Here is a 57,671-nt window from a genome sequence, read left to right on the forward strand (position 1 = left end):
TTAAAGTTTGATGCTCAATAACTGTTTCTGACATATTCAAATGAATCTTCAGTGTCACTTATCAAGACTTAATTTTTGAGTCCGTAGACTTTATTCTTTCGTCTCGCAAGTGCCCACACAGATTGTCTGTTTCTTCTTTTTAAAGAGCTGACAGTATTTTTTTGCTTTCGCTTTTACTGTCTCAAGGGCTGCGTATACTACGCTACACCTTTTTATTCGTCAAGATCTTTTTTCAAAATTTTTGATCCTGCTCACTAACCTCTTGTCCCGCCTGCTTTCGCTGACGCCGTGTCAGTGGATGCGCATTATAGAGGCTTAAAAAAAACATGCAAGCAATTATTTCAAATTTTTGTGCGTTTGTTTCATATTTATTCAAAACCATTTGCGATAAATTTTTGACATAAAACAAACCAACCAGATAAGGTCTTGTAAAAACAATTTGCTAGAAAATTATCATTACATTTCTATTCATTCACCTTACCATAGCAACAATAATTACTTTACTTAATGCTTCTTATTTAAAAAAACTGTTGTGGCAATCATTTTTATTTTTTATACCCATAATTTTTGTATGCAAGCTTAATTAAAGTTAATGTTAGCGAATACTACCTATGACATAAACTGATTTATCTTTTAATATAAATTTTATTATACAAGCAACCAGCACACTGAACGCCAATGTGAATGTTAATAAACAAACTGCAACAATTGCAGCTAATTCACCATTTTCTGTTTTAAGAATACTGCCCAGTTGTGAAACTTGAATTAATTTTAAAAGCTCTATAATGATTATTTGATGAATAAAATAAATTGGAAAACTTATATTAGCCATAAATGAGAAAAATTTATAAACCATCCCGTCATTCGTTTTATGATTCAATCTATCTAAAAAATAGAGTGCTAACATAAATAGGATAACTTTTTGCAACGTATCAAGCCAAAGTTTTTCGACACCAAGATTATCAACATAACGCCCAACAAAAGTGACAAAAAAGCACAACCCTAAAAAAGCCATAATCAGATATAAGTTATTTTTAATTGCTTTGATGATTGTTTCATAATGTTGTCTAGTCATCATTCCGATTAAATAGACAGGACCATAATGTAATAAATTTAGTAGAGGTTTAGTAAAGTCAGGTTTTGTGAACATAACAACCCAAAACATACATATCAGACCGGCAACAATCAAATTCTTTTGTGATAACTTATAAAACAGAGGCGCCATGATATAAATAATGATAATCATTGGGATGAACCAGAGCGGTAATAACTGCGAACCGGTTAGCATCATGATAGTAATCTGACTCATAACACTCGTTTGCGTAACAGAAAAAAACGGCAATTGTGATAATTGTTGATAATGAAAAAAAAGAAAACAAAATATAGATACAGAGATATAAGGACAGACAACCGTTTTAAATTTGGATAAATAATATGTTTTTGTATTATATTTGTAAGTTAAATGTTGAAACAGAAATCCTGCAATTAACACAAAAAAAGTTGTGAAATTAAAAGCAAATAAATTTAAAAACGAGTAAAGATAACTATTTTCAATTAAGGTTTTATTATTGATAAATACACCTAAGCAATGACTGAAGACAATCATCATAATTGCAACGCCACGTAATACGTGGATGGAGTGAATTTTTTGAGCTTTTACAGTTGTCATTTTTAATAGTAAGGATAGAAAATATATAATTCTCTATACTGTATCATATAATTAAACGACAATAATAAGTATTTATAAAAACGAAGATAAACAGTTATCAAAGAAATGTTAGATTGTATTAATGTTGTCTATTTAATTTCTTTGCAGCAAACGAACAGATAGGAATGATTTCTCGATGTTCTTCAGTTAATTTTTTGACAGTAAGATCGAGTAATTTATCAGCCAAACCATGACCACGATAACTTGAATCCACAAAAGTGTGATTAATTGTCGCTTTGTCTTGACCAATACGAGAAAATGTCATTTCTGCTATTTCTTTATCATTATCAAGAATATAAAATCTTTCTGGGTCTTCTTTATAGATAAGTGACATACGCTTCTCCTTACATTTGGGATAATAAGTATAGAGTGTAAAATTATTTGTTTATGATGTTACCAACTTATTTATATTAAGGAATTTTATTTAGATTTTGCAGTTATTCTTTTCGGAGTTAACGACCCTTCGTTAACATGATTTTTATCGATTATTTATGGATAATATTAACTTTGTTGAATTTATATTGAAATTTTTTAAATCATATAAATTTAAAAAGTAGAACGGTAATTAACTTGATCCATTAACACATCATTTTATATTTCATAGGTGAACTTTTGATATAAACGTAATATTCCCATTATATTCAATTATTCACCTTCATTTGATTTACCATTTGTTGATATTTTTAAAGATTACTGTACATTCTAAAATAGACGTTTAGCAACATTATATAATTCCATATCAAACGGACGTTTCATTGTATTAATTGCTTCTATGATGTCGTGATGAACTAGTTTACCATTTTGTACACCTACACAGCGTCCAGCATGACCTTGTAGCAACAACTCGACAGCGAAAGCCCCCATACGAGAACCTAAAATACGATCGTAAGGAACCGGTGAACCACCTCGTTGAACATGACCAAGCACAGTAGCTCGAGTTTCATGATGTACAGCAGCTTCAATATCAGCTGCAAGCTGATTAACATCACACATATGCTCAGTAACAGTTACAATAGCATGTTTTTTACCCTTAGCAAAACCGAGTTTAATTTCTTCAATTAAGTCTTCTTTAGTATAAGAAACTTCAGGGATAATCATGAATTCACAACCGCCAGCCACAGCTGCATTTAACGTTAAATCACCACAATCACGTCCCATAATCTCAATCACTGAAATACGATGATGAGAAGAACAAGTATCACGCAATCTATCGATAGCTTCGACGGCGGTGCTAAGTGCAGTAAAATAGCCAATTGTATAATCCGTGCCACGAATGTCATTATCAATTGTGCCGGGTAAACCAATACAAGGGAATCCTTCTTCAGTTAATCGCATTGCTCCCATATAAGAACCGTCACCGCCAATGACTACTAATGCATCGATTTGGTGTTTTTGCAGATTCGCTATTGCTTTTTTTCTCACCTCTTTATCTTTAAATTCAGGAAATCTCGCTGAACCTAAAAATGTACCGCCTCGTGTAATAATATCTGACACACTAGCACGATCTAATTGAGTAATTCGATCTTCACAAAGCCCTAAATAACCATCATGAATACCAAAAACATCCAATCCTTCCGTTAATGCCGTTCTAACCACACCACGAATCGCAGCATTCATCCCTGGCGCATCACCACCACTGGTTAAGATACCAATTTTTTTTATCATACAACATAACTCCAAATAATAATTAACTTTTAACTATTATAGAGTTTTAACAGATATCTAACAATAGAATATAAAAGCTATTTTTGGTTATAATTTATCACTCATTTTTTCAGCAGGAACAACCGATATAGGATCTTGATGAATAATGACTGTGGCAGGCGCAAATTCATTAGCAAGATGTTTTTCAACCGCATCGGTTATGGCATGCGCTTTTACTAATGGCATGTTATCATCAAGTTCAATGTGTAATTGAATAAATTTTACAGGCCCTGCTTGTCTGGTTTTTAAATCATGAAAACCATGTACTTGTGGAAATGATGCCACAATTTCTGCTATTTTTTGGTTGTCACTATCAGGTAATGCGCGATCAAGCAAATCTTGTATAGCATTGTAGGCAATATGGTAAGCATTATAGCAAATGAATAAAGCGATAAAAAAAGCAAATACAGCATCTGCATAAGTAATGCCATACCAACTTAAACAGAGTGCGATTACTACTGCGACATTCATAAACATATCCGAAGAGTAATGTAGCATGTCTGCTTTCACTGCTTTGCTTTGCGTAATTTTTATCACATATCGTTGATATAACACTAAGACACAAGTAATGACTGTCGAAATGACAGACACGATGATACCAAATAATGGAACCTCAAGTGCTGTAGGATGAACGATTGATTTAATGCTGGAAAGAAGCAAAATTGTCGCTGATCCAATAATAAACGTACTTTGTGCTAAAGCAGCAAGTGATTCTGCTTTACCATGACCAAAAGTATGATCATCATCAGCAGGTTTTAGTGCATATCTCACAAGAAAGAAATTTAGACCGGATGCGATTAAATCTATACTTGAATCAAGCAGTGAAGCAAATAAACTAATTGAACCTGTGAACCAACACGTAATTAATTTGATAGTAATTAAGAAAATAGAAATTAAGACGGCACTTAATGTCGCTTTTTTAACTAATTTTTCGTACAAATGTGAATTTGACATTTGATACCTATTTATTGATAGGATTCAATTCCTGATGGTAGTACTAACTGTTCAGCAACTTCAGCCGCTTTATTTTTACCTAATAAAGCATCAATAATTTTTAAAGCAAAATCAATTGAAGTCGCAGGACCTTGGCTAGTAATGATTTTATATTGTTCGTCAAAGTATACTCTTTCGGCTTTCCAATGTTTAAATGCATCTTTAGTTGTTGGATAACCAGTCATATAAGCATGAGGGAATAAATGATGATATTGTAAAACCATTGCAGGTGATGCACAAATGGCCGCAACAATATTACCTGATTGATGTGTTTGTTTTAATTTTTCGATTAACTCAGGACAATCACGAAAATTTTCCGCACCTTTTAAACCACCCGGCAAGATAACCACATCAAAATCAGTGTGTTTAATTTCGGAAAATACTTTTTGTGCAAGGATAGTTACCCCACGAGAACACGCAACTTCACGTGAATGAGAAATACTTGCAGTGATAACTTTTATACCTGCACGGGCCAATAAGTCAATAGTGGTAACGGCCTCAGTTTCTTCACAACCTTCAGATAAGAATACTAATGCTTGTTTAGTCATTATTGTTCTCCTTTTAACATATCAACCGTTATCACAAAGACTAGATAGGATTAATTGACTTTAATCCTTTCAATTTTAGCGCCTAATTTTCTCAATTTATCTTCTATATTATCATAACCACGGTCGATATGGTAAATACGATCAACAATAGTTGAACCTTCAGCGATACAGCCCGCAAGAACTAAACTTGCTGAAGCGCGTAAATCAGTTGCCATGACTTGCGTTCCACTTAGTTTTTCAACACCGTGCGTAATTAATGTATTACCTTCAATTTCAGCTCTGGCACCCATACGCACAAGCTCAGGTACATGCATAAATCGATTTTCGAAAATCGTTTCTTTAATAATTCCCGTTCCTTGTGCAACCATATTTAATAGAGAAAATTGAGCTTGCATATCTGTTGGAAAGCCAGGATGTGGTGCGGTATGTATATTGACCGCCTTAGCACGTTTACCTTCCATATCCAAACATATCCAATCTTCGCCGGTTTCAATTTTTGCACCAGCTTCTTTCAATTTAGCAATGACGGCATCAAGTAGCGTTGGATCGGTTTTACGACATGTAATTTTACCTTTGGATATTGCCGCTGCAACAAGGAAAGTGCCAGTTTCAATACGATCTGAAACAATCTCGTGTACGCCACCACCTAAACGCTCAACACCTTCAATCTCGATACGAACAGTTCCTGCACCAGTAATTTTTGCCCCTAACATATTTAAAAATTTGGCTGTATCAACTATTTCTGGTTCACAAGCTGCATTTTCAATAATCGTTTTACCCTCTGCTAAGGTGGCAGCAGACATAATAGTGACGGTAGCGCCAACACTTACTTTATCCATTACGATATGAGCACCTTTTAATCGTCCTTCAACCGAAGCCTTAACGTAGCCCTCATCTAAGGTAATTGTTGCGCCTAATTGTTGTAGGCCAGTGATATGTAAATCAACAGGTCTGGCGCCAATAGCACAACCACCCGGTAACGAAACTTGCCCTTGTCCAAAGCGCGCAACCAACGGCCCTAAAGCCCAAATTGATGCACGCATTGTTTTAACCAATTCATAAGGAGCACAATAGTTATCGAGATGACGCGCATCAAGATGAATCGAACCATTACGTTGACATTTGACACCTAACTGACTTAATAAGTCTAAAGTCGTATCAATATCTTTCAATTTAGGCACATTTTGAAGTTCAACTGGTTTTTCAGCTAAAATCGCTGCAAATAAAATTGGAAGCGCTGCATTTTTAGCGCCAGAAATAACGACTTCGCCATTAAGTGAGGTTGGACCTGTAACGTGAAACTTTTCCATTGTTAACTCTTATGTTTGATAAATTGGCAAATATTATAAAAGTTATTTGCTAATAGATAAATGAATTTTATAAGATATCCAAAAAAACCAACCTTATCATTATTTTCAAAAGGGATTTGTTAAAAACTTTCCCATATTGTTTATGAATTGATAAAATCCCTGCTAAACAATGATTGACTCAAATAAACAAGCACCTTATAGTTAAGTACTGTTATTTAGAGTAATCACCATTAAATTTGTCATGTTTAGCGTGATATTATTACTTAACAAAAAACAATTTTATTTAAGAGAAAACACATGTTTGATTCACTCGCAAAAGCTGGTAAGTACCTTGGACAAGCCGCTAAGTTAATGGTTGGTATTCCCGATTATGATACTTATGTTCAACATATGAAGTTGACCCATCCAGAACAAACGCCAATGACTTATGAAGAGTTTTTTAAAGAACGCCAAGAAGCACGCTATTCAGGCAAAGGTGGGTTTAAATGTTGTTAACAATTAAGAATATGTCATGACTGAGCAAATTAATTCTTCTTTACTTCCTGTCACGATATTAACAGGTTTTCTTGGTGCAGGAAAAACAACACTAATTAATTATTTATTAGAAAATAACCGCAACGAAAAAACAATTATTATCGAAAATGAATACGGGCCGGTAAATATTGACAGTAATTTGCTTAATGTCAGCACGGATATTCAAATTGTCGAAATTACTAATGGTTGTATTTGTTGTACCATTCAAGGCGAACTAACTGAGGCACTACATCAACTGCACGCTAAACGCATCGCAGGTGAATTACAGTTCGATCGTCTTATTATTGAAACGACAGGCCTTGCTGATCCTGCGCCAATCATACAAACATTTTTTATTGATGAATTGATTCGGGAAACGATTCAATTAGATGCAATAGTCACTTTAGTCGATGCTAAACACATACTAACACATCTTGATGATCATCGAGTCGCCCTTTCACAGATCGGTTTTGCAGATCGCATTATTTTAACAAAAACAGATTGTGTTGATGAAGAACAAAAAAATCACGTTATAAACCGACTTCACCATATTAATCATAAGGCAATGATAATTGAAGCGGTTAATGGTCAACTTCCAAAATCCGCATGGCTAGATATTCACGCATTCGATTTGAGTGATGAACTCACCATTAATCGAGGCTTGTTTGTCATTGACACAAGCCCAAAACACCAATCAGGCTTTAAACTCATTCCGTTAAAAAAATCTCATTCACTTAAAAATGATGAAATCTGTTCCTATCTTTTCGAAGCAAAACAACTTAATTTAAAAAAGATAGGTTCATTTATGGAACAACTTGTTGAGCAATATGGTAATGACATGTTGCGTTATAAAGGTGTACTGGCTATCAAAGGGAATGCTCAACGTTTAATAGTGCAAGGCGTTCATAAAGTAGTCGGATTTGAATATGGTTCGCCTTGGCAAAATGAACAAGAGAAAGTGTCGAAGTTAATCGTTATCAGTCGCCCCTTACCTTTTGACAAGTTGAATCAGGCATTTTTAAAAACCATGGAAATATAATCGTTAACTTGCATTCAATAGGTTATTACATCAATTTATTCCGTTATTAAAAAATTATATGGTATTCACTCTTCTTTATTGCCATTTAATAACGGTTAAATTTTATTGACTTTTATGTAATAAAAATCCATTTTTTCAATTAATCGGGGACTTTTTTTAATTCATTTGTTCCCTCTAATCAAAGCAAAAAAATATAACTTGCTTTCAACATAAATTTTTAGATTAGCTGAACTGAACTAGCTTTTTTACAAAAAGGTCTATTTACCGATCATTTGAAGAGAAATCACATATCCTAAACCGCATACATAATAGTAATATTAAATCCAAATATGATAACATAGACCCAATTTATTATTTATAGGATAACTGACTTAATAGTATGGATTATGATATCGCAATTGTAGGTCTTGGACCTGCAGGCAGTACCTTAGCACGTTTACTTAGCCCATCATTTAAAATTATTGCATTTGATAAAAAACATCAATCCGGTGATGCAGGTTTTCATAAACCTTGTGGTGGATTACTCGCTAATGATGCACAAAAATCATTTATTCGACAAAAACTGAATTTACCTACTGATATTTTGTCTGATCCGCAAATTTTCAGCGTAAAAACTTATGATCTACAGACTAATCTTATTCGTAATTATCAACGTACTTATGTTAGTTTCGATCGGCATAAATTCGATTTATGGTTGAAATCACTGATTCCACCCTCTGTTGAAGTGCATCACAATACATTATGCAAAGAAATAATGCGTATTATAGAAGGTTATCAAATTACTTATCTTGATGAAAATAACATAGAGCAAAAAATCACAACTCGTTATGTTGTTGGCGCAGATGGCGCAAATTCACTAGTCAGACGAATGCGCTATCCTTCCCATTCAATAAGACAGTATGTTGCTATACAACAATGGTTTGCAGAAAAGCATCCCCATCCTTTTTATTCTTGTATTTTTGATAATCAATCAACCAATTGTTATGCTTGGAGCATTTCAAAAGACGGGTCATTTATTTTTGGTGGCGCATTTCCTAAAAAAACAGCCAATCAACATTTTGAAAATCTGAAAAAAAAATTAACTCAGCAAGGATTTATTTTCGGAGAACCCCATAAGACAGAAAAATGCTTAGTGATTTATCCAAACCGCTTTCGTGATTTTTATACAGGAAACGAGAACATTTTTTTAATCGGTGAAGCAGCAGGATTTATTAGTGCCAGTTCTTTAGAGGGCATTAGTTATGCGCTTGATAGCGCCGAGATTTTAAGTAAGATCTTAAATAGCACTGATCCCGATCCAAATAAACGATATTATTTTAAAACTTTGCCGTTACGATTAAAGCTATACAGTAAAATAGTCAAAGCCAAAATATTAACTACCCCTTTTTGGCGTAAATTAATCATGAAAAGTAAAATTCAGCATATAAATATGGAATAAATTATATTAGACTGCATACTGTTAATTAAATAATAAATTAGTTTAATCATATCGATGAAATAAATTAGGAAATAATTATTATGTTTGACGTAAACGATTTAATTCGTTTTAATCACGAATGGTCAGAAAAGATTGAGCAGGAAGACCCTGAATTTTTTAAACAACTTGCAGTTAAACAAAACCCTAAATTTTTATGGATCGGCTGTTCGGATAGCCGTGTTCCAGCAGAAAAACTGATCAAACTCAAACCAGGAGAGATGTTTGTCCATAGAAATGTCGGTAATCAAGTAATTCATACAGATCTTAACTGTTTATCGGTCGTACAATATGCTGTTGATGTGCTAAAAATTGAAGATATTATCGTTTGTGGTCATTTAGACTGTGGGGGTATTCGAGCTGCAGTCGAAAATCCAGATCTCGGTTTAATCAATAATTGGTTGTTACATATTCGTGACCTATGGTTTCGAAATAGTTCACTACTTGGTAAATTTGCGCCAGAACTTCGCATGGATATATTATGCGAATTAAATGTTATTGAACAGGTTTATAATTTAGGTCATTCAACCATTATTCAGTCAGCATGGCAACGCGGTCAAAAAGTCAATTTGCATGGTTGGGTGTATGGCATTGATAATGGTAAGATTACCGATTTGCATATTACTTCATCAAGTAGCGAAAATCTTGAGATTAATTATCGGGAAGCGATTTCTTATCTTTTAAATTTACACAAAGATCAATAATTATTGGCTAAAATTTATTTGAAGCGGTAAATAATTTGATTACTGCTTCCTCGCCATAATAACTTTGGGTCGGCTTGTTCTTGAACAAATTTGCCATCAATTAAGACATCAATATAAGGAATAACAGCCTGTTGTTCGGGTGTTAATTCATTAAGTTTATACCCTGTCCAAAGCCAAATATCTTTGTTATCACATTCTGTTTTTACACGTTTGACCAATTTTAAAATTGTAGGCACATTTTGAGGATGCAAAGGATCACCGCCAGAAAGCGATAATCCTTGACGTTTTATTTCTGTATCTTGTAAATCTTTGATGATTTGATCTTCTATTGACTGTGTAAATGGTAAACCCGAATCTAATGACCATGTACTTTTATTGTAGCAGCCACGACATTGATGAACGCAGCCAGCAACAAAAAGCGTACATCGAGTACCTTCACCATTTACAACATCAACAGGATAGTAACGATGATAGTTCATAAATAGGTAATAATTTTTTAACCAATTTGCCCATTATCCAAATGTTTAACACGACGTTTAACTTCTTCTTGTTTACCTGCATTAAATGGACGTGCATCGGGACTACCTAAATACCCACAAACACGGCGAGTTACTGAGACTTTAGCCGAATCATGATTACCACAACTTGGGCAAACAAACCCTTTGCTGGTACATGAAAATTCACCGGTATAACCACATTCATAGCATTCATCAATTGGCGTATTAGTACCATAGTAAGGTACTCGAGAATAGCTATAATCCCAAACATCTTCTAACGCTTTAACATTGTTAATCATATTTGGATATTCACCGTAACAGATAAACCCACCATTTGCCACCGCAGGATATGCTTTTTCAAACTCAATTTTTTCGTACGGATTGACCTTTTTTTCAACGTCTAAATGGAAACTATTGGTATAGTAACCTTTATCTGTCACTCCTTGTATAACACCAAATTCAGCTGTATCAAGACGGCAAAAACGGTCACATAAGTTTTCACTTGGTGTACTGTACAAACTAAATCCGTAACCAGTTTCCTCTTTCCATTGCTCAACCGCTTTACGTAAATGTTCAACAATAGCTACGCCTTTTTCTCGTAAAATTTCGCTATCAAAAGGATGTGTTTGATTGCCATATAACGCATTTAAAGTTTCATGAAGTCCAATATAACCAAGCGAAATTGAAGCTCGACCATTTTTGAAAATTTCAGACACACTATCGTCTTCTTTTAGCCTTACACCACATGCCCCTTCCATATATAAAATTGGCGCAACACGTGCTTTAACACCATCCAGACGAGCAATACGTGTCATCAGTGCTTTTTTACAAAGCGTTAAACGCTTATCTAAAAGTTCCCAAAAGCTTGCTTCATTACCTTTTGCTTCAATGGCAATACGTGGCAAGTTTAAACTAATCACACCTAAATTATTACGTCCGTCATGAAGTTGTTCACCGTCTTCTTCATAAACACCTAAAAAGCTTCGACATCCCATAGGTGTTTTGAATGAACCAGTCACTTCAACAACTTTATCGTAGTTTAAAATATCAGGGTACATGCGTTTACTTGCACACTCTAATGCAAGTTGTTTAATATCGTAATTTTTGTCATCAGGCTGACGATTAATGCCATCTTTAATAGCAAAAACAAGTTTAGGGAAAACAGCGGTTTTGTGATTTTTACCTAAACCTTTAATTCGTACTTTTAAAATGGATTCTTGAATTAAACGTGATTCCCAACTGGTACCTAAACCAAAGCCAAACGTTACAAAAGGGGTTTGACCATTAGCGGTGTGTAAGGTGTTGACTTCATATTCAAGCGATTGAAACGCATCATAACACTCTTTTTGTGTTCGACTTTCTGCATAAGCTTCAGGATTAGGAATATGCCATTCTTCAGCAATCTGTTTATGTTTTTGATAACTGATGGTTACAAATTTCGCTAATATTTCATCAATGCGATTGATTGTTGTTCCACCATAGATATGACTTGCAACTTGAGCAATTATTTGTGCGGTGACCGCAGTTGCAGTTGCAATAGATTTTGGTGGTTCAATTTCAGCGTTACCCATTTTAAAACCATTGGTTAACATTCCATCTAAATCAATTAACATGCAGTTAAACATTGGAAAGAAAGGTGCATAATCTAAATCATGATAATGGATTTCACCAATATCATGAGCACGAGAAACATCTTTTGGTAACAAATACTGTTTGGCATAATGCTTTGCCACAATACCTGCCAGTAAATCACGCTGAGTTGGAATCACTTTACTATCTTTATTGGCATTTTCGTTCAAAATAGCCACATTACTTTGTTCAATTAGCCCACGAATATCTTGATTTAAACGACTACGTTCTTCCCGAGCACGATCACGGTCGTGACGATATTCGATATAAGTTCTCGCTAATTTTTTATAAGGGCCTGACATTAATTGATTTTCAACAGCATTTTGAATTTCGTTGATATCAACGCTTTCGCGTTCGCTCATCTGGTTGGTCACCATACGAGCAACGTCAGCACAATAATCCGGGTCATTAACATTCGCTGCAACCGCAGCTTTAACTATAGCATCTTTAATTCGAGTCTCATTGAATGCAGTTTGACAACCATCGCGTTTGATAACTACAGGCATATATACTCCTCAATATTCATTAATAATTAGCGCTGGGGCAAGGTTTAGTTCACATATTAATATTCATTGTAATTATTAAGAATTATTCGTTTCTCGTAAGAATATTAAGTGTTTTTTGAGATAGACAGAGATTTTCACATAGCTTAAATAATACTATATATAGTAGATATATTGAGATTATACACCATATATTGTGTTTTTCTAGATAATTTACTAAATTAAATTACTTGACACGCTTCAAGCCAAGTACGATAAGTCTTTTGATATGTAAAGCCTAAAGATAAGAAAGGTTGTTTTGCAAAGAAATTTCAAGCGCAAAGAAAAAGTGCAAGACTCACTTGCACTTTATTTTGTCAAACAGGAGTGATTTTTTATATTTTATAACTCATTATTCAACCAATCAGTGTGGAAAACACCTTCTTTGTCGGTACGTTTATAAGTATGAGCACCAAAATAATCTCGTTGTGCTTGAATGAGATTAGCTGGTAATACTGCTGAACGATAGCTATCATAATATGCAATAGCGGCTGATAATGTCGGCACAGCAATCCCTTGTTGTACAGCTAAAGACACAACATCACGCAGTGATTGTTGATAAGCTTCAACGGTTTGCGTAAAGTATGGAGCGAGTAATAAATTATCAATCTCGTTATTCGCCGCATAGGCATCAGTGATTTTTTGTAAGAACTGAGCACGAATAATACAACCTGCTCTAAAGATTTTCGCAATTTCACCATAATTCAAGTTCCATTGATATTGATGAGAAGCGGCTTTTAATTGAGCGAAACCTTGAGCATAAGAGATAATTTTACCCATATAAAGTGCTTTACGGATTTTTTCAATTAACGCTTGTTTATCTCCCGAATAAGCAACCTGCTTCGGTCCGCTTAAAACTTTAGATGCCACAACACGTTGCTCTTTAATTGCTGAAAGGTAGCGTGCAAATACTGACTCAGTAATTAATGATAAGGGTTCACCTAAATCTAAAGCACTTTGACTAGTCCATTTACCCGTTCCTTTATTACCCGCAGCATCAAGAATCACATCCACTAAATAATTACCGTCTTTATCTTTATGTTTAAAGATATCAGCCGTAATTTCGATGAGATAACTATCTAATTCACCTTTGTTCCATTCAGTAAAAACTTGAGCAAGCTCATCATTATTTAAACCTACTGCGTGTTTTAATAAAGAATAACTTTCAGCAATTAATTGCATGTCGCCATATTCAATACCGTTATGAGCCATTTTGACGTAATGACCTGCCCCATCTGGTCCGATATAGGTGACACAAGGCTCGCCATTTACTTTAGCGGCAATTTTTTCCAAGATTGGGGCAACTAATTCGTATGCTTCTTTTTGACCGCCTGGCATAATCGAAGGGCCTTTTAATGCTCCTTCTTCACCACCAGAAACACCAGCACCAATAAAGTTAAATCCTTCTTCAGAGAGTGTTTTATTACGGCGAATCGTATCTTCAAAATAAGCATTACCACCATCAATGATTATATCGCCTTTATCGAGTAAAGGACGTAACTCATCAATCACCGCATCAGTCCCTTTACCAGCTTGAACCATAATTAATATACGACGTGGTTTTTCCAAAGAATTAACAAAATCTTCAATCGTAAAGTAAGGAACCAATTGTTTATCGGAATGCTCAGCGACAACTTGCTCTGTTTTATCTTTAGAACGGTTGTAAATAGCAACAGAAAACCCACGACTTTCAATATTGAGCGCAAGGTTACGCCCCATGACTGCCATTCCAATAACACCGATTTGTTGTTTAGACATGATTTGGCTCCTTTATTTAATCTTATATAACCTTTCTAATAAGGTTTTTTAACAACATCCAAAACTTTAAATAAGTTTTATAAAATAAAATTATGCTATATTTGCCACAAAAAAAGCCGTATCAGCATAGAATACGGCATTTTTATAACTTTACAGGTTTAACATTTCTACCATAAAAATCATGAGCGTTTCATCATTTCAAAAAACTCGTCATTCGTTTTAGTCATGGCAAGTTTATCAATTAAAAACTCCATTGCATCGATTTCACCCATAGGGTTAAGAATCTTGCGTAAGATCCACATTTTTTGTAGTTCATCTGGTGAAGTCATTAAATCTTCTTTACGCGTACCTGAACGGTTAAAATCAATAGCTGGGAAGACACGACGCTCAGCAATTTTACGAGATAAATGCACTTCCATATTACCCGTACCTTTAAACTCTTCGTAAATGACTTCGTCCATTTTTGAACCTGTGTCAATCAACGCAGTAGCAATAATCGTTAAACTCCCACCCTCTTCGACATTACGAGCAGCACCAAAAAAGCGTTTTGGACGATGTAACGCATTGGCATCTACACCACCGGTTAATACTTTACCCGATGACGGAACCACTGTGTTATAAGCTCGAGCTAAACGCGTAATAGAGTCTAACAAAATAATGACATCTTTTTTATGTTCAACTAAGCGTTTTGCTCGCTCAATAACCATTTCAGCAACTTGAACATGTCTTGCTGCTGGTTCGTCAAAGGTTGATGCTACCACTTCACCCTTAACTAAACGTTGCATTTCGGTAACTTCTTCTGGACGTTCATCAATCATCAATACGACCAGTTCACACTCAGGGTGATTAACTGCTAAGCTTTGAGCAATATTTTGCAACAACATTGTTTTACCCGCTTTCGGCGGAGCAACGATTAAACCACGTTGACCTTTACCAATTGGCGAAGCTAAATCAAGTACTCTGGCGGTGATATCTTCAGTTGATCCATTCCCACGTTCCATACGTAAACGAGAATTAGGATGAAGTGGAGTTAAGTTTTCGAAAAGAATTTTATTGCGGGCATCTTCAGGCTTGTCGTGATTGACTTCATTCACTTTTAACAAAGCAAAATAACGCTCGCCTTCCTTAGGCGGTCTGATTTTACCTGCTATGGTATCACCAGTCCTTAAATTGAATCGTCTAATTTGACTTGGTGAGACATAAATATCATCCGGCCCCGCTAAATAAGAGCTATCAGCTGAGCGTAAAAATCCGAATCCATCTTGCAAAATTTCAAGCACACCATCACCAAAAATATCTTCACCGCTTTTGGCATGTTGTTTAAGGATTGCAAAGATAATGTCTTGTTTTCTAAGACGGGCAAGATTTTCTAGCCCCATTGTTTTTTCACCAAGCGCTACTAGCTCGGAAACAGATGTGTTTTTTAATTCAGTTAAATTCATAATTTTAAAAATTCTTGAGGATAAAATTGATATGTTTGCAATTAATGTTATTTTTGTATATTCGTTTCATTTACTTATAAAAAAAATTCTCTCTCTGACAATACACAAATTCAATCTGTTATGAAGCTTTTAATGATAATTTAATATCTGAATATAGAATTTTCACCACTTTATCAAGAAAAACAATGAATTGTAGAAAGGGGTCTTCGTAAGAGCTAGCAATTTACACTAAAAACAGTAATATGTCTATAATAAATTCAGTTTGTTTTAATAAATTTGTAAATATTATTATTACAATAAGTAAATGAGTAAAAGAGTAATACGCAATTTAATTACTCTTTTTATGCTTTAGGTACTAAAATTAATTTATTCGAAAAATCTAAAACAACATTAAAGTTGTTCATCAATGAAACTTTTAAGTTGAGCTTTAGACAATACACCAACTTGAGTTGCAACCACTTGACCATTTTTAAAAATCAATAGTGTTGGGATGCCTCTAATACCAAATTTCGGTGCAATATTTGGGTTTTCTTGCACATCTAATTTTGCAATCACAATTTTATCACTATATTCTTGGGCAACTTCTTCTAAAATTGGGGCTAACATTTTACACGGCCCACACCATTCAGCCCAAAAATCAACCAATACAGGTTTTGTTGCTTCTTTGATTGTATTATCAAAAGTAGTTTCAGAAAGAGAAACAATATTATTGCTCATTTATTTTCTCCAAATATAGAATTACATGGTTTTATATTAGGATATTTTCGTTTTCTTCGCTAGTAATTATTATAATAGGGTATAATTATTAGTGATGACCGTAAGTTTAATATGTTATAATCCCACCATTCCGATAATTAAACTTAAAACCACAATGATTCAATCTTATCTAACAAAAACAACATTTAATCAATTTCCGCTTCATCCATTAGTGATTAAAGCACTTGAGAAAAAAGGGTTTGTTTATTGTACTCCAATTCAAGAACAAGCTTTACCCTTTACAACAAAAGGAATTGATATCGCCGGTCAAGGACAAACTGGAACAGGCAAAACAATGGCGTTTTTGGCATCAACATTTAACTACTTGTTGAATCATCAACCCTTGCCAGATCATAAAGCGAATCAACCTAGGGCTATCATTATTGCCCCAACGCGTGAATTAGTTGTGCAAATTTATCATGATGCAGAGTTATTATCTAAAGAAACCGGACTAAAATTAGGATTAGCCTATGGCGGTGATGGCTATGATAAACAATTAAAAATGTTATCCGCAGGTGTAGATATTTTAATTGCAACAACAGGTCGCTTAATTGATTATGCTAAACAAAAATATATCAATTTAGAATCAATTCAAGTTGTGGTTCTAGACGAAGCAGATCGTATGTTTGATCTCGGTTTTATTCGAGATGTACGTTGGATTTTTAAACATATGACACCACCCGAAAAACGCTTAACGATGTTATTTTCTGCAACGTTGACACATAATGTGCGTGAACTTGCTTTTGAGCATATGAATAATCCTCAATATGTTGAAGTGGAACCAGAACAGAAAATCGGGCATCGTATTAAAGAAGAACTATTTTTCCCTTCCAATGAAGATAAATTAGCTTTATTGCAAACACTTATTGAAGAAGAATGGCCTGAGCGTTGTATCATATTTGCGAATACTAAAATTGCATGTGAAAAAATCTGGCGTCATTTGGTTGCTGATGGTCATCGAGTTGGGTTATTAACGGGTGATATTGCTCAGAAAAAACGTTTATCTATTTTGGAACAATTCACGCGAGGTGATATTGATATTCTCGTTGCAACAGATGTTGCAGCACGGGGATTACATATTCCGAATGTAACACATGTTTTTAACTATGATCTCCCTGATGATTGCGATGATTACCGTCACCGTATTGGTCGTACTGGACGAGCAGGTGCTGAAGGTAATTCAATTTCTTTAGCTTGTGAACGATACTCACAAAATTTGCCAGCCATTGAAAAAGCCATTGCGCATGCAATCCCTGTTAGTCAATATGATCCTTCGGCCTTGTTGACTGACTTACCAGCGCCAAAAGCGTTTAGACGTCCACCTAGAAGAAGATCATCTTCATAACTGATCTTTTGATCATCATAAATATAGTTATCTAAAATTATCATTAAACAGGAATGCTTTTTAGATAACTATAGTGATTATTTTATTTGTGCAATTAACACCCAAAAATGACGATTGAAATGTTAGTCTTTTTTTCGTTGCTTTAAAAAAGCTTGATATGCAGTCTCTATTGCATTTTTAGTCGTTTTTGATAATGATGCAACATGGCATCGATGCAATGAACCATATAAGACAAAAAGAATATTTTTAGAGATTTCAGCTTTTTTAGACTTAATTTTATGATAGGTTTCTAAATAACCTATTTTACGATAAGTCTCGACATCTTTAATTCCAACACTACACAATAATCGTTCTAATGACAATGTCATATTGGGTAGCTCTTTTATTCGATTCGTTTTTATTTCGTTTTTTTCATGTTTTTCTTGTTTAGCATATTCAATTGCCATTTTAGCCAATGAATGTAGTTTTGGCAGATCATTGAGCCACTCATCCTTAACTTTATAATAATCAAGTAATTTGGTTAAAACACCTGATGATAACGTTAGCGGTTGCATACCTTGTTCAATAAAGAATGAACGGTATGATGTATGTCCTCTTAAATAAAAATCCGTTTGACTTATCCATCCAAACATTGTTGTATCGCTACTAATGCTGAACCCACCAAAAAAGGTTTTAATTGAAATGCCACTAAAGCCAGAGAATTTTGTTAATATTTGATTTGCAAAGGTTGAACTCATATTTTATTTCCATTTTTTTACTTAATTCTGTACTAAATCACTTAACCAACTTAATAATCAAATCAAAACTATCGTATTTTACTCAATACTCCAACTAATTTTCGTATCCATTAATCATTATTGCGATCTGTCTTCCATAATTAGACAAAAGTTATTAATTATCGAAAGATTTATTGTTATTACTGACAAATATCAAAAAAAGTGTTGCAATTGTAAATTTTAGGTGTATTTCGCCCCAGAATTCCAAAAGAAAAGTAGCTTAAAGATTGTTATTCTGACTTAATAATTATACAATCTGTTCCAGTAGATTTTATTAAATTCATTTTGTCTTTATCCATTATCATGATTAAAAAAATTTTTGGTTTATTTTCTCTATTTTTTTCGTTTGTGGCATCTGCTGATCGACAACCACTAATAGATTCGTTCGTCCTGTGTAATCCAAATTTTTTCAATACTGTTTATAGCAATAAAGATGAGTTAAAACGTTTTACCAATGTCCAAATTTTTGACGGTAATCTGGCTTATATTCCTGTCACTAATCGATTTGATACGGGTAAAAATTTTATGTATTTTTCGCTGCCTATCAAATACAAAAATTTAACCATAAAAGGTTACTATGACAGTGCAATGGATTTAGGTAAAATTGGCAAATATTATTTTTGGGGATTCATCATTGATAATGATATTAATCAGATCAAAAATACATTAAATTATCTAAACTGGAAAAACATGGAAGATAACCAGCTTTATATTGCCAATCCTAAAATTCGGAGCCTCAATGATGATAATCAAGTTTGGCATACTAATACAGGTACTGTTGTTGGTGTGAAAACGATTCCTGCACCAAATACGATTGAAAAATTGCTATTACTTGAGAAAAACGGCAGTATGACTTTACTTATGTGTTCGATTCAAGGCGCCGTCACATCTGAACTGCTTAGGCGAGAACGCCCTGATATCCAGTAACATTTGATGAATTAAATTGCTAACTCGTCCATTTCACCCGTTCGAATACGTATTACTTGTTCTACGTTATACACAAAAATCTTACCGTCCCCAATTTTTCCTGTCTGTGCTGTTTTCATAATTGTTTCAATACACATTTCCAAAATATCATCAGGAACTATCAGTTCAATTTTTACTTTGGGTAAAAAATCCACCATATATTCAGCACCACGATAAAGCTCGGTATGTCCTTTTTGTCGACCAAAACCTTTAACTTCGGTCACCGTCATACCAGTAATACCTTGATCAGCAAGCGCCTCTCGAATGTCATCTAATTTAAAGGGTTTGATAATCGCTTCAATTTTTTTCATCTCTATTTGCCTTTTATTCGATATTACCAATTCTTAAATCCAAAAGCAGAAGTAATCGGATAGCGTCTGCCTTTACCAAAGTTACGTGCCGTAATTTTAGGCCCTACTGCTGATTGGCGTCGTTTATATTCATTAATATCAACTAATTTTATGACTCGTCTTACTGTTGATTCATCATAGCCTTGCTCAACCAGTTCTGCAATGGAAAGATCCTGCTCAACATAGCCTTTTAAAATACCATCTAAAATATCATAAGGAGGTAAATTATCTTCATCTTTCTGATCAGGTGCAAGTTCGGCAGAAGGCGGACGCGTAATGACGCGTTCTGGAATAACATAAGATCGTATATTTCGATATTTGGATAATGCAAAAACCAAGGTTTTAGGAACATCTTTAAGTACATCAAATCCGCCAGCCATGTCCCCATAAAGCGTGGCATAACCGACCGACATTTCACTTTTATTACCCGTTGTTAACACCAGTCTGCGACGTTTATTAGAAAGTGCCATTAAAATGACACCCCGACAACGGGCTTGTAAATTCTCTTCAGTGGTATCTTTTTGTGTACCGGCAAACATTGGACTTAAAGACGACATAAATGCATCAAACATTGGTTCTATTGATACAATATCAAATTCTACACCTAAAATTTCGGCTTCTTCTTTAGCATCAGCGATACTGATATCAGCGGTATATCGAAACGGCATCATTACCGCTTGTACTTTATCTTTACCTAGCGCATCAACCGCAATGGCGAGTGTTAAAGCAGAATCAATCCCTCCTGAAAGCCCTAATACTGCGCCTTGAAAACCATTTTTCGTAATATAATCACGTGTCGCAAGCACTAACGCATCATAAACAGAAGCTAAATCATGATTCTGACGAATTTCCAATGCTGGATGATCGAGACCAAATTCAAAATGAGTAATTTGTTCTTCAAAATGATTAAGTTGACAAACAATCTCACCTTTTTCATTGCAAACAAACGAACCGCCGTCAAAGATTAACTCATCTTGCCCTCCAATTTGATTAACATAAACAATCGGTAGTTGTGTTCGTGTAGCATGATCTTGGATCAATGTTTGACGATTTTTCTGTTTTTGATAATCATAGGGAGAAGCGTTTATTGTGATCACCAAATCAACTTTTTGTTCACTAAGCTGATCGATAGGGGCATTTTGCCAAAGATCTTCGCAAATCAATAAACCTAATTTTTTTCCTTTAAAATTTACAATACCGCTCTGATTTCCGGCTGTAAAATAACGCTTTTCATCAAAGACATCATAGTTTGGCAACAGCTGCTTATGATAACAAGCCAACTGTTTTCCTTCCGAAAAAAATGAAAGTGAATTATAAATTTCTCCATTTTGCCAGGATGGATGACCGACTATAACAGCACACTGCTTGCTTACATCTTGAATAGACAATAACGCTTTTTGGCAACGCGCTTTAAAATCGGAGCGGAAAATAAGATCCTCTGGTGGATAACCACATAAAGCCAGTTCAGAGAATATAATCAGGTCGTGGCATGAATGGCGCTTGATCAGTTCAATAATCTGCTCAGTATTGCCTTCTATATCACCCACACGCCAATTTTTTTGTGCTAAAACAATAGATATAGCCATATAAAATTTAATTTCATAAAACAAAATTGCCGATAAGTTTAAATGATTCTATGTTGCACTGCCACATTTTTATCGCTAACATGCAACATTAACTCGACTTGAACTTGTTTGGAAATAATTATGCAAAAAATTCTAAATGTGGCACTAGCAAAACGTAGCTATCCCATCACTATTGGTGAAAACCTTCTTAATGAATTTGAACATTTTAAACTTCAAGCAGGTCAACGGGTAATGATTGCAACAAATGAAACCATTGCACCACTTTATTTGCAAAATCTAACCGACATGCTTGAGACGCATGGCATTGAAACGGATTGTGTTATTGTTCCTGACGGTGAACAATACAAAACGATGGAAACATGGAACAAGATGTTAACGGCGTTACTTGCCAATAACCATACCCGTAATTCAATCCTGATTGCATTAGGTGGTGGCGTAATTGGTGATGTAGCAGGATTTGCAGCTTCAGCTTATCAACGTGGTATTAAATTCATCCAAGTACCCACGACGTTACTTTCCCAAGTTGATTCATCGGTAGGGGGTAAAACCGCGATTAATCACCCATTGGGCAAAAATATGATTGGCGCATTTTATCAGCCGCAAGCAGTTGTCATTGATCTTCATTGTCTAAAAACGCTACCACAGCGTGAACTTTCGGCAGGTTTAGCAGAAGTGATTAAGTATGGCATTATTTTAGATAGTGATTTTTTTAAATGGTTAGAGCTGCATATTAATGATTTACTCAATTTAGATGTAAATGCACTAAGTTACTGTATTTATCGATGCTGTGAGCTTAAAGCCCAAGTGGTAGCCGCAGATGAAACCGAGCAAGATATGCGAGCAATACTAAACCTTGGTCATACTTATGGACATGCGATCGAAGCCGAACTTGGCTATGGCAATTGGCTACATGGTGAAGCAGTCAGTGTGGGAATGGTCATGGCTGCGCATACTGCATCCATACTGGGTAAACTTTCAGTGACAGAAGTCGATCGCATTAAAAATTTACTCATAAAAGCCAATCTACCCGTTGTTAGACCAACACAAATGTCGATTGAATCTTATATACCACACATGCTCCGTGACAAAAAAGTCCTATCAGGCAAACTGAGATTAGTGATTCCAACCCAGATTGGTCATGCTGAAGTGATTGATGGAATTGATAAAAATGTAGTCATACAATCGATAGAGCGAACTTAAATTGAACTAATTAACTAATAGTGACGTTTTTATCGTGATCAATTCATGCACGGATAATATTGAGCGATTAAGTCACTATCAGGTTTTATTAGCGTCTATTTATAAAAATGAGATTTATTACCGAATATATTCCCTCTTAAAATTTATTAATATAAATGAAATATCACTCCCCTCCTGCAATTATTCAAACCATTAACAGCAGGTTTTAAAGCCTGTGTCATTACACGTATATCGATTAATCTATATAGATTGTAAAAAATTAATTACAGTTAAAATAATATTATCAATCTATTCATTGTAATCTATAAAAAACAGATAATTTATAGATACAACACATAAAACAATCTTTATTATTTAAGATTTAAAAAATTTAGTTTACTACATTGTATTTTTGTGTTTACATATTGTCCGTTTATGTAATAAATATTTTACATATAAAATATTTAAATGACTCTCATAAGGAATGCAAAATGTTAAAAGATACACTCAATAATGTCCGAATTCGAGATGAGCACATGTTAATTACCCCTGAAGAAATAAAAGCGCTTTACCCTTTATCACCTGAGTTAGAAACGCAAATTGCATCATCACGTCAAACCATAGTTGATATTTTAGAACGCCGAGATCACCGCTTATTAATTGTATGCGGCCCTTGCTCTATTCATGATACTGATGCTGCCATTGAATATGCACATAAGTTAAAAAAACTAGCTGACGAAGTTAAAGATAATCTATTTATTGTTATGCGTGTCTATTTTGAAAAACCGCGAACCACTGTTGGTTGGAAAGGTATGATCAATGATCCGCATATGGATAGTTCGTTTGATATTGAATTTGGTCTAAAAAAAGCACGTAAATTATTACTTGATATTGTCAAAATTGGGTTACCAATCGCGACCGAAGCTCTCGATCCCAACACACCGCAATATATTGGTGATTTAATTAGTTGGGCTGCAATTGGGGCAAGAACAACAGAATCACAAACTCATCGTGAAATGGCATCGGGTCTTTCAATGCCTGTTGGTTTTAAAAATGGGACTGATGGTAGCTTAGATGTCGCTATAAATGCGATGAAATCGGCTTCAATGGCACACCGTTTTGTCGGGATTAATCAGCAAGGACAAGTTACCGTACTTCAAACACTGGGCAATCCAAATGGACATGTCATTTTACGAGGTGGTAAAGCACCTAATTTTGATGCTGAAAATGTTGCACTCTGTGAGATCCAAATGCAAAAAGCAGGCTTACTACCTAATCTTATGATTGATTGCAGCCATGCTAATTCTAATAAAGATTATCGAAATCAACCCATTGTTGCGAACTCAATCATTGACCAAATTGAACAAGGTAATAATGCTATTATTGGTGTGATGATTGAAAGTAATTTAAACGAAGGCAATCAATCTTCCGAGCAACCAAAAGAAAACTTTAAATATGGTGTATCGGTGACGGATGCTTGTATTAATTGGGAAACAACCGATAAGCTGTTACGAAAAATGAATACCCTGTTAGGAAAACCATTACTTAATCGACAAAAACAGTCACCACAATCATAATCATGTTAGTTTAGATAAAATGCTATCGCCGACAATTTGCCGGCGATTTTTTTAGCCTAGTTGCTTACGTGCATTACGGAAAATACGCATCCAAGGACTATCTTCTCCCCAATTTTCGGGATGCCATGAATTGGTTACCGTTCGAAACACTCGTTCAGGGTGCGGCATCATAATCGTTGCTCGACCATCTTGTGATGTGACAGCAGTTATTCCATTTGGTGAACCGTTAGGATTAGCCGGATATTGCTCGGTCACTTGTCCAAAATGATCGATATAACGAACAGCAATTAAACCTGATGCTTCTAACGCATTTAGATGCGCTTGATCACGCGTTTCAACTTGTCCTTCACCATGTGAAACTGCGATTGGCATATGCGAACCTGCCATATCACTTAATAGTAAAGAAGGGCTTTGTTGAATTTGTACCAAGCTAAAGCGAGCTTCAAAACGTTCCGATACATTACGAACAAAACGAGGCCATAATTCTGCACCAGGAATCAAATCCTTTAAATTTGACATCATTTGACAACCATTACAGACGCCTAATGATAAAGTGTTATCACGTTGAAAGAATGTTTCAAACTCTTGTCGAACTTTTTCGTTAAACAATATTGATTTCGCCCAACCTTCACCTGCACCTAAAACATCACCATAAGAGAAGCCACCACAAGCAACCAATGTACTAAATTGACTCAATGATACACGACCTATTAATAAATCCGTCATATGTACATCAATGGCATCAAACCCCGCTCTGTCAAATGCAGCAGCCATCTCAACATGGGAATTAACGCCCTGTTCACGTAAAATGGCGACTTTGGGTTTAACGCCTTTAACTATATAAGGAGCAGCAATATCATTCTGAGGATCAAAGGTAAGTTTTACACTTAAACCAGGATCACTTTCGTTTTGTTTCGCTTGATGTTCTTGATCTGCACATTGTGGATTATCACGTAGACGTTGCATCTGCCAGGTGGTTTCAGCCCACCATGTTCGTAACGTGGTACGTGATTCACTGTAAACTACAGCTGAGTTGTTGCGAATAATAAATTGTTGCCCCGTCTTTGCTTCACCAAGCACATGAACGGTATGTGACAATCCATATTGATTAAAACATGCCATAACACTGTCCAGATGCTCGTTTGCCACCTGAATGACAGCACCCAGTTCTTCATTAAACAGGGTGGCAATCATATCGTGACCTAATGCTGCAATATCAACATCAATCCCACAATGACTGGCAAAAGCCATTTCAGCTAATGTGATAATTAATCCGCCATCTGAGCGATCATGGTAAGCAAGTAACGCATCTTGATTGATAAGCGTTTGGATAGCCCGATAAAAAGCTAAAAGCTCTTTAGCATCATGTACATCAGCTGTTTTTTGCCCTAAGTGACGATAAACCTGTGCCAATGCAGTCGCACCCAGTGCTTGATGACCTTTGGAAATATCAACAAGTAATAAAGTATTATCAACATCAACTCGTAATTGGGGAGTTACTGTTTTACGAACATCTTCAACACGAGCAAAAGCTGAAATGACTAACGATAATGGTGAGGTTACCGATTGTTGTTCACCATTTTGTTGCCATGTGGTTTTCATCGACATGGAGTCTTTACCAACTGGAATGGCCAACCCTAATATTGGGCATAATTCTTCACCAATTGCTTTTACGGCATGATAAAGTCCAGCATCTTCACCTGGGTGGCCTGCTGCAGCCATCCAGTTAGCTGAAAGCTTAATTCTCTTGATATCGCCAATGTTAGTTGCCGCTATATTGGTAATGGCTTCACCCACGGCAAGTCTTGCCGAGGCAGCAAAGTTAAGTAAAGCAACCGGTGCCCGTTCCCCCATTGACATGGCTTCACCATAATAACTATCTAAACTCGCCGTTGTCACAGCACAATCAGCGACCGGTACTTGCCATGGCCCAATCATTTGGTCTCGTGCAACCATACCGGTAACAGTGCGATCACCGATAGTAATTAAAAACGTTTTTTCAGCAACGGTCGGTAAATGTAAAACCCGTTTAACCGCATCATATAAATTGATATCAGCCGTTGAAAAATTATCGCCATGTGCTTGTTGTGTTTTGACTTCTCTTAACATTTTAGGTGTTTTACCCAATAAAACATCTAAAGGTAAATCAATCGGATTATTATTAAAATACTCATCATGTAGTGTCACCGTTTTATTAAACGTAGCTTCACCAATTACCGCATACGGTGCGCGTTCACGTTGACAAAGTTCATCAAATACATCAAGACTATCTGGGTGAATGGCGAGAACATAACGTTCTTGTGATTCATTACACCAAATCTCTAGCGGTGACATTCCGGGTTCATCACTTAAAATTTTCCGTAATTCAAATTGACCACCACAGCCACCATCACTGACCAGCTCTGGCATCGCATTTGATAGACCACCAGCCCCTACATCGTGAATAAATAAAATAGGATTATTTTTGCCAAGTTGCCAACACCGATCGATGACTTCCTGACAACGACGTTCCATTTCGGGATTATCACGCTGCACTGACGCAAAATCTAAATCTGCATCAGATTGTCCCGATGTCATTGATGATGCCGCACCTCCTCCTAAACCAATATTCATTGCCGGCCCACCTAACACAATTAACTTAGAACCAGCAGGAAACTCACCTTTTTGAATATGTTCTCGACGGATATTGCCCATGCCTCCAGCAAGCATTATTGGTTTATGATAACCACGAAGCTCATAACCATTGTGGCTATTAACGTATTCTTCATAGGTACGAAAATACCCCAATAGCGCAGGGCGACCAAACTCATTATTAAATGCAGCACCACCTAATGGGCCATCGAGCATAATATCTAACGCACTGACAATTCGGTCAGGTTTACCAAAATCGTGTTCCCACGGTTGCTCAAAATGGGGAATACGCAAATTGGAAACCGAAAATCCGACTAAACCCGCTTTCGGTTTTGCGCCTCGTCCGGTTGCGCCTTCATCACGAATTTCCCCCCCACTACCCGTTGCTGCGCCTGGCCAAGGTGATATCGCTGTGGGATGATTATGTGTTTCAACCTTCATCAAAATATCGGCATATTCCTGATGATAACTGTAGGTTTGATTACTACTATCAGCAAAAAAACGTCCAACTTGAGAGCCATCCATTACCGCCGCATTATCTTTATATGCAGAAGAAACATAATCGGGTGTCTTTTCATAAGTATTTTTAATCATTTTAAACAGCGATTTAGGCTGTTTTTCACCATCTATAATCCAATCGGCATTAAAAATTTTGTGTCGACAATGTTCTGAATTTGCTTGAGCAAACATATAAAGCTCGACATCCGTTGGATTACGATTGAGTTTTTGGAAGTTTTCAACTAAATAATCCATTTCATCTGACGCTAAAGCTAAGCCTAATTTAATATTGGCCGCTTCTAATGCCTTACGCCCCTGACCTAACAAATCAATAGTAGTCACAGGAACAGGTTGTTCGACTTTAAATAACTGTTCTGCTTGTTCCAGACAAGTCAAAACTGTTTCCATCATTCGATCATGAATGAATGCCAAAAAATCGTTTTTTTGTATATCAGTCAATGGTGAACTCGTTTGAATATAATAAGCAATGCCTCGCTCAATGCGTTGAATTTGTCGTAAACCACAATTATGCGCTATATCGGTGGCTTTTGATGACCATGGTGAAATTGTCCCTATTCTTGGTATAACTAAAAAAAGCGTTTTGTTTGATTTGTTCGAAACAGTGATTTGAGCCGATTTCGGCCCGTATTGTAATAATTTCTCAAGGGTTAGCTGCTGGGCAAAAGTTAATTCACCTTTCAAATCAATAAAATGCAAATATTGTGCTTCAACACTCATAATAGGGATAGATTGTTCAGAACAAGCAGAGAGAAGTTTATGAATACGAAATGCAGATACAGCAGAAGAACCAGCTAAAATTTTCATGCTAATTACTCTTTTTAAGCCAAAAACAGGTAAAAAATAGAGCAATAGTATAAAAGAAAGTAAACAATGTGGCTATCTTTAAAACATTTATTGTGTTGTAATTCACCTTGTTATTTGTTATCGATTACATATAATATACCGTAACTAATAAAAAAATATCTCAGAAATATAAGAAATATGATAAGCACATTTACAATACTATTGATTTTCGTTCTACTGATTTCAATAGTGATAATAATCAGTTTATGTTTGAATTCAAGTTTAGACAATTTACAATCTCAAATTAATGAGCTAACAAAAAAAATTCAACGTTATGAATTAACAGAAAACAATACTAAGTCGGTAGAATCTGATCTTGTTCATTCCAACCTCAAAGCCACTATTGAACAGGATGTAAAAATCGCAGAAAAAAAATCTGAATATGTTGAGCAATCAGAAAACACCAATGATTTACAACAACTAACCAATATTCAACCGGTAACGTCAACACAAACATCACAACATCAACCATGGGAAAGCTCGCCATTAAGAAATCAATCAACCAAACAAGGCAAAAACTCCAGTGTTTTCAATTCGTTTTTTACCTGGCTTTTTCAAGGCAATTTGATAGCTAAAGTTGGCATTATTATCCTATTTTTTGGTCTTTCATATTTATTTAAGCATAGTATTGAAAATCAATTAATCTTACCTAATGTTCGTATTTTTGGTGCACTGATCTTAGGTTTAGTATTATTTGTGTTTGGTTGGTATTTACGCACAAAAAAACGGATATATGCCTTAATATTACAAGGCGGTTCTGTAGGTATTTTATATTTAACTATATTTGCAGCCTGTAAACTTTATGCACTTATTCCATTCTTAGTTGCTATTATTTTATTAATCACCCTCTGTTCAGTGAGCGTTTTATTCGCTGTTTTACAACGCGCAATGAGTTTGGCAATTATTGCCAGTATTGGTGGCTATTTAGCCCCGATATTGTTATCAACAAATTCAGATAATCACATTACATTATTCAGTTATTATTCCGTCATTTCGAGTGCAATTTTAGTAATTAGTATTTGGCAATCATGGCGAATACTTAACTTAATAGGATTTGTATTTACTTTTGTAATTACCGCATCATGGGGAATAATTAATTTTCGCCCAGAATTTTATACTGAATGCCAGTTTTTTATCATCGTTAACATGATAACCTATGGCATTTTAGCTACCTCATTAGCTGGTCATAAAACTAATAAGAAAAACCATCCACATATTATTGATATTATTTTATTTTTTGGCACCCCTATAACTGCCTTTATGTTGCAATATGCTATCACGCGACAATGGCCGCTTGGACCGACATTTTCTTCGTTGGGATTTGGAATATTTTATTTAACAATATTTTATATCACGTTACATTATAATCGATTTACATCAAGAACAAGTTCATTGTTTGGTATTGCAATAGGACTCTCTTTTATTACATTAGCGATTGCTCTTTGGTTTAATCTTGAATGGACAGTATTAATTTGGTTTTTTGAAGGCACTGCATTAAGTTGGGTAATGCTCAATAACAGACAGTTCAAATTTGCCATGCTAGGGGCATTCATTAATACATTTAGTTTGCTATACTTATGTTATAATTTGCCTAATTTAGTCTTTACCGTCACAGAAAATATACTCTTTTTAGGATTGATTAGCCTGATTTTACTGATTAATGCTCTTATTTGGCACTATTACTGTAATCAAAATAATTGGGGTAACATTTTCAAAATCGTATTTTTTGTATTGGCTAGCCACGCTTGGGTAATATGGATTCTATATAGCATTATAAGAATTGACCAAATAGCACATAAACTACCAATTTTACTTTTAGCTTTCCTAATTGCTACATGGGTCTGGTATTACATCGGTCAAAAACTAAAATGGACTATGCTCAAATTTGCTGTTTTACTGCTCTGGCCGATCATGTTATTTTTACGATTAATCAATGAAAAATTCTTATTTGATACTAATTTATTGAAGACTAACTGGAACATGGTTTGGGCAATCGCCTTTTTGAGTTGCTATTTTTATTTGTATATTATCAAAGACAGATTAATTAAGGCTCAAAATTATTTTTATTTAATCCTGCATATTAGTTTGTTTTTGATGACTTTAGATTGGTTATTCTTAGAAATTAAGAATAGTTTAAGTTTATTACCACTAAGCTTAGAGACTATTCAATACTGTACATTATTCTTCCTGGATAGCGGTATTGTATTATTATTTTATCTTCTTGTTAAAAAAAGATTATTAACTCATTTTGCGATTAGTAAAACTTATTGGTTAATAGGTTTAGCCCCTATCATAATTTATTTATTTGTGAAATTATTCATATTTATCTTTTATAGTGGTCAAATAATCAATTGGCCTTATATACCAATATTTAATCCGCTTGAATTGAGTGCAATTTTTGCCTTACTCATGATTCGAATTTGGATAAAATTCAGCGCTTATTTCATACAATTTGATGATCAGAAAATTAGTCTGTCTAACATTAATCAAAAATTGCCTAATTTTGCTACCATACTATTAATTGTCATGGCTTGTTTATGGACCAACAGTATGATTTTGAGATGCTTAAGTCAATGGCTTGATATACCTTGGTCGTTTTATCAATTATGGAATTCCAAAATCATTCAAGCAACAATTTCACTTATATGGACGCTTGGTGCCGTTGTCTTAGTCACTATTGGTCATCGTTATCAACAACGTATTACATGGTTTACAGGAGTAACACTCCAAACTATTGTCGTAATCAAGTTAATTTTGATTGATAGCATTGAACTTGAGGGATTATTGAAAGCATTTGCATTTATTGCTATAGCAATACTGATGCTAATCATCGGTTATTTAGCACCATTACCGCCAAAAATAAAGGTTGAAAATAATGAGGCTAATAAATAGTAAATTACATATTTCACATAGGGTTAACTAACCCTATGTGTTAGATTATTATTTTTATTTATGGCTATTTCTTATTATGAATATAAAATAAAGTATAAAAATTAAGTTATTTATAATGTTAAAAAAAACAAAATTTAATCAAATTAATCACTCCAATTATTAAAAATACTGACTTGTTTTACTAAATTAATCTCAGTATATTGATTTAATGATCAATAAGTTTTATCGAAACGGAATTTAATATGATACTTGCAATTGATGTTTATTATATCGATACTCGAGCAAAAACAGTGGGGGTGTTATTTAATCATTGGTGCGATTCAAAATCTGACATTCAAAGTATAATTACTGACTATCAAGATAATGTTGCTCCTTATCAATCTGGTCAATTTTATCAACGTGAATTACCTTGCATTTTATCCCTGCTCAATAAAGTCGATCTTAATAAAATTTCAACAATTATCATTGATGGTTATGTGCATTTAAATGAAGGTAAAATAGGTTTGGGTGGGCATTTATATAATGCTTTAAATAAAAAAGTACCTATTATCGGCGTGGCTAAAAAACCTTTTGCAGGCAATAGTGACTATTTAATGGAAGTTGTCCGAGGTCATAGTAAACACCCGCTTTATGTAACCTCAGTTGGTGTAGCACTAACGAGTGCAGCTAAAAACATACAATCAATGGCAGGTAAATACCGAATGCCAGATATTCTCAGCTATTTAGATCAACAAACAAAATTGTTTAAAATCGGTGAGTAATCACATTTAAAAAGTGATTTGCCGACATCATGTCGGCAAATCTGGTTAATTTAAGCTTCGTTCCAACTATCTCTTAATCCAACCGTTCGGTTGAATACTAAATTGTCATCAATTGCATATTTACTATCTAAACAGAAGTATCCTTCACGTTCAAATTGATAAGCATGTCCAACTTCAGCATTTTGTAAACTTGGCTCAACAAAACCCTGTTTAACGATTAAAGAGCTTGGGTTAATGGTTGATAAAAAGTCGTCTGCTGCCCCAGGATTAGGCGTATTAAATAAACGATCATAAAGGCGAATTTCTGCTGGTTTACCAAATTTGGCTGAAACCCAATGAATAACGCCTTTAATTTTACGTCCATCTTCCGGATTTTTATTTAAAGTGGCAGGGTCATAACTACAATAAATCGTTTGAATATTGCCTTGTGAATCCTTTTCAACCCGATCAGCACGAATGACATAAGCATTTCGTAAGCGTACTTCTTTACCCAATACTAAGCGTTTGTAATTTTTGTTAGCTTCTTCTCTAAAATCAGCACGATCGATATAGAGCTCACGAGTGAATGGCACTTCACGATGACCAAGTTCAGGACGATTTGGGTGATTAGGTACGTTGAGAACTTCATCAATTGTTTCAGAATAGTTTTCAATTACCACTTTAACAGGATCAAGAACAGCCATCGCTCGCGGCGCGTTTTCGTTAAGATCTTCACGGATACAAAATTCAAGCGTACTCATCTCTACCGTGTTTTCTTGTTTCGTCACACCAATTCGACGGCAAAACTCTCGAATTGAAGCAGGCGTATAACCTCGACGACGGAGACCCGAAATAGTTGGCATCCGAGGATCATTCCAACCATCAACGATTTTTTCTGATACGAGTAAATTTAATTTCCGTTTAGAGGTAATAGCATACTCTAAATTTAATCGAGAAAACTCATATTGATGTGGGCGAGCTTCAATCGTTATGTTATCTAATACCCAGTCATATAAACGACGATTGTCTTGAAATTCAAGCGTACAGAGTGAGTGAGTAATATTTTCAATCGCATCAGATATACAGTGGGTAAAATCGTACATTGGATAAATACACCATTTATTGCCTGTTTGGTGATGTTCTGCAAATTTAATACGATATAACACCGGATCACGCATAACAATGAAAGGTGAAGCCATATCAATTTTTGCTCTTAGACATGCTTTACCTTCAGCAAATTTACCTTCTTTCATTTGAATAAATAATGCTAAATTTTCATCAATGCTACGATCACGATAAGGACTATTTTTACCCGGTTCTTTCAACGTACCACGATATTCACGAATTTCATCAGGCGAAAGCTCATCAACATAGGCTAATCCTTTATTGATTAACTCAATCGCATATTCATATAATCGGTCAAAATAATCAGATGAGTAACAAATTTCACCATCCCACTCAAACCCTAACCAACGAACATCTTCTTTTATCGATTCAACATATTCGACATCTTCTTTAACAGGATTAGTATCATCAAAACGTAAATTACATTTACCTTGATAATCCTGAGCAATCCCAAAATTTAAGCAAATTGATTTGGCATGACCAATATGCAAATAACCATTTGGTTCTGGAGGAAAACGTGTATGCGTCGTTTTATATTTTCCTGCTGCAAGATCAGCATCGATAATTTGACGTATAAAGTTAGTTGGACGTGTCTCTGTCTCGGTCGGTAGTGAACCGCTCATAAAAACCTCTGATTGTTGTTAGCTAATACAAAATTTTAACTATTAGTTTGGTTACTTATCTCATTTGACTTGAGAATATAACAAATTTTTTGTTTTTCTGAAATGAAAAAACAGCATGATTTGAATTGATATGCTTTTCTGTTTTCTAAAAACGAATTCCCAATAAAATTATTCTTCACCAGACTTTATTGAAACAACAAATCTTGCACCGCCTAAAGGGCTAGTGACAACAAATGCTTTCCCATTATGAAACTCTGCCATTAATTTTACATAAGCTAATCCAAGACCATATCCACCTGTTGAACGAGTTCGACTGGTATCAAGCCTTGCAAAGGGCATAAAAATTTTTTCACGTGCATCAAACGGGATACCGGGACCATCGTCATCAATCTCTATAATAACTCGATTGTTCTGTTTTGTAATATTTAAAACCGCTTTATGCGTTGCATATTTGAACGCATTAAGTAATAAATTCTTAACTATGGTTTCAACCAGATTAGTATCAATAAGCGCTTTTACGTCTTGACTGTGACAAACTAACTCAAATTCTTTAGGTTTGAATAATTCGAGAGATTGACAAACTTTTTCCGCCCACTGCTTGAGTGATACCGACGTTAAATTTAACTCAATATTACTTTGCTGCATTTTAAAGTAACTTAAACTGGCATTAATGAGTGTTTCAAGTTCATTAATATCATCGCTCATTCCTTTTTGCAGCAATAACTTTTCTTGTACATCATCACATTCTTCAAGCATACTGAGCTCAAATCGCATACGAGCCAGTGGCGTACGAAGTTCATGCGCCATTGCATGCGAAATGGTTTGATTAGTGCTAACTAAATGCTCAATGTGTGTTCCCATATTATTTAACACATTTGCTAACGGTTTAAATAACCAGCCTTTAACATTTTCAGTACGCGCTTTAAGGTTTCCTTGACCAAGCTGTTCGGCTGTCTGTCTGATACTAACCAAATCCTTCCAAACAGCACTAAACGCAAAATAGATTAAAATAAAAAAGACAATTGCACTAAAAAGCGCCCAAATAACGAGAAAAACACTTAAAGACATCGTGTTTGATTCTAGAATATCCCGCATCATAATAGGGCCTAGCTGAAGAAGATGCCCCTCTTTTAAATCAATATAGACCACTTCTTTGTCACCATCATAGGCAAATCCAAGTTCTGCTAGCTCTTTATTGATGGAATGGGGTAACGAAGTATGACTCGGTAAAACTTCAATCGGATACCCAAAATAGGGTTGCAGTTCATCTACCACTTCTTGCAGAGGACGATCTTTATTCTCATTAATTTGCATTCGAATCAGATTGACCGTACCTCGTTGTGATTCACGAAAGACAATGTGGTCATCAGGAATATCCGTTAATGAAGAAGGCAAAGAATCAAAAACGAGTAGTGCACCATAGGCAATAATACATTGTAGCGAAAGTAAGATAACCAGATAAAACACAATCCGACGATTAAAAAACAGCGGTTTTGCTAATAATTGTCTCAATGATTATCCCCTTCTCTCATAAATAGATAACCTTTCCCTCGAACCGTTTTAATACGTGAAGGGTTATCAGGATCATCAAGTAACTTGCGTCGTAATCGAGAAATACGAGCATCGATAGAACGATCCGTTCCATCAAAATCTATACCTCGAACTTGAGAAAAAATATCATCACGAGATAAAATTTTACCTGCATTATTCGCCAACAACCAAAGTAGATCGAACTCTGCTGTGGTGAGATCGATTTCTTGACCTTCAAGTAATACTTTTCGATTTTCATCATCGATAATCAGATTATCAAAAATCAACGTTTTATTATTCGTTGCCGTGACGGGATCTTTATTTACTTCTTTCTCGGATTCAATTTGCTTTCGTCTTAATAAAGCTCGAATGCGTGCCAATAATAACCTTGGCTCGACTGGTTTTGCCAGATAGTCATCTGCTCCTAATTCCAAACCGACAATTTCGTCAATATTATCTTCGCTAGCCGTCATGATAAGAATATAATTTGTAAACCATGTCCGTATATCTCGACAGATATCAAAACCAGATTTTTCGGGAAGCATCACATCTAAAATAACCAAATCGGGATTTATTTCTTGAATTTTTTCTTCTGCACCTTCACCACTATTATGCCAATCAACAAGATATCCTTGGCGAACCAGATAAACTTTTATTAAATTAGCTAACCTTTGATCATCTTCAATGATTAAAATACGTTCACTCATCTTAGGTTCTCATTACCGTAAATTGTGCTAAAAGAATCCTTATTATACAGACAATTTTAACTTCGTTACAAAATATATACAAAGAGCCTACAATGTTCAAAGCGACTCTGTGAGAAAATTTGCGCCAATATATATAAATAGACTATTTTTATTTCAAATATGAATACTTTTTCATCAATTACCAGTCATCTATATACACCATCTTATACACAACATCAAACTCCTATTGTTTTGTGTGACTTCGATGGCACCATAAGTGTCAAAGATGTGACAGATACATTGCTGAGTCATTTTGGTCAAGATGGTTGTGATGAGCTTGAAGAGTTATGGGTTAACGGTAAAATTGGCTCCCAAGAGTGCATGAGTAAACAAATTGCCTTAATGGATGCCAGTTTGGATGAACTCAATCACGTTTTATCACAAATCGAAATTGATTCAACGTTTAAATCATTCATTGATTATACTGAACAGAATAATATCCCAGTTCATATTGTGAGTGATGGGTTAGATTACGCAATTCAATTTGTTTTAAAACGACACGGTATAACACATATCCCGATATATGCCAATAAATTAATGCATGATAATGGACGTAGTTGGCGTCTTGAGTTTCCTTATGCGAATAAAAACTGTATTAAACAAAGTGGAAATTGCAAATGTAATCATGTTAAAAAACAACAATTCTTTCCACAAATACTGTATGTAGGTGATGGCACATCTGATTATTGTGTATCTCATAATGTGGATTTTGTATTTGCAAAAGACAAATTGATTCAATATTGTGAAACCAACAAGATTGAACACTGTGCTATTCAACGTTTTGCCGATGTCACGACAGCACTGAAAAAGACTCAAGATGCTCTTATCCCTGTCATGATGGTAAAATAATTAGGAATAATAATGAGTACAATTGAAGATTTATCTTATTTTTTACCGGGTAACAAAAATGGTGTACTTTTGATACATGGCTTAACAGGTACACCCAACGAAATGCGTATTTTAGCTAATGGTTTACATAAAGCCGGATTTACCGTTTATGCTATACAATTAGCGGGTCACTGTGGTACTGAAGAGGATCTTTGTAAAACCACTTGGCAAGATTGGTATCAAAGTGTAAAAGATGGTGCTGATTTTTTAGCAAAACATGTTGATAATGTTTTTGTTGCCGGTTTATCCATGGGCGCACTCCTTGCGCTTAAACTTGCATCAGATAGACCAGAGCAAATTAAAGGTGTGGGTGTTTTAGCACCTACTTTTTATTATGATGGTTGGAGCATGCCATTTTGGGCTAAAAAATTCTTTTTCTTGCTGGTGTATTTGAAAAAACTGGGGCTTTTCCAAAAGGTTTCTTTCATCGAAAAACCACCTTATGGGCTTAAAGATGAGCGGATCCGAGCCGTTGTATCGGAAAGTATGCTGAGTGGTGATGCGGCATCTGCCGGACTTGCTGGAAATCCTTTTCCTGCACTGGCCGAAATGCAATTGTTAGCTAAAAACGTTCGCCAAGCACTACCTAAGGTGACTTCACCGTGTTTGATTATGCATTCCGGTCATGATGACATAGCTGATATTGAAACCAACGCTAAATTAGTTGAGAAACACGTTTCAGGATCAAAAAAATTAGTGGTACTTAACGATAGTTATCATTTAATTACAATTGATAGCCAACGTCGTGAAGTCATTAAAGAGTGCGCATCATTCTTCAATGAAATAGCAGAAGGAACCAATTCATAATGTCGCTATTAGTGATTATACTTTGGGTTAGTAATATCTGTTTTGATACATTAGGGCAAGTTGCTTTTAAATACGCAGCAACCGCCCCTAATAATCGAGATGGCTGGTATTACTGGGTTGATTTGGCTAAAAATCATTGGATCTGGATTGGTATAATTTCTTACGTTGCAGAATTTTTATTATGGTTAGCATTTTTAACATTGGTTCCACTTTCTCAAGGGGTGTTGCTGGCATCATTTAATATCATCACCATTATGTTAGTTGGTCGAGTGCTTTTCAAAGAACTATTAACTGTTTACCGACTCATTGGTATGTTACTCATTACTGCTGGCGTAATCTTTGTAGGGATGTCTTAATATGGCTAGATTCTATTTAATCGGTTTTACGATATTGCTTTTTTTCGATACTATTGCACAATGTAGCTTTAAATTAACCGCCATCCATGCCGAACCACTAGCAATGAGTGTTGATTGGTTAGTCAGGGTATTTACTAATCCATGGATATACATCTCTATCGCTGGTTATGTTTTAACTTTTTTTACTTGGATGACTTTATTAAAAAAAGCCCCTGTTGGGCCAGCTTTTGCTGCCTCTCACTTTGAAGTTGTCACGGTCATGATAGCTTCGATATGGCTGTTTCATGAACCAATCACATTATATAAGTTAATTGGCACCATTCTTATTGTATCAGGTATCTTGTTTTTAGCTTTAGCGGAAAGCCAATTGGCTAAGCAACACGCTGATAATCATCAATAAAAGTTAATTCAAACTGTAGTTGATTTCTTAAATAATCAGCTACAGCTTCTAAACTTGTCGTTATACTGATAAAGCTTTTAATAATGTTAAATTAAGCTGATGTTGTGCTTGTTGCCAATTGTGTAAGTTATCTGCCTCAATAGTGGGTTGTTTATCTAATGAACTCAGCAACCGTTTGAACCAATGAGAGGGTTGCCATATTGACAATTCACCAGTGATATCACTTGCCACAATACGTTGCTTTAACGAAGTAATGGTATCAAGCAGATGATAAGTTTGTAATTGACCTTGATCCCAATTAGTGTGAATGACCTTTTCACTTAATACATCTTTATCTATCGATAAATACACTGGTTCGGCGCTATGGTATTGTTCGGATAAGAAACTAGCAATCAGATCATCTGGAGTAGAAAAATGGCGAAAAGCTTGCCCCAAACCTATTTTTTTTGCCCACGACACATTGACATCCAAACTCCAATACGTCAGTTTTTTCTGAAAAAGGGGTTTCCATCTATTTTCCCAAAAATGGGAAAGTCCAATATCATGAGATGTGATACCTAACACATGAACATGACTGACAAAGGGTAAACTTGCCACATAGCTAACCCATGAACCACAATGAATACCAAATAAATAGCGCATATTATCAGGATGATTATCAAACACAATTACTTGGATTGGATTATCGGCGGAATAGTGTTTAGCCAACCGTTCAATAAGCAGCAATGAAATATGGTGATAATCACCACTTCCCATAAAGACTGTACCAAAATGTTCAGGTAAGGATTGCTGTAATTCAGCTTTAAATTGGCAGAATTTTTTTTCAGAGCAACCAAAGCGAATGGTATCTTGCCACTGAGTTACATCAATTATTTTAGCATTATTAATCTCGCCTACACTCTGATCGAAATTGAGTATAATAGGATATGTCATGCTACTTTCTCCTTGTCACTTTCAAAATGACCAATCAATTTGCTTAAAATAAATCTTAATAATGGATTACGGATGTAAACCAAATGTTTGGTTAAAGTAAATTGCGCACCTAACGATCGTTTAACCTCAGGATCTGTCCAACCCGCAATATAGTGACTAAATCCTTGCTCAATGGCATATTCCAGATTAAAAAACCAACTAACAAAATAAAGATTAAAGTCACGAGCTTGAGGATAAACCAGGCCAATATATTTATCGACCAACATATTATTTACGACAAAACAGATATTGTAGCCAATAAGTTCATTATCGTGATAATAGGTAAAAATGCGTGCTTGGATAGATTTACTTTGCAGCAATTGAATAAAAAACGGTTTGGTCAGTAGATCAAAATGAACCTCGCTCTGTTGATACACATTGAGGTAAAGTTGGTAATAATGATCTAACACCTCATCATCAAAAAAGCACTCATCACCACTATGCAAAACCTTAATCTCTAATTTTTCGCGAGCTTTTAATTTACGTCTAAAATTCTTGCGACGGCTGGACGAAAATCGTGAAAACACATCATTTAAATCACTAAAATCAATCGGTAACCAAGCTAATGCTTGTCCTTCAACTTCAATAAATCCTCTTGTTTTTAATGCCGAAATAAGCTGGTTTGAATAATGATTGTCTTGTTCGCTAAGTAAAGGCGAGGATAAAGGCAAATCTTTGACAATAACAAAAGGAGACTTTTTTGTATATGCGGTTTTAATGTTATCCGCTAACTGTTCTGCTTCTACCTGATCGGTCAATAGAGCATATTCAGAAACGGTTGTTCCTATAAAACAAGTTTTCGGCTGTAACCAATGTCGCCATTTTTTAAAAAAAGGGAGTTTTTGGATCTTATGCTTAAAATCATCATCAGCAGTAGTTAATAAATCAAACTTTGCAGCAAAAGCAGGCACACCATTTTCACTCAGCCACGCCGTAAAATCTTGCGGTGGATAAGTCAAAAAATTGTCGACTAATTCATTAGGTTCTAGCTGATTGATGTATTTCATAAATATATTTAAACGATTGGCTATCATGTGCAGTCCCGCCAACATGAGTTGACGGGAAGGTTAGAAATTAACAATTAAAGTTCTTTTTTCGCTCGGGTAATTAACTGATCAAGTAGTTCGATACCTTGATCAATCTCTTGACGAGTAATATGTAGCGATGGAGCAAAAGTGATCACGTTTTTATAATAACCACCGATATCAAGCACCAAGCCCATTTTATTACCTTTCCAATCAAGATCACCTGACATACCGATATCCACCATTTTATCTACTAACGCTTTGTTAGCGGTAAAACCATCTTCGGTACAGATTTCGGCACGAAGCGCAAGACCTAAACCATCAACTTCACCAATCTCTTTATGTTTCTTCTCAAGTGTTTTTAAACCTTCAAGGAAGTAAGCACCACTTTCCATAACCATGGTTTCGTAATCAGTTTCTGACGTCATTTTTAACACTTCAAGACCAACTGCTGTACCTAATGGATTAGAAGCAAACGTTGAATGCGTTGAGCCGACAGGGAACACCTCAGGGTTAATCAACTCTTCACGTGCCCATAAACCACCTAGTGGATTAAGACCATTGGTTAACGCTTTGGCAAAAACAACCACATCAGGTTTAACATCAAAATGCTCAATTGACCAAAGTTTACCAGTACGATAAAAGCCCATTTGGATTTCATCAACAACCAATAAAATTCCATATTGATCTAATACTTTTTTCAAACCTTTAAAGTAGTTACGAGGTGGAACAATATAACCACCTGTAGCTTGTAATGGTTCTGCATAAAATGCAGCATATTCAGCTTGTCCTACTTTTGGATCCCATACACCGTGGTATTCTGTTTCAAATAGACGTGCAAACTCAGCAACTAAGTGTTCACCATACTCTTCTGCGGTCATGCCTTTTGGACGACGGAACGGATATGGGAAAGGAACAAACATAGCACGATCACCGAAATGACCATAACGACGACGGTAACGATAACTAGAAGTAATTGAAGATGCGCCAAGTGTACGACCATGATAACCACCTTGGAACGCAAACATTAATGATTTACCACCAGTAGCATTACGTACTACTTTTAAAGAATCTTCAATACATTGTGATCCACCAACGTTAAAATGAACTCGTCCTTGGTAACCAAAACGCTGTTCCATACCTTGTGCAATGGTTTTAGCTAATTCAATTTTGGTTGGATGCAAATATTGGCTAGCACATTGTGGTAAAGTATCAATTTGCTTTTTAAGTACGTTGTTTAATCGCTCATTAGCATAGCCAAAATTACATGCTGAATACCACATTTGTAAATCAAGGAAAGCTTTACCTTCTTTATCATACATGTAGCTACCTTCGCAACCATCAAAAATCTTTGGTGGTTCAACATAATGAACAGTATCACCAAAAGAGCAATATTTAGCTTCATCAGCTAATAATGTTGCATCGTCAGGACGACTATTAATCATTTCTAAAGTTGGTTTACTCATAATTATCTCACTAATCCATATTCAAACACGATAAAATGTGGCATTATTATTCAAGAAAATTGTTTGTTACAATGTACAATTACTGTATAGATTGTGTGACGATAGTATCAAACTCAGCGAAATAATTTTCTGCTAGAGGATAGCATTGTTACCCAAATGGATATAAACCCTATGAAAAAATCACACTGCATAATTCCTATATTAGCGTTATCTGCATTAGGATTTGGTGAAACCGCATTAGCAGATCCTACTTTTATCGGTGTTGGTGGCGGTTGGTCAAATTCACCTTACAAAGGTTATAGTTCCAGTTACTATCCAGTTCCCCATATCGATTACGATAATGATACATTTTTTATCGATGATCTATCGGCTGGTGTGTATGTTTTTAATAACGATAATCAAAGTTTATCTATCGGTGCTCGTTATCTTGATAATGAATTCAAACCACACGACTCAAATAATCGCCAATTAAAACGGCTTGATAGCCGTCATGCAACATTATTAGCAGAAATTGAGTACTCTATTGATACCAATTGGGGCAGTTTTTCAAGCAGCATTGGAGCAGACATGCTAAATAAAAGTAATAGCATCTTAGTCAATGCCGATTACAGCGTACCATTTATGCTAGGTAATTTAATTATTGTTCCAACAATAGGTATCAACTGGGCAAATAACAAACACAATAATTATTACTATGGGATATCACATAAAGAATCTTCTCGTTCTGGTTTACGCTATTATCATGCTAACGGATCTTTCACACCCTATATCGAAATAGGTGCACAATATGCATTAACCGAACATCTTAATCTGTTCGGTGGCATGCATGTCGACAAATTAACCGGTGATGCAGCTAATAGCCCAATGGTTAACAAAAGCACTGTAACCTCATTTTATATGGGAGTCTCTTATAAATTTTAATTTCAATACTTTTTATTTACCCCATACAATATAGATAAACGATTTAATCAAATTAATCCTGATACAGTTTGGATATCATTAAAATAAATTTAGGAAATCAAAATTATGCTTTGGTTTAAAAATGCCATTATTTACCAACTTAATAATGACACTTTACTTGACAAAAACGCTATTGAAAAAGCTATCAAATCGGTACCTTTTACCCCATGTGGAAATATAGATACCATGAAAATGGGTTGGGTTTCACCTTATAATGATAATTATCACGATGATTTTATTATTGATATGCAAGGTCACCTTTTATTACGTATAAAAAAAGAAACAAAACTTTTACCGGCTCCTGTTATCAAACAAGCTCTACTTGAAAAAATTGATAAACAAGAACAAGCACTGAGTAGAAAGTTAACTAAAAATGAAAAGACAACGTTAAAAGATGAAGTCATGATCGACCTTATGCCTAGAGCATTTAGTAAATACAATCATTATTGGTTATGGATAGACACCATAAATAAACGTATTATTCTTGATACCAGCAGTTTTAAGCAAGCAGAAGATATTTTGGCTATTCTACGTAAGGAATTGGGAGTTCTTGCATTAACACCGCTCTCCATTGAAAAACCAGTTGAGCAAATCATGACAACTTGGGTCAAAGAAAAACTGAACTTTGCACCTTTTATATTAGGTGATCAAGCCGAATTAAAAGATCCACTTGAAGGAAACGGGATTATTAGCTGCAAAAATCAAGATATCACCAGTGATGAAATGATGATACATTTTGATTCGGGAAAATGGATAACAAAAGTGAAAATTATCGACGAAAGAGGTGTGAATTTTATCGTCAATAATGATTTAACATTGAAGCGAATAAAATTTGATTCGAGTGTTTTAGATGAAAATGAGGATATTGGCACTGATGAATTTGATAAAAAATTAGAAGCCGATTTTTTCATCATGGCGAACTTATTATCAACAACAATCAATGACTTTTATATCGTCATCAATAAAATTACTTAAAAGATTGTGTAAACTTTTTTTACATAAAGTGTCATTAATTATAGATCTGCGTATAATATATGCTATAATTGAAATCAAATTATGTGCATCATAATTAAAAACAATAAGTAATCGATCCTTTATTTAAAGTAAAATTTAATTAAAAGGAAAGCAAACAACGTCTATAACAACATTCAAGTTGAGGCAACAAAATGAAAAAAACAACATTAGCTCTAGCAATCGCAGTTGCGAGCTTAACAGCTACTGCGGCAAATGCAGCATATGAAGACAACACTTTTTACGTTGGTGGTAAATTAGGCTGGTCAGAACTTTATAGTTTAGATCAAAGTAAAGTACGTGCATTTAGTCGTGATGTTAAAATCAGCACAACTGACAAAAGTAATGTTGCTGGTGGTGCATTCCTTGGCTTCCAAGCTAACCCATATTTAGCATTCGAATTAGGTTATGATTGGTTAGGTTCTGCTAAATATAAAAGATCTTACCACAATGCAGGTAAAACTTATGACGTAGGTCATAGTAAAGTTTCTGCTCAAGGTGTTTCTTTAACTGGTAAATTAAGCTATCCATTATCTTTCATCTCTGATGATTTAGATGTTTATGGTCGTGCTGGTGCAATGATCACTATCGCTAAATGGAAAAACGGTGGATACGTTAAAGAAAGTTATGGCAAAGGCGGAACAAAAACTGACGTTTCTCCAGTTTATGCATTAGGTTTAGACTACCGTTTTGCAGAAGACTTCTCTACTCGTTTAGAGTATCAATATGTTAACCACATCCATACTAAAACTGACGCATCTCCAGATGCAGGAACTTTAAGCTTAGGTATCACTTACCGTTTAGGTTCTCCAGCTGTTGAAGCTCCAGTTGTTGTTAAAACTTCTGAACGAGTTTACGATTTAAACGCTGACGTTCTATTTGCCTATGCAAAAGCTGACTTAAAAGAAAAAGGTCGTGAAGAGTTAGATAGATTATTACAAGATCTTATCAAACTTAGCCCTACTCAAACTGCGATCGTAGTAATTGGTCATACTGACCGTATCGGTTCAGAAAACTATAACCAAAAACTTTCAGAACAACGCGCTCAATCTGTGATGAAATACTTAGTATCTAAAGGTGTTCCATCTGAGATCATCAGTGCTCGTGGTGTAGGTAAATCTCAACCTGTAACTGGCAGCGAATGTAATGGCAAACGTGGCGCTACATTAAAAGCATGTTTAGCACCAGATCGTCGTGTACAAATCGAAGTGAAAGCAACTAACCTTCAACAAGTTAGAGAAACAACTCACTAATTTTCGATTTCCAAAACAATAAAAAACCCGGTTAATCCGGGTTTTTTATTGCTAATAAGTTAGTGAATAAACATTAAAACTCTATAAATTATCCACAAAAAAGTTTATAATTAACGATGTGCTGTTAATAATAAAAATTAAAGGAGTGATTTGTGCCTACCGCTATCTGGCAAGAATGTCTTTCTCAACTACAAGAAGAACTTCCTACAACGGAATTCAATTTATGGATTCGCCCATTGCAAGCGGAAATGATTGATAACAAACTCTATATTTATGCACCAAACAGATTTGTATTAGATTGGGTAAAAAATAAATACCTTAACAACATATCTCAATTGATCAATACACTTTTCAATGATGATTCCCTAAAGCTATACCTTGAGGTGGGATCAACATTGTCAATGGAAAAAAAAACTAAAAATAATCAGCCTAAAACGGACGTAATGCCGGCTTGGAAAACAACCAAAGAAAGTAATAATAATCATACCTATCACTCGGGAATAAACCATAAACATACATTCAATAGCTTTGTTGAAGGTAAATCCAACCAACTCGCAGTAGCTGCTGCCAAACAGGTTGCTCAAAATCCAGGAAAAGCTTATAACCCACTATTTTTATACGGTTCAACAGGTTTAGGTAAGACCCATTTATTACATGCTGTAGGCAATCAAATCATGGAAGTCAAAAGTAATGCCAAAGTGGTCTATATGCATTCGGAACGATTTGTTCAAGATATGGTAAAGGCACTACAAAATAATGCGATAGAAGAGTTCAAAATTTACTATCGTTCTGTTGATGCATTACTGATTGATGATATCCAATTCTTTGCCAATAAAGAGCGATCACAAGAAGAATTCTTCCATACCTTTAATTCATTATTAGAAGGTAACCAACAAATTATTTTAACTTCAGACCGTTATCCCAAAGAAATTGATGGCGTTGAAGATCGCTTAAAATCACGTTTTGGCTGGGGCTTAACGATTGCGATTGAACCACCAGAACTTGAAACACGAGTCGCAATTTTGATGAAAAAAGCCGAAGAAAATAATATAAAATTACCTGAAGAGGTCGCTTTTTTTATTGCTAAACGATTACGTTCTAATGTGCGAGAACTAGAAGGCGCATTAAATCGGGTAATTGCCAATGCAAATTTTACGGGCAAATCCATTACGATTGATTTTGTTAAAGATGCGCTAAAAGATTTACTTGCCTTACAAGAAAAATTAATTACTATTGATAATATCCAAAAAACGGTTGCAGAGTATTATAAAATTAAAGTATCAGATCTACTTTCCAAACGTCGTTCCCGTTCTGTTGCAAGACCGCGGCAAGTTGCCATGGCATTAGCAAAAGAATTAACAAATAAAAGTCTTCCTGAAATTGGTGATGGCTTTGGCGGAAGAGATCATACGACTGTATTACATGCATGCAGAAAGATCGCTGAATTAAAAGAAGAAAGCAATGATATTAAAGAGGATTATTCCAATTTAATTCGAACATTATCAACTTAATAAAAGAATCAACATTATGAAATTTATTATTGATCGAGAAAAACTTATCAAACCATTGCAACTTGTTAGTGCGCCTTTAAGCAGTCGCCCGACGCTACCAATTTTAGGCAATTTATTGTTACAAGTAAGTGATAGTACACTATCCATGACGGGAACCGATCTTGAAATAGAGATGATTGCTCATATCCCGCTTACGGAAGCAAACGAACCCGGTGCAACCACAGTCCCAGCGAGAAAGTTTCTTGATATTTGTCGAAATTTACCCAACAATGCTCAGATTTCAATAACTGTTGATGACAATCGATTGATGATTCAATCTGGTCGAAGTAAATTTTCCTTATCTACACTACCTGCCAGTGATTTTCCTAACTTAGAAAACTGGCAAAGCGATGTCGAACTTTCTGTACCACAAAAAACAATCAAACGTCTTATCGATGCCGTCCAGTTTTCGATGGCTAACCAAGATGTAAGATACTACCTTAATGGTATGTTATTTGAAATCGAAGATGGACTTTTAAAATCTGTTGCAACCGATGGACATCGACTTGCTCTTTGTTCGCAACCGATTGGTCAAAATATTGCAACGTCTTGTTCTGTAATTTTACCAAGAAAAGGCGTTATTGAACTGGCAAAATTGGTGAGTGATAATGACGATATTATCAATATACAAATTGGTAATAATAATTTACGAGTTAATCTCGGTGATTTTACCTTCACCTCAAAACTGATTGACGGCAGATTCCCTGACTACAAACGAGTATTGCCACGTAATCCCGATAAACCGTTAGAAGTTTCGTGCGAAGAGTTTAGAAATTCGTTATCACGTGTCGCCATTTTATCCAATGAAAAATTTCGCGGTATCCGACTTCATGTTCACAACAACCAATTAAAAATTACAGCAAATAACCCAGAACAAGAAGAGGCAGAAGAAGTGGTTGATGTAAAATACTCTTCAGCAGAACTTGAAATTGGCTTTAATGTGACCTATTTATTAGATATATTAAATACGTTGAAGTGCGATAGCGTACAACTACTTTTAACTGATGCCACATCAAGTGTACAAATTGAAGACATTAATGATCAGTCAGCCATTTATGTTGTGATGCCAATGCGCTTATAATCAAATTTAACCTTTCCGGCTTAGGCCGGAATAACTTAGCTTATATGATTCTTTCACAGATCAAAATCCATCATTTTCGTAATATATCTTATACCGAGCTGTGTTTATCCCCCCATTTCAACTTTATTGTTGGCGATAATGGTAGTGGTAAAACTAGCTTACTTGAAGCTATCTATATGCTTGGTCATGGACGAGCATTTAGACATATACAATCCAATCGTATTATTCAGCATGAACAATCTGAATTAACGTTATTTAGCCAAATTGAATCATCTAATCAACAAACCCGAACCATTGGGTTAGTCAAAGCACGTAATAATGATAATAGAATTAAAATTGATGGTGATGAGGGATTTCGATTAACCGATCTTGCTAAACTCTTACCCATTCAATTAATTACACCAGAAGGATTTGATTTACTTATTGGTGGACCAAAATATCGACGAGCTTTTATTGATTGGGGGTGTTTTCATCATTATCCTGAATTTATCCATTTATGGAACAATTTAAAGCGGTTATTTAAGCAACGTAATGCCTTATTAAAACAATCCACGAGTTATAATCAACTGTTACCTTGGGATAAAGAGCTGGCTCCCATTGCTGAAAAAATAAGTCAAATTCGCTCGGAGTATTCACAGCATATTTTCCCCGAAATCATACAAACCTGCCATGACTTTTTGCCTGAATATCTGCTTAATTGTCAATATTATCAAGGGTGGGAACAAAACATTAATTATAGCGACATATTACACAAACAGTATGAACGAGATAGATTACTCAACTATACTTCATTAGGCCCACATAAAGCCGATATCCGTTTGCGTATCGACAATATACCTGTTGAAGATTTCTTATCACGGGGACAATTAAAATTATTGATGTGTGCACTACGTCTTGCGCAAGGTGAATATTATTCAAAACAAAGCGCACAACCTTGTGTCTATTTAATTGATGATTTTGCGTCAGAATTAGATCATCATAAACGAGCATTATTAGCTAAACGGTTAAAAATGGCGAATTCACAAGTGTTTATCACAGCGGTTAGCCAAGACCAAGTAACCCATATGATTGACGAAAATGATAAGATTTTTCACATAAAATCTGGTATAATTTCCTAAATATACAGAATGATATAAATAAATCAAACAAGTCGAGAGATCCATGTCAAATTCTTATGATTCTTCTAGCATTAAAGTACTTAAAGGACTTGATGCTGTCCGAAAACGTCCAGGTATGTATATTGGTGACACTGATGATGGAACAGGACTTCACCATATGGTTTTTGAAGTTGTTGATAATGCCATTGACGAAGCATTAGCTGGCTATTGTCATCACATTGAAGTGACCATTCACCCTGATAATTCAGTCTCAGTACGAGATGATGGTCGTGGTATTCCAACCGGTATCCATGAAGAAGAAGGAGTTTCAGCAGCTGAAGTCATTATGACGGTATTACATGCTGGCGGAAAATTTGATGATAATTCATATAAAGTATCTGGTGGTTTACATGGTGTGGGTGTTTCCGTCGTTAATGCCCTATCTGATAAATTAGAATTGGTCATTTATCGTGAAGGAAAAATTCACCAACAAGTTTACCATTTAGGTGTCCCTCAAGAGCCGTTAAAAATCATTGGCGAGACTAGTGAATCGGGTACTTATGTGCGTTTTTGGCCAAGCCCAGAAACTTTTACTAATATTGAATTTGTTTATGAAGTTTTAGCTAAACGCTTACGTGAGCTATCATTCTTAAATTCAGGTGTTTCAATCAGATTGCTTGATGAACGTACCGGTAAAAGCGAACATTACCACTACGAAGGTGGGATACAAGCTTTTGTTGAATACTTGAATAAAAATAAAAACCCGATTCATCCAAAAATCTTTTACTTCAGTACGGAAAAAGACGGTATAGGTGTTGAAATCGCTTTACAGTGGAACGACGGTTACCAAGAAAATATTTATTGTTTCACCAATAATATTCCTCAACGAGACGGTGGTACCCATTTAGCCGGTTTTCGTGGAGCAATGACCCGCACCCTAAACAATTATATGGAAGCGGAAGGATACAGCAAAAAAGCGAAAATTAGTGCGACCGGTGATGATGCTCGTGAAGGACTCATCGCGGTTGTATCGGTCAAAGTACCTGATCCAAAATTCTCATCTCAAACTAAAGATAAGCTAGTTTCGTCAGAAGTAAAATCGGCTGTTGAATCGGTAATGGGTGAAAAATTAGCGGAATATCTGCTTGAAAACCCATCTGATGCAAAAATCGTGGTAGGTAAAATTATTGATGCAGCAAGAGCACGTGAAGCCGCTCGTAAAGCGCGTGAAATGACACGGCGTAAAGGTGCATTAGATTTAGGTGGCTTGCCGGGTAAACTGGCTGATTGCCAAGAAAAAGACCCTGCCCTATCTGAACTTTACTTAGTGGAAGGGGACTCTGCGGGCGGTTCTGCAAAACAGGGACGAAACCGCAAAAACCAAGCCATTTTACCGCTCAAAGGTAAAATCTTGAATGTAGAAAAAGCTCGCTTTGATAAAATGCTTTCTTCACAAGAAGTTGCTACACTGATTACGGCATTGGGTTGTGGAATTGGTCGTGATGAATATAATCCAGATAAAATGCGATATCACAGCATTATTATCATGACCGATGCTGACGTCGACGGTTCACATATTCGAACATTGCTATTAACCTTTTTCTATCGTCAAATGCCCGAAATTATCGAACGTGGTTATGTTTATATTGCGCAACCACCACTCTATAAAGTGAAAAAAGGGAAACAAGAACAATATATCAAAGATGATGAAGCGATGACGCAATTCCAAATAGCATTAGCGCTTGAAGATGCTTCATTGCATGTTAACGATCATGCGCCTGCACTGGCTGGCGAAGCCTTAGAAAGATTGATTGCTGAGTATCAAAAAGTTGAAAAGCTCATTGCGAAAATGGAACGCCGTTATCCTAAAGCATTACTGTCTGAGCTGGTTTACCATGATGTATTAGATGAAAATATACTTAAAGATAAGCAATTAGTCGAAAATTGGGCAAAAACCATTGTCGACAATTTATCGAATAAAGAACAACATGGTAGTAGTTACCGTTATTCAGCTGAATATAATGAAAAAACACAACTTTATGTACCTGTCATCAAAGTGAGAACGCATGGAGTAGATAATAACTATGCATTAGATCAGGTATTTATTCACAGTAATGAGTATCGTAACATTTGTCATTTGGGTAAACAGTTAAGAGAACTCTTAGAAGAGAGTGCTTATATCCAAAGAGGAGAACGAAAACAACCGGTTAGTTCTTTTGAAGAAGCCGTTGATTGGTTAATTAAAGAATCACGCCGTGGTCTGACTATCCAACGTTATAAAGGGTTGGGTGAAATGAATCCAGAACAATTATGGGAAACCACAATGGATCCAACCAGTCGTCGAATGTTACAAGTGACCATTAAAGATGCTATTGAAGCGGATCAACTATTTACCACACTAATGGGGGATGAAGTTGAACCTCGTCGATTATTTATCGAAGAAAATGCTCTTAAAGCAGCTAACTTAGATTTTTAATTAGCTCAAATTGGAATAAAAAACCAGACTCAAAATAGTCTGGTTTTTTTATTAATACACATCGCTAAAATAGTCTACGATGAATATTCATCTGTCTTATTCTTTATTGGCATACAGGGCGATTAATTTTCATATCTGAAACGGCTTTATTCATCTGTTTAATCATATCTTTTGGTGTCTGAGCTATATATACCTTGCCCCCTGTCGCATTTGCAACACAATCAATCTTATGTTCACCAGCAATATCTACAATATTGATTTTTAAACGAGGTTTTGAGACTGAAATATGATGAGCTAATGTACAGATATTTTTATGAGTACAGGTATCTTCACCGTCACTGATAATTAAAATATAATCATCTCGTTTTACCCCATCAAGCATATTACTGGCTTTTTCTAATCCATTATAAAGTGGTGTTCCCCCACCACCAGCAGCGGTTGGCGTCAGTTTATTAATTTTATTTTTCAATGTTCCACGATTTTTATAACTATAAAAAGGTGAAACCTCGGCCGATGGACAGCCCGTTAGGGTCACTAGTGAAATATTGATATTTTGTTGTATTTTATCAATGCTAGTTAAAGCAACCTTTTTGCTACTTGATAAACGGCTTGGTAATCGAGTCATACGTTTTTCGTAGTTTAGCTTGTCTTGTTCCGACATATAGCGTGGAAAACCATAACCCAAATACTGAAAATACTGTTCAACCTCAGCGGGTGACTCTGCTAATGTCACTATCATCGACAACGAATTATCAAATACCATCACCATTTTAGAAGGATTGGGATTACTGACCAATTCTTCTTTGGTAATACAATTAGCAGGATTTTTAACTTTTGGTTTAGGCTTTTCTTCAGGTTCCGGTTTTTTCTCTTCAACCACTGTTTCTGTGTGCTCAACAGGTTGGGGATCCGGCTTAACTTCTGGATCAGGTTGGATAGGAACATCAACTGGCTCTAATTGAGGTTTTTTCTCTTCATCAGCAGGTATTATTACTGGTGCTGAAACATGACTCGTTTCAGCCACACTATCTTTATTAAATGGATAAAAGACATACCAAAGCCCACCAATTAATGCCAATATTAGCAATGCTAAAAGGAATATAGACCACCAACGCCAAGCCGATTTGGTTGGAAGCTTGGGTTCGGATACTTTAGGCGGTAAAACAGGATCTTCAAACGTATGAACAATAACAGGTTCATCATTAATGACAAAAATCGAATTACCTAAACTTTTAATTCTTGGTATCCAAGATGAAATCAGTGTTTGTTGTTCAGGGGTTAACGACATCAATTTAACGGTATTTTCAATATCTATAATACGTGTTTGTAACGTTGTCGTTACCGTTTGTCGATATAGTTCATTATTAATATCGCTTAATAATATGGGTTGTCCTTCCAGATTGGTAGACCATGCAATGTAATGATCATCTTCTATCAATTTTGGAATGGCGAAGACAGAAAAAGTCCGCTCAGTCAGATGTGATTTTAATAACGATAGTAATGAATTATATTGTTCTAATAAATTGATTTTTTGTGAATCACTGCTATCAAAACAATGCCGTGTTATTCGCTGCATGATAAATTAACTTCCTTACAGATCATTCTAATTTTACCTCAGCTTCAACATGAACATCCAAATATTAAAGATCATCACTGAATAATATCCTATTCGAATGCTACTTATTCACACAAAGGTTTACTGATATTCATATCAGAAACCGCTTTATTCATCTGTTCAACAAGCTCGGTGACATTGTTAGCAATATAGACCCTTCCACCCGTTTTATCCGCTAAACAATCAATCTTATGCTGTCCCACAATGTCCACTATATTTATTTTTAAACGTGGTTGTTGGTTGGCAATTTCATTGGCTAAAGTACAAATATTATCTTCCGAACAATTATCGTCACCATCACTGATAATTAAAATATAATCATCATGATTTACGCCATCAAGCATTGAACTGGCTTGCTTTACACCACTATATAACGGAGTAGCACTATCGTATTCTAATGGTGTTAAACGATTAATTTCATTCTTCAATTTTTCTCTATTATCAAAATGATAAAATGCAGATACCTTTGCGACAGGACAACTATTTAACGTGACAAGAGCAATATTGATATTAGGTTGTATTTTATCAATACTGGATAACGCAACTTGCTTACTACTCGATAGTCGATTCGGTAATCGGGTCATTCTTTCTTCATATTGCTTGGCTTCTTCGAAAGTAAGACGATCAATCCCATTTGACAAATATTTTTCAATTTCTGCTTGAGGTTCAGTAAGCGTTAAATACATCGAAGCGGAGTTATCAAATATCATCACCATTTTAGAGGTTTGCTCGTTTTTTTGGATTTCTTCCTGTGAAATACAGCTAATTACTTCAGAAGTGGAATTGTTTGAGGTCGTTGGTGGTAATAGTTCAGCAATAGGTACGGGGGCTTTATCTATTGTATATAAATAATATAGATATCCAAGTAACCCGACAAAAGCAAGTGCTAAGGTCAAAAACCACCACCTACGCCAAAATGATTTTGTTGTCTTGACAGGAAGGGCTGGAGCCACTTCATTAGTCAGGATTGGCTCATCAAAATGATGAACAATCACAGGTTCATTATTAATGACATAAATCACATTACCTAAACTTCTCATTCTCGGTAACCAAGCCGAAATCAGAGTTTGTTGATCTTCCGTTAATGATTTGATTTTGATAGTATTTTCAATATCATTTAAACGTGTTTGAAGTGTTTTTTCAATCTGCTTTTTATCTGCTTCATTAATAATATCTTCAATGGCAACGGGTTGACCTTCAAGATGCGTATACCAACCAAGATAATGATCGCCTTCAATTAATCTCGGTATTGCTAAAATCGAAAAACTACGTTCGCTAACATTAGGCTTTAACAATTGTAAAACTGAATTATATTGATCAAATAACGAGATTTTATCTAAATCATTAGGATCAAATAACATTCTGGTTATACGTTGCATTGCTAATTTGTTTCCTTATGTTAAACATCGCTTTTGCTAACTATTGATATAATGAATACGCAAATTTAGATATTCAAAGCTTTCTGTAATTGTTGAAGTTTTTTATTTAATTTATCTAACTCAACTTTCTTTTCAATTTCTGATGAATTTGAATTATTCACTTGCTTAAGTTGTTTTTCAATATCATCGACTTGTGCTTGCAAGTCTGCGCGATCTTTCGCTTTTTCTTTAATTTCGTTGGTTAAACTCGTTAAATCATCTTTCAATTTTTGTTGTTGTGCTTGCTTTTGCTTAATACTTAAGGCAGTGTCATTTTTCTGTCTTTCTATATTGGCATAGATCGCTTTAAATTGTTGATTTGCCTTTTTTTCATCTTCTAAAATTTGCTGTTTTTGATCAATTCGGGCTTGATAGTTGCCAGAATAATGACAACTTATCTTATCAAAAAAACCGATATTCGTATTCGTTGGATCACACTGTTCGGTTGTGGTTGAACAGCCCATTAACAACAAAATAGGGCTGAATAATATAAGGTATCTTTTTTTCATCATTAGCTCACCTGTACTGCTGAACGTTGTTGACTTACCACATTAATTTGTTTTTCAAGTAATGCTATCTGTTTATGAAGCTGATTAATTTGTTTATCTAATTTTGACATATTAATCCCTGATTGTTTTTCCCTTGCTGAAAGCATAACCCAATCACTTTCAATGCCTTTCATACGATCTAATTTGTCAGTTAAGTAAGCAATATTTGCATCGATTTGCTTCAACTCATTTTTAATCTGTCTTTTACTCAACGTTTTATTTTCAATCTGACTATTTAACACTTTTAAAGTTGCTAAATTTTTATCCAATACGGCTTGCGCATTTTGAGTGACAGCTTGTACTTCCATATTATTTTGCTGAATATCATAAATATAAGCATCAATGCGCATTTCTTCATCTGCATACTCAGCACGCTTAGAATCAAGATAATAATTAGCGCCCATTAATACACCACACCCTACCGCTGCTGTAGCCAGACAAACACCCGGTTTTCCGCCAACTAAAATACAGCTAAGACCAGAAAATCCTGCACCAACGACACACGATTGCCAGGCTGATTTACTAAAAAATTGAGATGTATTACTATTGGTTAATGCAGGATCAACGTCTTTAGTTCTCCACCCTGATGATTGACATCCAGTTAAGACAACAGATAAACATAATGTTATTATGACAACTATTTTTTTCATTATTTCCTTCCTTTAATTTCATTGCAGGTTTGTAACCAAACTGATTGTTCTATTTTACCCGATACAATGTATTGATTGATATGTTTTAAATAGAGCTTTAAATAATCGCTCATATTTGCCTTTCCACTACTTTGTAAAATAAATTGTGTTGCTTTAGCTTGTTCATTAATTGTGTTTTTTTCGTAATTTGATGCAGTGCTAACAATAGTATCAGCATAATATTTTAATATAAAATTGCGTGCATTTCTTGAATCAATGACAACTTGATTTAAATTATTTAACTTTGTTTTAGAACACATATCTGTACTCTCTAGCTCACTTGAGTCACTTGCATCACAAATTTCATTAATCATTGTATTATATAAATTATTATTATATTCATATTTATCATTAAGATCAGAGACATTCGCACATAAAAAAGCCCCCAATTGTAAGGCAGATTGAATGGAACGATCTCGCTGCTCATCCCGTGACTGGTTCGCACTTCGTAAAAGTAGATTAAGTTGATTTAACTCTTTTTTAGTTTTTTCATCTTCAACTTGTTTAGTAATTTTTTCCAGTTCATTCACCACATTGTTATCATTTGACGATTCGACTTCATTACCAAGTTCGTTCCACTGTTTTTCTAATTCTTTAATCGAAACTTTAGAGTGCATAACTTCAGTGGTATACACTAAACGAAATCCAACATCTTTGCTTTGATAAGCACCTTTATTATCATAGTAAGGCTTTTCACTACGAAAGGCAGTTGTTATTGAAGATTCAGGAGTCAAATAACTACCGCCCCGAATAATCATGCCTCCTGGTTGTCCATGATAACGATCTAATTTATTCATTCTAAATGAATCAAACATCATTTCACTGGCATTACCTAAAATATCATAAAGATCCAGTGGATTAGGAGCTAAGCGACCAATAAGTTGTAATTTTCCATTGGCTGACTTTGCCCCTGAAAACCAGGCATAGTTTTCCAAACCACTCGTAATAGGAAAAACTGTCTCGCGAAATTCAGATTCAGTGACTTTCATGCCACCCCGTGCAGCGTACTCCCATTCGGTATTCGTTGGCAAACGTACATAGCCTTTTGGCAACACTTTTAATTGAGATTGGTTTTCCAGTAACCATTGGTTATATTTATTACTAAATGCAATAGCATCAAACCAACTAATATTAGTCACAGGGAAAATCAAACTCACTTTAGCCGTTGGACAAGTATCATTCATCACCGCTTGATATTGTAGTGCTGTAATTTCATATTTACCGATTAAATAATACCTTTCTTCGTTTTCATTAGAAAAGCTACCAGAAATATAATTAGGTGTTGCGTATTCAGCAAAACCTAACTCTTTTTGATTACTGCCTAAAATTACTTTTACATCCTCAAGTGGTTTATTGGTAGGCGTAAATACCCTTTTCATCACCAAACGCCCATCACAAGGCATCGGCAAAATCACATCATCACTGGCAGGTTTAGGATTATAAAACTTACTATCCCAAGGCTCAGCATAACTGCATAAAGGGATAAAACTTAAGATTAGTCCCCAATAATGCCATTTTTTATGATTATACTTCGCGCAAGCTTTCTGCTGGCTGAATCTTAACAGCACGTCGACCTCCTACCGTTACTACAATAGCTGATATCAATAAAGTAAGTAAAAATGCGATAATAAAATGATAAAATTGTAATTGGCTAACTACTGGATGTGAAACTAAATTTTTACCTAACACAAAATTAAAGGCATAGTTGCCAAATAAAAAAAGTAGGCAAGAAATGATAAATGCCAAACAACTTAGCATCATGGCTTGAGTCATTAAATAAAGCATAATCCCTTTTGATTTAAATCCAAGTAATCGCATCAAAGCGATATCTTTGCGTTTACGTTCAATATTAGATAGAAATGATCCTGTAAAAGATAAAATACACCCTAATACAGCTGTTATTGCAATGACACTAAATATAAAATTGAGAACCCGATCTATCGCTTGCATATTTTCTATCGCATTAGCTTGAGTACGTGTTTCAATATTTTGTTGACGTAGTTTATAAGACAAA

General features: G+C 35.2%; 48 protein-coding genes (1 of these 48 running past the window's edge). 21 read left to right on the top strand and 27 right to left on the bottom strand.

Going from position 1 to position 57,671, the window contains the following annotated elements:
* Nucleotides 1-595: 595 nt before the first annotated feature.
* From ACGH46_RS03255 to murA, 6 genes are all read right to left on the bottom strand, one after another.
* On the bottom strand, nucleotides 596-1,669 hold the full coding sequence (locus tag ACGH46_RS03255; protein ID WP_411604156.1) for an acyltransferase family protein: 1,074 nt from the start codon (nucleotides 1,667-1,669) through the stop codon (nucleotides 596-598).
* Nucleotides 1,670-1,787: 118 nt separating this feature from the next.
* Entirely contained in the window at nucleotides 1,788-2,042 is a 255-nt protein-coding gene (locus ACGH46_RS03260; protein WP_411604158.1) for a GNAT family N-acetyltransferase, read from the bottom strand.
* 368 nt (nucleotides 2,043-2,410) lie between these two features.
* Entirely contained in the window at nucleotides 2,411-3,373 is a 963-nt protein-coding gene (pfkA, locus tag ACGH46_RS03265) for a 6-phosphofructokinase (RefSeq protein WP_220216427.1), read from the bottom strand.
* A gap of 87 nt (nucleotides 3,374-3,460) precedes the next feature.
* Nucleotides 3,461-4,366: a cation diffusion facilitator family transporter gene (locus ACGH46_RS03270; RefSeq protein WP_411599378.1), complete on the bottom strand. Its 906-nt coding sequence runs from the start codon at nucleotides 4,364-4,366 to the stop codon at nucleotides 3,461-3,463.
* An 11-nt stretch (nucleotides 4,367-4,377) separates the two neighbouring features.
* Nucleotides 4,378-4,953, bottom strand: a complete 576-nt coding sequence (locus tag ACGH46_RS03275; RefSeq protein WP_411604160.1) for a DJ-1 family glyoxalase III — start codon at nucleotides 4,951-4,953, stop codon at nucleotides 4,378-4,380.
* Between the two features lie 50 nt (nucleotides 4,954-5,003).
* A complete protein-coding gene (gene murA / locus ACGH46_RS03280) occupies nucleotides 5,004-6,263 on the bottom strand; it encodes a UDP-N-acetylglucosamine 1-carboxyvinyltransferase (RefSeq protein WP_411596701.1) in 1,260 nt (419 codons plus the stop codon).
* Nucleotides 6,264-6,560: 297 nt separating this feature from the next.
* Here murA and ACGH46_RS03285 point away from each other — a divergent pair, with 297 nt between their 5' ends.
* From ACGH46_RS03285 to can, 4 genes are all read left to right on the top strand, one after another.
* Nucleotides 6,561-6,758 carry a YbdD/YjiX family protein gene (locus ACGH46_RS03285; protein WP_065558673.1) on the top strand — a complete coding sequence of 66 codons (198 nt, stop codon included), beginning with the start codon at nucleotides 6,561-6,563 and terminating at the stop codon, nucleotides 6,756-6,758.
* Nucleotides 6,759-6,774: 16 nt separating this feature from the next.
* Complete coding sequence (locus ACGH46_RS03290; protein WP_411604163.1) at nucleotides 6,775-7,815, top strand: CobW family GTP-binding protein; 1,041 nt, start codon at nucleotides 6,775-6,777, stop codon at nucleotides 7,813-7,815.
* A 379-nt stretch (nucleotides 7,816-8,194) separates the two neighbouring features.
* Entirely contained in the window at nucleotides 8,195-9,253 is a 1,059-nt protein-coding gene (locus tag ACGH46_RS03295; RefSeq protein WP_411604166.1) for an FAD-binding protein, read from the top strand.
* Nucleotides 9,254-9,333: 80 nt separating this feature from the next.
* Nucleotides 9,334-9,993 carry a carbonate dehydratase gene (can, locus tag ACGH46_RS03300; protein ID WP_065558670.1) on the top strand — a complete coding sequence of 220 codons (660 nt, stop codon included), beginning with the start codon at nucleotides 9,334-9,336 and terminating at the stop codon, nucleotides 9,991-9,993.
* A 14-nt stretch (nucleotides 9,994-10,007) separates the two neighbouring features.
* On the opposite strand, the gene nrdG is transcribed toward can, so the two are convergent.
* The 5 genes from nrdG to trxA all read right to left on the bottom strand — a co-directional run bounded on the left by nrdG (nucleotide 10,008) and on the right by trxA (nucleotide 16,578).
* Entirely contained in the window at nucleotides 10,008-10,472 is a 465-nt protein-coding gene (gene nrdG, locus ACGH46_RS03305; RefSeq protein WP_411589689.1) for an anaerobic ribonucleoside-triphosphate reductase-activating protein, read from the bottom strand.
* 17 nt (nucleotides 10,473-10,489) lie between these two features.
* Nucleotides 10,490-12,625, bottom strand: a complete 2,136-nt coding sequence (gene nrdD / locus ACGH46_RS03310; protein ID WP_411596706.1) for an anaerobic ribonucleoside-triphosphate reductase — start codon at nucleotides 12,623-12,625, stop codon at nucleotides 10,490-10,492.
* 378 nt (nucleotides 12,626-13,003) lie between these two features.
* Nucleotides 13,004-14,419, bottom strand: a complete 1,416-nt coding sequence (gndA, locus tag ACGH46_RS03315) for an NADP-dependent phosphogluconate dehydrogenase (RefSeq protein WP_411604169.1) — start codon at nucleotides 14,417-14,419, stop codon at nucleotides 13,004-13,006.
* Between the two features lie 179 nt (nucleotides 14,420-14,598).
* Nucleotides 14,599-15,861, bottom strand: coding sequence for a transcription termination factor Rho (rho, locus tag ACGH46_RS03320; RefSeq protein WP_025314498.1), 1,263 nt, complete (start codon nucleotides 15,859-15,861; stop codon nucleotides 14,599-14,601).
* Between the two features lie 390 nt (nucleotides 15,862-16,251).
* Nucleotides 16,252-16,578: a thioredoxin TrxA gene (gene trxA, locus ACGH46_RS03325; RefSeq protein WP_267350445.1), complete on the bottom strand. Its 327-nt coding sequence runs from the start codon at nucleotides 16,576-16,578 to the stop codon at nucleotides 16,252-16,254.
* A gap of 154 nt (nucleotides 16,579-16,732) precedes the next feature.
* Here trxA and rhlB point away from each other — a divergent pair, with 154 nt between their 5' ends.
* A complete protein-coding gene (gene rhlB, locus ACGH46_RS03330; protein ID WP_267350474.1) occupies nucleotides 16,733-17,962 on the top strand; it encodes an ATP-dependent RNA helicase RhlB in 1,230 nt (409 codons plus the stop codon).
* A gap of 122 nt (nucleotides 17,963-18,084) precedes the next feature.
* On the opposite strand, the gene ACGH46_RS03335 is transcribed toward rhlB, so the two are convergent.
* Nucleotides 18,085-18,699 (bottom strand): TfoX/Sxy family protein, encoded by a 615-nt coding sequence (locus ACGH46_RS03335; RefSeq protein WP_267350444.1) that lies wholly within the window; start codon nucleotides 18,697-18,699, stop codon nucleotides 18,085-18,087.
* A 342-nt stretch (nucleotides 18,700-19,041) separates the two neighbouring features.
* Here ACGH46_RS03335 and ACGH46_RS03340 point away from each other — a divergent pair, with 342 nt between their 5' ends.
* On the top strand, nucleotides 19,042-19,665 hold the full coding sequence (locus ACGH46_RS03340; RefSeq protein WP_267350443.1) for a hypothetical protein: 624 nt from the start codon (nucleotides 19,042-19,044) through the stop codon (nucleotides 19,663-19,665).
* Nucleotides 19,666-19,676: 11 nt separating this feature from the next.
* On the opposite strand, the gene glnB is transcribed toward ACGH46_RS03340, so the two are convergent.
* Entirely contained in the window at nucleotides 19,677-20,015 is a 339-nt protein-coding gene (gene glnB / locus ACGH46_RS03345) for a nitrogen regulatory protein P-II (protein ID WP_065558663.1), read from the bottom strand.
* A 23-nt stretch (nucleotides 20,016-20,038) separates the two neighbouring features.
* Nucleotides 20,039-21,640: an NAD+ synthase gene (locus ACGH46_RS03350; protein ID WP_411604171.1), complete on the bottom strand. Its 1,602-nt coding sequence runs from the start codon at nucleotides 21,638-21,640 to the stop codon at nucleotides 20,039-20,041.
* Between the two features lie 120 nt (nucleotides 21,641-21,760).
* Between ACGH46_RS03350 and aroB the strand changes: the two genes are divergently transcribed.
* Nucleotides 21,761-22,840, top strand: a complete 1,080-nt coding sequence (gene aroB, locus ACGH46_RS03355; RefSeq protein WP_411604173.1) for a 3-dehydroquinate synthase — start codon at nucleotides 21,761-21,763, stop codon at nucleotides 22,838-22,840.
* Nucleotides 22,841-23,310: 470 nt separating this feature from the next.
* Nucleotides 23,311-24,396, top strand: a complete 1,086-nt coding sequence (locus ACGH46_RS03360; protein WP_411604176.1) for a 3-deoxy-7-phosphoheptulonate synthase — start codon at nucleotides 23,311-23,313, stop codon at nucleotides 24,394-24,396.
* Between the two features lie 51 nt (nucleotides 24,397-24,447).
* On the opposite strand, the gene purL is transcribed toward ACGH46_RS03360, so the two are convergent.
* Complete coding sequence (gene purL / locus ACGH46_RS03365) at nucleotides 24,448-28,350, bottom strand: phosphoribosylformylglycinamidine synthase (RefSeq protein ID WP_411604178.1); 3,903 nt, start codon at nucleotides 28,348-28,350, stop codon at nucleotides 24,448-24,450.
* A gap of 249 nt (nucleotides 28,351-28,599) precedes the next feature.
* On the opposite strand from purL, the gene ACGH46_RS03370 reads away from it, so the two are divergent.
* Nucleotides 28,600-31,281 (top strand): DUF2339 domain-containing protein, encoded by a 2,682-nt coding sequence (locus ACGH46_RS03370; protein WP_411604179.1) that lies wholly within the window; start codon nucleotides 28,600-28,602, stop codon nucleotides 31,279-31,281.
* A gap of 242 nt (nucleotides 31,282-31,523) precedes the next feature.
* A complete protein-coding gene (locus ACGH46_RS03375) occupies nucleotides 31,524-32,042 on the top strand; it encodes an endonuclease V (protein ID WP_411589682.1) in 519 nt (172 codons plus the stop codon).
* A 50-nt stretch (nucleotides 32,043-32,092) separates the two neighbouring features.
* Here ACGH46_RS03375 and glnS read toward each other — a convergent pair whose 3' ends face one another.
* From glnS to ACGH46_RS03390, 3 genes are all read right to left on the bottom strand, one after another.
* Nucleotides 32,093-33,769, bottom strand: a complete 1,677-nt coding sequence (glnS, locus tag ACGH46_RS03380; protein ID WP_411589681.1) for a glutamine--tRNA ligase — start codon at nucleotides 33,767-33,769, stop codon at nucleotides 32,093-32,095.
* Nucleotides 33,770-33,937: 168 nt separating this feature from the next.
* Nucleotides 33,938-35,281 carry an ATP-binding protein gene (locus ACGH46_RS03385; RefSeq protein WP_411589680.1) on the bottom strand — a complete coding sequence of 448 codons (1,344 nt, stop codon included), beginning with the start codon at nucleotides 35,279-35,281 and terminating at the stop codon, nucleotides 33,938-33,940.
* Nucleotides 35,278-36,006: a winged helix-turn-helix domain-containing protein gene (locus ACGH46_RS03390; RefSeq protein WP_267350428.1), complete on the bottom strand. Its 729-nt coding sequence runs from the start codon at nucleotides 36,004-36,006 to the stop codon at nucleotides 35,278-35,280. Before ACGH46_RS03390 ends, ACGH46_RS03385 begins: the two co-directional genes overlap by 4 nt.
* Before the next feature lie 159 nt (nucleotides 36,007-36,165).
* Here ACGH46_RS03390 and ACGH46_RS03395 point away from each other — a divergent pair, with 159 nt between their 5' ends.
* From ACGH46_RS03395 to ACGH46_RS03410, 4 genes are read left to right on the top strand one after another with little or no spacing between them, the layout of a single operon-like run.
* The gene (locus ACGH46_RS03395) at nucleotides 36,166-36,894 is read left to right on the top strand and encodes an MtnX-like HAD-IB family phosphatase (RefSeq protein WP_081299083.1); all 729 of its coding nucleotides are present in this window, start codon (nucleotides 36,166-36,168) and stop codon (nucleotides 36,892-36,894) included.
* Nucleotides 36,895-36,906: 12 nt separating this feature from the next.
* Nucleotides 36,907-37,740 (top strand): alpha/beta hydrolase, encoded by an 834-nt coding sequence (locus tag ACGH46_RS03400; protein ID WP_220216405.1) that lies wholly within the window; start codon nucleotides 36,907-36,909, stop codon nucleotides 37,738-37,740.
* Nucleotides 37,740-38,096: an EamA family transporter gene (locus tag ACGH46_RS03405; protein WP_065558652.1), complete on the top strand. Its 357-nt coding sequence runs from the start codon at nucleotides 37,740-37,742 to the stop codon at nucleotides 38,094-38,096. The genes ACGH46_RS03400 and ACGH46_RS03405 overlap by 1 nt, the downstream gene beginning before the upstream one ends.
* Nucleotide 38,097: 1 nt before the next feature.
* Nucleotides 38,098-38,496, top strand: coding sequence for a DMT family transporter (locus ACGH46_RS03410; protein WP_411604182.1), 399 nt, complete (start codon nucleotides 38,098-38,100; stop codon nucleotides 38,494-38,496).
* A gap of 60 nt (nucleotides 38,497-38,556) precedes the next feature.
* Here the strand turns inward: ACGH46_RS03410 and ACGH46_RS03415 are convergent, their stop codons facing one another.
* Genes ACGH46_RS03415 through ACGH46_RS03425 form a run of 3 tightly spaced genes read right to left on the bottom strand, consistent with a single transcriptional unit; the run spans nucleotide 38,557 to nucleotide 41,959 of the window.
* Nucleotides 38,557-39,429 (bottom strand): arginase family protein, encoded by an 873-nt coding sequence (locus tag ACGH46_RS03415; RefSeq protein ID WP_411604185.1) that lies wholly within the window; start codon nucleotides 39,427-39,429, stop codon nucleotides 38,557-38,559.
* Complete coding sequence (locus ACGH46_RS03420; RefSeq protein ID WP_411596714.1) at nucleotides 39,426-40,502, bottom strand: GNAT family N-acetyltransferase; 1,077 nt, start codon at nucleotides 40,500-40,502, stop codon at nucleotides 39,426-39,428. The genes ACGH46_RS03415 and ACGH46_RS03420 overlap by 4 nt, the downstream gene beginning before the upstream one ends.
* A gap of 47 nt (nucleotides 40,503-40,549) precedes the next feature.
* The gene (locus ACGH46_RS03425; protein WP_143425959.1) at nucleotides 40,550-41,959 is read right to left on the bottom strand and encodes an aspartate aminotransferase family protein; all 1,410 of its coding nucleotides are present in this window, start codon (nucleotides 41,957-41,959) and stop codon (nucleotides 40,550-40,552) included.
* 171 nt (nucleotides 41,960-42,130) lie between these two features.
* Between ACGH46_RS03425 and ACGH46_RS03430 the strand changes: the two genes are divergently transcribed.
* From ACGH46_RS03430 to gyrB, 7 genes are all read left to right on the top strand, one after another.
* Nucleotides 42,131-42,880, top strand: a complete 750-nt coding sequence (locus ACGH46_RS03430; protein ID WP_411604187.1) for a MipA/OmpV family protein — start codon at nucleotides 42,131-42,133, stop codon at nucleotides 42,878-42,880.
* A 105-nt stretch (nucleotides 42,881-42,985) separates the two neighbouring features.
* Nucleotides 42,986-43,894 carry a recombination-associated protein RdgC gene (locus ACGH46_RS03435; protein WP_411604189.1) on the top strand — a complete coding sequence of 303 codons (909 nt, stop codon included), beginning with the start codon at nucleotides 42,986-42,988 and terminating at the stop codon, nucleotides 43,892-43,894.
* Between the two features lie 191 nt (nucleotides 43,895-44,085).
* Nucleotides 44,086-45,183, top strand: a complete 1,098-nt coding sequence (ompA, locus tag ACGH46_RS03440) for a porin OmpA (protein WP_267350416.1) — start codon at nucleotides 44,086-44,088, stop codon at nucleotides 45,181-45,183.
* Nucleotides 45,184-45,335: 152 nt separating this feature from the next.
* Complete coding sequence (gene dnaA / locus ACGH46_RS03445; protein WP_267350415.1) at nucleotides 45,336-46,694, top strand: chromosomal replication initiator protein DnaA; 1,359 nt, start codon at nucleotides 45,336-45,338, stop codon at nucleotides 46,692-46,694.
* A 16-nt stretch (nucleotides 46,695-46,710) separates the two neighbouring features.
* Complete coding sequence (dnaN, locus tag ACGH46_RS03450) at nucleotides 46,711-47,814, top strand: DNA polymerase III subunit beta (RefSeq protein WP_267350413.1); 1,104 nt, start codon at nucleotides 46,711-46,713, stop codon at nucleotides 47,812-47,814.
* Between the two features lie 44 nt (nucleotides 47,815-47,858).
* Complete coding sequence (recF, locus tag ACGH46_RS03455) at nucleotides 47,859-48,932, top strand: DNA replication/repair protein RecF (protein WP_220216397.1); 1,074 nt, start codon at nucleotides 47,859-47,861, stop codon at nucleotides 48,930-48,932.
* A 43-nt stretch (nucleotides 48,933-48,975) separates the two neighbouring features.
* Nucleotides 48,976-51,387 (top strand): DNA topoisomerase (ATP-hydrolyzing) subunit B, encoded by a 2,412-nt coding sequence (gene gyrB / locus ACGH46_RS03460; protein WP_220216396.1) that lies wholly within the window; start codon nucleotides 48,976-48,978, stop codon nucleotides 51,385-51,387.
* A 103-nt stretch (nucleotides 51,388-51,490) separates the two neighbouring features.
* Here the strand turns inward: gyrB and ACGH46_RS03465 are convergent, their stop codons facing one another.
* The 6 genes from ACGH46_RS03465 to ACGH46_RS03490 form a co-directional block, all read right to left on the bottom strand.
* Nucleotides 51,491-52,963, bottom strand: coding sequence for a VWA domain-containing protein (locus ACGH46_RS03465; protein WP_267379789.1), 1,473 nt, complete (start codon nucleotides 52,961-52,963; stop codon nucleotides 51,491-51,493).
* A 104-nt stretch (nucleotides 52,964-53,067) separates the two neighbouring features.
* A complete protein-coding gene (locus ACGH46_RS03470; protein WP_411604191.1) occupies nucleotides 53,068-54,381 on the bottom strand; it encodes a vWA domain-containing protein in 1,314 nt (437 codons plus the stop codon).
* Nucleotides 54,382-54,446: 65 nt separating this feature from the next.
* Nucleotides 54,447-54,929 carry a hypothetical protein gene (locus ACGH46_RS03475; protein ID WP_267350405.1) on the bottom strand — a complete coding sequence of 161 codons (483 nt, stop codon included), beginning with the start codon at nucleotides 54,927-54,929 and terminating at the stop codon, nucleotides 54,447-54,449.
* A 2-nt stretch (nucleotides 54,930-54,931) separates the two neighbouring features.
* Nucleotides 54,932-55,618: a hypothetical protein gene (locus tag ACGH46_RS03480; RefSeq protein ID WP_267350403.1), complete on the bottom strand. Its 687-nt coding sequence runs from the start codon at nucleotides 55,616-55,618 to the stop codon at nucleotides 54,932-54,934.
* Nucleotides 55,618-57,225: an SUMF1/EgtB/PvdO family nonheme iron enzyme gene (locus ACGH46_RS03485; RefSeq protein WP_411604193.1), complete on the bottom strand. Its 1,608-nt coding sequence runs from the start codon at nucleotides 57,223-57,225 to the stop codon at nucleotides 55,618-55,620. Before ACGH46_RS03485 ends, ACGH46_RS03480 begins: the two co-directional genes overlap by 1 nt.
* On the bottom strand, nucleotides 57,182-57,671 hold the end of the coding sequence (locus tag ACGH46_RS03490) for an ABC transporter permease (RefSeq protein WP_267379780.1). Its footprint extends 734 nt past the window's final position; 490 of the gene's 1,224 nt are visible here — the last part of the coding sequence; its start codon lies beyond the right edge, outside the window; the stop codon is at nucleotides 57,182-57,184. Before ACGH46_RS03490 ends, ACGH46_RS03485 begins: the two co-directional genes overlap by 44 nt.

It is taken from the genome of Gilliamella sp. CG22, from assembly GCF_046635725.1.
Lineage (GTDB): Bacteria > Pseudomonadota > Gammaproteobacteria > Enterobacterales > Orbaceae > Gilliamella > Gilliamella apicola_I.

Coding starts and splice junctions, on each gene's coding strand:
- ACGH46_RS03430 (WP_411604187.1), top strand. CDS start 42,131: ATGAAAAAATCACACTGCATAATTCCTATATTAGCGTTATCTGCATTA.
- ACGH46_RS03375 (WP_411589682.1), top strand. CDS start 31,524: ATGATACTTGCAATTGATGTTTATTATATCGATACTCGAGCAAAAACA.
- ACGH46_RS03410 (WP_411604182.1), top strand. CDS start 38,098: ATGGCTAGATTCTATTTAATCGGTTTTACGATATTGCTTTTTTTCGAT.
- ACGH46_RS03290 (WP_411604163.1), top strand. CDS start 6,775: ATGACTGAGCAAATTAATTCTTCTTTACTTCCTGTCACGATATTAACA.
- recF (WP_220216397.1), top strand. CDS start 47,859: ATGATTCTTTCACAGATCAAAATCCATCATTTTCGTAATATATCTTAT.
- nrdG (WP_411589689.1), bottom strand. CDS start 10,472: ATGAACTATCATCGTTACTATCCTGTTGATGTTGTAAATGGTGAAGGT.
- can (WP_065558670.1), top strand. CDS start 9,334: ATGTTTGACGTAAACGATTTAATTCGTTTTAATCACGAATGGTCAGAA.
- ACGH46_RS03420 (WP_411596714.1), bottom strand. CDS start 40,502: ATGATAGCCAATCGTTTAAATATATTTATGAAATACATCAATCAGCTA.
- ACGH46_RS03295 (WP_411604166.1), top strand. CDS start 8,195: ATGGATTATGATATCGCAATTGTAGGTCTTGGACCTGCAGGCAGTACC.
- ACGH46_RS03275 (WP_411604160.1), bottom strand. CDS start 4,953: ATGACTAAACAAGCATTAGTATTCTTATCTGAAGGTTGTGAAGAAACT.
- ACGH46_RS03285 (WP_065558673.1), top strand. CDS start 6,561: ATGTTTGATTCACTCGCAAAAGCTGGTAAGTACCTTGGACAAGCCGCT.
- ACGH46_RS03475 (WP_267350405.1), bottom strand. CDS start 54,929: ATGAAAAAAAGATACCTTATATTATTCAGCCCTATTTTGTTGTTAATG.
- rho (WP_025314498.1), bottom strand. CDS start 15,861: ATGAATTTAACTGAATTAAAAAACACATCTGTTTCCGAGCTAGTAGCG.
- ACGH46_RS03470 (WP_411604191.1), bottom strand. CDS start 54,381: ATGCAACGTATAACCAGAATGTTATTTGATCCTAATGATTTAGATAAA.
- ACGH46_RS03480 (WP_267350403.1), bottom strand. CDS start 55,618: ATGAAAAAAATAGTTGTCATAATAACATTATGTTTATCTGTTGTCTTA.
- ACGH46_RS03255 (WP_411604156.1), bottom strand. CDS start 1,669: ATGACAACTGTAAAAGCTCAAAAAATTCACTCCATCCACGTATTACGT.
- aroB (WP_411604173.1), top strand. CDS start 21,761: ATGCAAAAAATTCTAAATGTGGCACTAGCAAAACGTAGCTATCCCATC.
- ACGH46_RS03260 (WP_411604158.1), bottom strand. CDS start 2,042: ATGTCACTTATCTATAAAGAAGACCCAGAAAGATTTTATATTCTTGAT.
- ACGH46_RS03350 (WP_411604171.1), bottom strand. CDS start 21,640: ATGGCTATATCTATTGTTTTAGCACAAAAAAATTGGCGTGTGGGTGAT.
- ACGH46_RS03415 (WP_411604185.1), bottom strand. CDS start 39,429: ATGACATATCCTATTATACTCAATTTCGATCAGAGTGTAGGCGAGATT.
- gyrB (WP_220216396.1), top strand. CDS start 48,976: ATGTCAAATTCTTATGATTCTTCTAGCATTAAAGTACTTAAAGGACTT.
- murA (WP_411596701.1), bottom strand. CDS start 6,263: ATGGAAAAGTTTCACGTTACAGGTCCAACCTCACTTAATGGCGAAGTC.
- glnB (WP_065558663.1), bottom strand. CDS start 20,015: ATGAAAAAAATTGAAGCGATTATCAAACCCTTTAAATTAGATGACATT.
- ACGH46_RS03395 (WP_081299083.1), top strand. CDS start 36,166: ATGAATACTTTTTCATCAATTACCAGTCATCTATATACACCATCTTAT.
- glnS (WP_411589681.1), bottom strand. CDS start 33,769: ATGAGCGGTTCACTACCGACCGAGACAGAGACACGTCCAACTAACTTT.
- ACGH46_RS03270 (WP_411599378.1), bottom strand. CDS start 4,366: ATGTCAAATTCACATTTGTACGAAAAATTAGTTAAAAAAGCGACATTA.
- ACGH46_RS03465 (WP_267379789.1), bottom strand. CDS start 52,963: ATGCAGCGAATAACACGGCATTGTTTTGATAGCAGTGATTCACAAAAA.
- purL (WP_411604178.1), bottom strand. CDS start 28,350: ATGAAAATTTTAGCTGGTTCTTCTGCTGTATCTGCATTTCGTATTCAT.
- gndA (WP_411604169.1), bottom strand. CDS start 14,419: ATGTCTAAACAACAAATCGGTGTTATTGGAATGGCAGTCATGGGGCGT.
- pfkA (WP_220216427.1), bottom strand. CDS start 3,373: ATGATAAAAAAAATTGGTATCTTAACCAGTGGTGGTGATGCGCCAGGG.
- ACGH46_RS03360 (WP_411604176.1), top strand. CDS start 23,311: ATGTTAAAAGATACACTCAATAATGTCCGAATTCGAGATGAGCACATG.
- trxA (WP_267350445.1), bottom strand. CDS start 16,578: ATGAGCAATAATATTGTTTCTCTTTCTGAAACTACTTTTGATAATACA.
- ACGH46_RS03425 (WP_143425959.1), bottom strand. CDS start 41,959: ATGAGTAAACCAACTTTAGAAATGATTAATAGTCGTCCTGACGATGCA.
- ACGH46_RS03390 (WP_267350428.1), bottom strand. CDS start 36,006: ATGAGTGAACGTATTTTAATCATTGAAGATGATCAAAGGTTAGCTAAT.
- ACGH46_RS03405 (WP_065558652.1), top strand. CDS start 37,740: ATGTCGCTATTAGTGATTATACTTTGGGTTAGTAATATCTGTTTTGAT.
- ACGH46_RS03400 (WP_220216405.1), top strand. CDS start 36,907: ATGAGTACAATTGAAGATTTATCTTATTTTTTACCGGGTAACAAAAAT.
- ACGH46_RS03335 (WP_267350444.1), bottom strand. CDS start 18,699: ATGAGTTCAACCTTTGCAAATCAAATATTAACAAAATTCTCTGGCTTT.
- rhlB (WP_267350474.1), top strand. CDS start 16,733: ATGATTCAATCTTATCTAACAAAAACAACATTTAATCAATTTCCGCTT.
- nrdD (WP_411596706.1), bottom strand. CDS start 12,625: ATGCCTGTAGTTATCAAACGCGATGGTTGTCAAACTGCATTCAATGAG.
- ompA (WP_267350416.1), top strand. CDS start 44,086: ATGAAAAAAACAACATTAGCTCTAGCAATCGCAGTTGCGAGCTTAACA.
- ACGH46_RS03340 (WP_267350443.1), top strand. CDS start 19,042: ATGATTAAAAAAATTTTTGGTTTATTTTCTCTATTTTTTTCGTTTGTG.
- dnaN (WP_267350413.1), top strand. CDS start 46,711: ATGAAATTTATTATTGATCGAGAAAAACTTATCAAACCATTGCAACTT.
- ACGH46_RS03435 (WP_411604189.1), top strand. CDS start 42,986: ATGCTTTGGTTTAAAAATGCCATTATTTACCAACTTAATAATGACACT.